This window comes from Bradyrhizobium tropiciagri (assembly GCF_018130505.1).
Lineage (GTDB): Bacteria > Pseudomonadota > Alphaproteobacteria > Rhizobiales > Xanthobacteraceae > Bradyrhizobium > Bradyrhizobium tropiciagri_B.
Genome location: NZ_JAFCKH010000019.1, coordinates 1 through 55825, shown reverse-complemented (window position 1 = coordinate 55825; position 55825 = coordinate 1). Strand labels below are relative to the sequence as shown.

The window sequence follows — 55825 nt, the reverse complement described above, 5'->3', positions numbered from 1 at the left end:
CGCAGTGGGCTCATACTGTTCCTGATCTCGATCGCTATTGTCTCGGCACTCGTCTCTGTCTGGATGGCGCGGCGCATAGCTGCGCCGATCAGGGAGTTTGCCGGGGTGGCTGAACGGCTTGGCCTCGACTTGACTGCGCCGCCGCTGGTCGAGCGTGGGCCGCAAGAGATGCGTGCGACGATCCAGGCACTGAACCGCATGCAGTATAGGCTGCAGCGTTTTCTGGAAGATCGAACGCAGATGCTGGCCGCGATCTCGCACGACTTGCGGGCGCCGCTGGCGCGCTTGCGTCTGCGCGCCGAACTGGTTGCTGATGGCGAGCAACAGCGAAAAATGTTCGACGATCTCGATTCCATGAACGCCATGATCGAATCCACTCTGGCCTTTGCGCGCGATGACGCGCGCCAGGAGCCGAGAACGCTCGTCGATCTCGGCGTTCTCGTCGGCGACGTCTGCGAAGACGCGGGTGATTCCGGCTGCGAGGTCACCTATACGTGTCAGCGTGGTATCGACATTTCGTGCCGGCCGACCCCTGTTCGCCGGGCCGTGGCAAACCTGGTCGACAATGCCGTCAAGTATGGCGGCGGCGCGCGCGTCAAGATCGTTCACGCTGTCGACCGCGTCGTGATCGTCGTCGATGACGACGGGCCGGGGATTCCAGCGGAGGACCACGAGAAGGCTTTCGCGCCGTTCTACAGAAGGGAGCCGGCGCGTGACCCGGAGAAAGGAGGCGTCGGCCTGGGCTTAAGCATCGCCCGAACCGTCGCGCGTGAGCATGGTGGCGATGTGACGCTGAAGAACCGCGATACCGGCGGGCTGAGCGCTCTTATCGAACTACCGGTCTAGCGTAGGTCCGGGCTTGTGCGCTCTCCTCCTTCCGCCGCCGAAAAGGCTGGTGACTCGTTGCGAACGGTTGAGGGTAACCCCGCCTTTTCCGCTACTTCGACGCGATCTTGGTCCATTCCTCATGGGCCCGCGTCTTCAGCATGTTCCAGTCCTGGGCCGCGACGTCCCAGTTGACGATGGTGCGGGTCTCCTGCGCGGTCTGCCCGCTCGCGACGCTCGATGTCCGCATGGAATCGACGACATAGACGCCGCAAACCAGCAGCAGCGCACCCAAAATCATTCCAAGAAAGACTCGCATCACAAACCCTCCGGTGTTGATGGCATAACGTCGGGGGAGCGCTGCTGGTTCCGGCGGCGCATCAGTTCCGCCCGAACACCCGCATGACGTAATCGATGAACACGCGGACGCGCGGCGAGAGCTGGCGGTTGCGGGGATAGAGCAGCGACACCGGCACCGACGGCGGCGGGCAGTGCTGCAGCACCGGCACCAGGGTGCCTCGCGCCAGATCGGCTTCGGCGTGGAAGCGCGGCACCTGCACGAGGCCGAGGCCGAGCCTGGCGCTGGCGAGATAGCTTTCCGGGCCGGTCACCGTCATCGGCGCCGGCAGCGGAATCTGTCTGGTCGCGCCGTCGATCATGAACTCCATCGGCCGCACGCGGCCCGTGGTCAGCGAGCGGATGCCGATCATGCGATGGCCGTCGAGCGCGAGCGGATCGGTCGGCATGCCCCAGCGCGCGAAATACTCCGGCGTCGCGCAGGTCAGCCGCTCCAACATCGTCACCTCACGCGCGATCATGTCGCTGTCGGGCAGCTGGCCGAAGCGCAGCACGCAGTCGACGCCCTCGCGGATCAGGTCGACCCAACGGTCGCTCTCGCTCATGCTGATTTCGATGTCGGGGTATTCGGCAAGGAAGCCCGGTAGGTTCGGCAGCAGAAAATGCCGCGCGAGCGTGCCCTGCACCTCGAGCCGCAACAGCCCTCTCGGCTTGGCGCCGCCGAATGCGCCTTCTGCGTCTTCGAGATCTGCGACCAGCGCCAGACAGCGCCGGTAATGCGCCTCGCCGTCAAGGGTCGGGCGCACCGTGCGCGTGGTGCGCTCGAGCAGCCGCACGCCGAGCCGCGCCTCCAGCCCCTTCACCGCATCGGTCACCGTCGAGCGCGGCAGCCCGAGATCGTCGGCGGCCAGTGAAAAACTGCGCCGCTCCACCACGCGGGTGAACACTCGCATCGCATCGAAACGGTCCATTCTATTGTCCGGAGTTCACGAATAGTGATGCCAAAGAATGCATGATTATCCGGATGACGGCAAGGCATAGGGTCACTCCATCGAACGCGGCACCCCCGCACAACCTGATGGAGAACGAAAATGACCAACCAAACCAACAAGGTAGCTCTGGTGACGGGCGGCTCGCGCGGGATCGGCGCGGCAGTTGCCGAACGCCTCGCCAAGGACGGCTTCACCGTCGTCATCAACTATTCCGGCGACGCCAAGCCGGCCGAGGCGGTGGCCGAGCGGATCGAAGCCGCCGGCGGCCGGGCGCTGACCGCGAAGGCCGATGTCAGCGACGCCAATGCGGTGCGCGGCATGTTCGACGCGGCGGAGGCGGCGTTCGGCGGCGTCGATGTGCTGGTCAACAATGCCGGCATCATGAAGCTCGGCCGAATCGCCGACAGCGACGACGCGACGTTCGACCAGCAGGTCGCGGTCAACCTGAAGGGCAGCTTCAACACCATGCGCGAGGCGGCGCGGCGGCTGCGCAGCGGCGGACGCATCGTCAACTTCTCGACCAGCGTGGTTGGCACCAAGCTCGAGACCTACGGCATCTATGTCGCGACCAAGGCGGCGATCGAGTCGCTGACCGCGATCCTTTCCAAGGAGTTGCGTGGCCGCGGCATCACCGTGAACGCCGTCGCGCCCGGCCCGACGGCGACCGATCTGTTCCTGCACGGCAAGTCGGACGAACTGATCGATCGCTTCGCCAAGATGGTGCCGCTGGAGCGGCTCGGCACGCCCGCGGACATCGCCGGCACCGTGTCGTTCCTCGCCGGTCCCGACGGCTCCTGGATCAACGGCCAGACGCTGCGCGCCAATGGCGGCCTGGTCTGACCTCATCACGCCTTCAACCCAGCCTCGCTCACAACTCGAACCACAAGGATATTTGTCATGAAACAGGTCATCGTCATCACCGGCGCATCCAGCGGCTTCGGCCGTCTCACCGCCAATGCGCTCGCCAAGGCCGGCCACACCGTCTACGCCTCGATGCGCCACACCACCGGCCGCAACGCCGCCGCGGTCGCCGACGTCGAGGAGTTCGCCCGCGACAACAAGGTCGATCTGCGCGCGCTCGAGCTCGATGTCGGCTCGCAGGCTTCGGCGGATGCCGCGATCGCCCAGATCGTCGCCGAAGAAGGCCGCCTCGACGTCGTCATGCATAACGCCGGCCACATGGTGTTCGGCCCGGCGGAAGCCTTCACGCCCGAGCAACTCGCCGAGCTGTACGACGTCAACGTGCTCTCGACCCAGCGCGTCAACCGCGCGGCGTTGCCGCAGCTGCGCAAGCAGGGCAGGGGACTTGTGGTCTGGGTGTCGAGCTCCAGCTCGGCCGGCGGCACGCCGCCCTATCTTGCGCCGTATTTCGCGGCGAAGGCCGGCATGGACGCGATGGCGGTGATCTATGCCCGCGAGCTGTCGCGCTGGGGCATCGAGACCTCGATCATCGTGCCCGGCGCCTTCACCGGCGGCACCAACCACTTTGCGCATTCCGGCCGCCCCGCCGACGAGGCACGCGTCGCCGAATATGAAGCAGGTCCCTATGCCGGCTTCGGTGACGAGATCATGAAGGCATTCTCGGCGATCGTCCCCGCGGATGCCGACGCGTCATCGGTCGCCGATGCGATCGTCAAGGTCGTCGACACACCGTTCGGCAAGCGCCCATTCCGCGTCCACATCGATCCGACCCAGGACGGCGCCGAGGTCGCCTTCGCCGTGATCGATCGCGTCCGCAACGAGATGCTGCACCGGGTCGGCTTCTCGGACTTGCTCAAGCCGCGAGTGAACGAGTGAGGTGAGCGGCGGCGCTGTCCTCGTTGCCGCGAGGATAGCGCCGCCCGCATTATCTATCCCCGTCATCCTGAGGTGCGAGCGGAGCGAACCTCGAAGGATCGACGGCCACCAACCGGGCCGATTCATCCATCGAGGCTCGCTCCGCTCGCACCTCAGGATGACGGGCCTGTTGTCGTCGCAAAGAGAGTCCTTAGCCGTCGGCCCTATTCACCATTCAGCCACTGCAGGATCTCCGCGTTGATCTCACGCGGATAGCAGTGGCTGAGGTCGTCGATCTCGCGATAGGTCACCCTGGCGCCGGCGGCGGACAGCAGCCCCTGCGTCTGCCGTGCGGTCTGCACCGGGAACATCCAGTCGAGCTGGCCGTGGGTGATGAAGATGGGGAGGCCGCGGAGCCGTTCGGCGTCGGCCATTTCAGCCATCAGCGGATGGAACGTCGCGGCGACCGGCGCAAGATGGGTGAAGCGCGATGCGCCGTCGAGCCCCGAGACATAGCTGAACGTGCCGCCGTCGCTCATGCCGGTCAGCAGCATGCGCGTCTCGTCGATGTTCCAGCGTTGGCGCGCCTGGCCGAGGATGCGGTTGAGGTTCGGCGTGTCGGTGTCGTTGCCCATCAGCGCCCAGGTCTGGCCGGTCGCGGTCGGCGCGATCAGAATGGCGCCGCGGCTGCGCGCGTCGCGCAGCCAGCTCCACAGGAAGCTGCGGCCGTTGCCGCTGCCGCCATGCAGCGCCATCACCAGCGGCCAGGCGCGGTCCGGCGTGTAATATTCCGGCACGTACATCGAGAAGCCGCCGCGGCCGCCCGGCTCGTTGCCTTCGTGGAAGACGCCGGTGTTGTCGCTAGGTGCGGCGGAAAGCTTCGCCTGCAGCGCAGCGTCCTCGCGCAGCTCAGGCGTCAGGAAGAAGCCGCTGACCGGCGGCCACTCGGTCAGCGGATAGAGCGCTTCCTGCGCCCGCGGCAGATAGCGCAGCGCGCGGAACACGCTGACGAGATCGCCCTGGCCGCTCGCGACTTCGCGCAATCCCGCATAGCCGGCAAGCGCCGCATCGATCGAAGCTTCCAGCGCCGTCCGGATGTGAGAGAATTTCTCCGGCCATTCGGCCAGCCGCGGCTTCACCGCCTGCAGCGCCTCGTCCGGCTCGCCCGCGATCTGCATGACGTTGCCGAACTCCGCGGGGTTGAGATTGCGCGCGACGAAGGCCAGCGATTCCAGCGTCTGCAGCAGCGGCGGCAGCACGGCCACGATGTCGTCCACGACCGCCTCGGTCATCGCTGTCGTCCTTCCTGCCAGATCAGAGCTGTCGCCGCGCTTCGCGCGACGACCTCCCCCGCAAGCGGGAGAGATAAAGAGAGAGCGATCCCTGTGAGCTTCATTGCGCCTAATGCAACCTCGGCGCCTTCAGCAGCTTCATGCGGTCGATCGAGGTCAGCGTGACGTCGAAGGTGACGCCCTCGTGGTAGACGGTGAGCGGCACGTCGACCCCCGCCGAGCCGAGCGACCAGAGCTTGCGATAGAAGCCGGTCTGGCTGGTGATCTTGTCGCCGCCGACCGCGAGGATGACGTCGCCGGTCTTCAGTTCGGCGCGCGCCGCAGGGCCCTTGCTGGCGATGCCGACCACGACGACACGGTTGTCGATCTCGGTGGTGTACATGCCGAGCCACGGCCGCGCCGGCTTGTTGACGCGGCCGAACTTGCGCAGGTCGCCGATCACGGGACCCAGCAGATCGATCGGCACGATCATGTTGACTTTCTCCTCCCGGCCCGAGCGCTCGCGCTCGAGCTGCAGCGAGCCGATGCCGATCAACTCGCCGCTGTCGGAGATCAGGCCGCAGCCGCCCCAGTTCGGATGCGACGGATAGGTGAAGACCGCCTCGTCGAGCAGATACTCCCAGTAGCCGGCGAATTCCTGCTTCGCCACGATCTGGCTTGCGACCGAGCGGGTGCGGCCGCCGGCGCCGCCGACCACGACCTTGTCGCCGACCCGCGTCGCGGCCGACGAGCCGATCGGCAGCGGTTCGATACCGGGCCGGCCGAGTGCCTGCACGAGGCCGAAGCCGGATTCGAAATCGAAGCCGAGCGCATGGCCCTCGACCACGCGGCCGTCGCCGAGATGCAGCCACACCGCTTCGGCCTCGGTGATCAGATAGCCGATCGTCAGCAGCAGCCCGTCGTCGATCAGGACCCCGTTGCCGGCGCGCTCGGTGCCGAGCGTCTCGGCGCTGAAGGCGTCAGATGGAATGATCGAATGCAGCCCGACCACACTCATCAGCGCGCGATCGAGATCGAAGCGGTAATCTTCGGGGCGGGGCTGAAAGGCCGTTGGCACTTTCCATTCGGTCATCGAGGTCATGGAGGGTCTCCGCAGGATCGCACACGTGTGTTCGCGTCAACGCCGCAAGAGGCGAAAAGATCACGGGGTCGGGAACATCGTCCGCTCCCGTCATATATAACAGTGAATTGACGGTTGATCGAGACGGCTGACCGGGCGGTCGCCAGCAGCGCAATCACAAACGCATGTCAGCCGCGCCATTCCCGGAAGTCGCGCCTGACCTTGTCCTCGGCGATTTCGGCCGCCTGGTCCAGCCAGTTACGCTGCTTGCGCCGCCGCTTGAGGTCGTCCTTCAATCGTCCGATCCGGGCTGCGCCGGCCGCATGGATCGAGGCGAGATCGAAGCCCATCGCCTTGATCAGCCTCCGCTGCAGTTTTCGCCCGGCTTCCTCGCCGAGTTCGATCTTGCGGGAATCCGCGGCGATGCGGCGCAGGATGAAACCGTTACGCACACGCAGGAACGGATCCGGCGCCCGATACCGTCCGGTCGCGAGTGTCTTGAAGTTCGATCGCGCGTGTCCGCCTTCGCGATGCGCCCAGCTCCAGGCCGAGGGCACCAGCGCCTTGGCCTCGCGGACGATCTGGCCGCCGCGCCAATAGGCGATCGCGGCATAGCGAGGCCGCCCCAAGCTGCCGCCACCCTTGCGCAGGATGCGCGCAAACCGAATTTCGTTGTGCGCGACGTCGCGCGGCAGACTGGCGCGCAGCGCGGCGGCAATCTGCGGCGGCGGTTTCGCGGCCGGGTAATGCGCGACTTCATCCCAGAATTTCTCCGGCTTGCCTTCGCCCGGCTCGGCATAGGGCCTGAGCCAGGTCTGGCCCTCGAACAGCAACGCAGCTTGCGGATCGTCGAGCCCCTCGCGATAGCCCTCGAGTAGCGCCTCGGCGGTCTCGCGCGCGGTGACCGCCGGCCGCGGTGCGAGGCGCATGCTGGTGGCGAGCCGCACCAGGTCGAGCACATAAGGCATCACGGCGGCCTCGTCGAAATCGTTGACGCCCCATACCAGCCGTCCGTCGGCATCGCGCCAGGTGCCGAAATTCTCCAGATGCAGATCGCCGACCGCGAGCACCCGCGGCGCATCCATCAGCTCCGGGCACCAGTCGCCGATCTTGCGCGCCCAGCGGAAATAGGTCGCGCGAAGGAAGACGAACGGACTCTCTTTCATCAGGACGTGCTTGTAGTCGATGTCCGGCTTGAACATGTCGCACTGCCGGCCGAGCCAGGCTTCGTATGCCTCGTTATCATTGCGAAATGACATGGGGCTCCTGCCTCGGTTGTGGCGCGCCGCGGCTGCGCGATCCTACCTCAGGATGTACTATATACAGATATCTCTCGGATCGCGAGCGGGGTTGTTGCGCCACTTCGCCACCTCTCCCCGCAGGGCGCGGGGAGAGGTGAAGTCAAGCGCTACTCTCCCTTCGCCGCGCGCGCGGGCATGACGCGGAAGGCGCGGTTCTCCTTCATCCACGCCGCGCGCTCGTCGCGCAGCAGGGTGCGGCGGACCTTTCCGGAGTCGTCGCGCGGCGGCGCGCTGACCTGCTCAAAACTCTCCGGATGCTTGTAGCGGCTGAGCCTGTCCTTGAGGAAATCGCCCATGCCGTCGGCAACCGCCTGCGGGTCGGTGCCATCGGCAAGCTCGAGGATCGCGTGCACGCGCTGGCCGAATTCCGGATCGGGCAGGCCGACCACGACGCAGGAACGAACCTGCGGATGCTCGCTCACCGCGGCCTCGACCTCGGCCGGATAGATGTTGGCGCCGCCGCGCAGCACCATGTCGGCGAGGCGGTCGCCGAGATAGAGATAGCCTTCTGCATCGAGGCGTCCGATATCGCCGAGCGATTCCCAACCATCCGGCCGCCGCTTCGGCGCGGCGCCGAGATAGTGATAGGTCGAGCCGGCGCCGTCATGGGGCAGGAAATAGATCTCGCCGGTCTCGCCCGGCGCGACGTCGTTGCCGTCCTCGCCGATGATGCGCAGCTTTGCGGTCTCGCCGATCTTGCCGACCGAGCCCTTGTGCGCCAGCCATTCGACGCCGTTGATCACGCAGGCGCCCTGCCGCTCGGTGCCGCCATAGAGCTCCCAGATCCGCTCCGGCCCGAGCCATTCGATCCATTTCTCCTTGAGCCAGGGCGGCATGGGAGCTGCCATGTGAAATACGATCTGCAGGCTGGAGACGTCGTAGCGGTTGCGCACCTCCTCGGGCAGCGCCCAGATCCGGTGCATCATGGTCGGCACGAAGTTCACCCATTGCACGCGCTCGCGTTCGATCAGCCGCAGCGTCTCCTCGGCGTCGAACTTCACCATGCCGGTGACCCGTCCGCCGCCGAACAGCGCGAAGTGCGAGAGGATGAACGGCGCGTTGTGATAGAGCGGTCCCGGGTTGAGCAGCGAGGTGCCGCGCGCAATGCCGAGCGTCGGCTCGCCCGCGGTGTCGATCACGGCCGGGTTGTGGTCGAGGATCACTTTCGGCCGTCCGGTCGAGCCGCCGCTGGTCATCGCCTTCCAGTAGCGCGCGATCGGCGCATCGAGCGGGTCGCCGGAAAATCCATCCGGCGTGAAATTCGCCGGCAGCGAGTTCGGCGCATTCCAGTCGGCCTCGCCGCCGACCACCAGCGACGGCTTGAGGATGTCGAGCACGGCCGCCGCCTCGCCGCGCGGCAGCCGCCATGACAGCGAGGTCGGCGTCGCGCCGCACTTCCACACCGCAAAGCTGGTCTCGAAGAAGGTATTGCCGTTCGGCAATCCGATCGCGACGAAGTCGCCCGGCTTGACGCCCTTTGCCATGAACGCCCGCGCCCGTGCATTGGCCCGGCGTTCGAGCTCAAGCCAGGTCAGCGCATCCGCGCCGTGGCTGAGCGCAATCGCATCAGCGGGCTTGCGTTCGGCATACCAGCGCGGCACGTCGGCGAGGGGGAGCAGCATGGGGCGTTTCCGTTGAGCGAGGCACGTGACGGCGCTCTTGTTGCAGGGGCGCAGCCGATGCCACGCTTGGCCAGTTCACCAATAGTGCAGCGAAGGAGTCAAGGTCCGGGCCGCCAAAACGACTGGTATCCCGCTGATGGAGCTGCGGAATCCGCCTTTGCTAAAAGCCCCGTCAAGATTCCGGTAAAGTTCAAGCGATCGCGCTAAGGCGGATTTTACGCGCCGGGTTGCAGTGTGCAGGTAGCGCGGTGCGCCGAACGGCTTTGCGGATTCCGCGACGAGCCCGGTGCCCGACGTTCGAAGGATGACGGCGATGGCGAGCAATGGTGCACGGGTCAAGGTCAGTCGCGAGCCGCGGCGCCAGCTCAACAATCGCGTCGCCTGGATCACCGTGGATGACGGCGCGACCGAGAACGAGTGCGCCGTCGCCGACATCTCACCCGGCGGCGCCAAGATCACCACCGAGGTCGAGTTCGACGTCAAGGACCGCCTCGCGCTGACGCTGCTCGCCGACCATTCCAAGCGCTACCCCTGCGAGGTGGTCTGGCGCCGCGGCAAGACCTACGGTCTGAAATTCGTCGTTGCCGAGGCCGAGGCGGAGCCGATTGCGGCGGAGCCTGTCGGCGCGGTCTAGCGCGGCCGCTGCGCGAAAATTCGTAGCCCGGATGGAGCGAAGCGAAATCCGGGAACGCTGTCACACGTTGCACGACTGCCCCGGATTGCGCTGCGCTCCATCCGGGCTACGCACTCACCGTCCCGTCGCGGGATTGGGCGAGGGCGCTCCCGGAGCCGCCGGCGCGGCACTGCCGCCGCCGACGCCGCTCGACGGCGCGACACGCTGGCCGGACCGCATCGGAGGCGGCGTGCCGCCGACGCCGTTCGAAGGCGCCGCGCGGTCGCCCGGCCGCGGTGGCGGCGGGGTGCCTCCCGTGCCCTGGGCGAGAAGCGCGGCTGGTGCGAGCGTGAGGCCGGCGGCGATAATGATGATGGCGAACTGGGTCTTGCGCATTCGCGTGTCCGGATTTGAGCGCACAGCTCGGCGGAAGCAGGATCCGCGATGACTTGTGCAACACGCATCAACGTCGGCAGCACCGGTCCCGTTCCCGCGACAACCCGCTATGTCACTACACACTGGCGTCATCGCCCGGCTCGACCGGGCGATCCAGTACGCCGCGGCCTATCGGCTAAACAACCGCTGTCTCTGGAATACTGGATCGCCCGGTCAAGCCGGGCGATGACACCGCGTTGTTTGGCAAGTGATGCTAAGCGCTGCAAGCCGTGCAACAGGCCTACGGCGTCCACGCCATCTTCAGCACCGCGCGTCCCGAGGTCGGGTTGACGTCCTCGCCGGCATGCACAAACCCGTTGCGTTCGTAGAAGCGGATGGCGCGGGCATTGTCCTTGTTGACCAGCAGCGTGACGCCGTCGGGCGACAGGCGCTTTGCCTCATCGACCAATGCGCTCGCGAGCGGCGAGCCCCAATGTGCGGGGCCGACCACGAGCTGGTCGAGATAGCCCGTCTTGTCGATGGTGACGAAGCCAGTCAGCGCACCGTCCTGCTCGGCAACGACGATCGCCGCCTGCGGCACCAGCTCGCTCCGCCAGCGCTCGCGCCACCATGCGACACGGGCGTTGAAGTCGATCGACGGATAGGCTTGCTGCCAGGTAATCCGCCACAGCTCGATGGCGGCGTCTTCATCCGCGGCGCGATAGGGGCGAAGCTGGAAGCCGCCGGCCACTTAGCGTTCCGTCAGCTTCAGCTCGATGCGGCGGTTGCGCTTGTAGGCCTCTTCGGTCTGCGCGGTGTCGAGCGGCTGGAATTCGGCGAAGCCGGCGGCGACAAGGCGCTGCGCCGGCACGCCGAGCGAGACCAGATACTGCACCACCGAGATCGCGCGCGCCGACGACAGCTCCCAGTTCGACTTGAACAGCGGGCTGTTGATCGGCCGCACGTCGGTGTGGCCGTCGACGCGCAGCACCCAGGCGATCTCGGCCGGGATCTTCTTGTCGAGGTCGATCAGCGCGCTCGCCACGGTGTCGAGCTCGGTCTTGCCTTCGGGCAGCAGCGTCGCCTGGCCGGTCTCGAAGAACACCTCGGACTGGAACACGAAGCGGTCGCCGACGATGCGGATATCCGGGCGGTTGCCGAGGATGGCGCGCAGCCGGCCGAAGAATTCGGAGCGGTAGCGCGACAATTCCTGCACCCGCTGCGCCAGCGCGACGTTGAGGCGTTGGCCGAGATCGGCGATCCGCCCCTGCGATTCCTTGTCGCGCTTCTCGGAGGCGTCGAGCGCCTCTTCCAGTGCGGCGAGCTGGCGGCGCAGCGCGCTGATCTGCTGGTTCAGCACCTCGATCTGCGCCAGCGCGCGCGACGTGACCCCCTTCTCGGATTCCAGCGCCTTGTTCAGCTCGTTGGCGCGGCCCTCCGCGTCGCTGCCGGCACCGGCAAGCCCTTCATAGAGCCCCTTCATGCGGTCGCGCTCGCCCTCGGCGGAAGCGAGCCCGGCGCGCAGCTGCGTCAGCTGGTCGTCGAGGCTGAGCTTGCCGAGCTTCTCCAGCGACAGCAGGTCGTTGAGCTGCGCGATCTTGGCGTTGAGCTGCTCCAGCGCCTTGTCCTTGCCGGTCACTTCCTGCGACAGGAAGAACTGCACCACGAGGAACACCGAGAGCAGGAACACGATCGACAGCACCAGCGTCGACAACGCGTCGACGAAGCCGGGCCAGTAGTTGAAGGCGGATTCACCACGGCGGGAACGGGCGAGGGCCATCAGGCGGCCTCCTTGTCAGCTCTTCTCGGGCTGGCGCGCCAGCCGCTCGAGCAGGCGCTTGATCTCGCGGTTCTGCTCACCCTGGCCATCGGCCCATTCGCGGATCATCTGCTGTTCGGTGCGCATATGCGCCACCAGGCCCTGGATCGCCTCGGCCAGATTGGCCATTGCCGCGGTGGTGCTGCGGGCGCCGCCGCCACCGCCGCCTTCCTCGACTGCGGCGCGCAGCCGCTCGATCGCGCCCTGCAGCTCGGCGCCGCCGGCAGCGACGCCTTCGCCGGAAATGCCGCGCACCGTGGTGGCGAGCCAGTCCTCGAGGTCGGTGTAGAAGCGGTTCTGCGCCTGGCTCGACTGCAGGTCGAGGAAGCCGAGGATCAGCGAGCCGGCGAGGCCGAACAGTGAGGACGAGAACGAGATGCCCATGCCGCCGAGCGGGGCGGCGAGGCCCTCCTTCAGCGTGTCGAACAGAGCCCCGGAATCGCCGCCGACCTTCAGACCGTCGATCACCTTGCCGACCGAGCCGACGGTTTCGATCAAGCCCCAGAAGGTGCCGAGCAGGCCGAGAAACACCAGCAGCCCGGTCATGTAGCGCGAGATGTCGCGCGCCTCGTCGAGGCGGGTCGCGATCGAATCCAGCAGATGCCGCATGGTCTGCTGCGAGATCGACATCCGCCCGCTGCGCTCGCCGCCGAGGATCGCGGCCATCGGGGCGAGCAGCGTCGGCCGGCGGTCGATCGCAAGCCCGGGATCGGCGACGCGGAAATTATTGACCCAGGCGACCTCCGGGTAGAGCCGGATCACCTGGCGGAACGCCAGGATGATGCCGATCAGCAGCACCGCGCCGATCAGGGCGTTCAGCCCCGGATTGGCGAAGAAGGCGGTGATGATCTGCTTGTAGAGCACCACCCCGATCAGGCCGCAGAGCACCAGGAAGACCAGCATCCGGACCAGGAAGATCCGCGGCGAGGACAATTTGCTCAGTTCGATCTCCATATCGGAGCGGGAAGGGGGCATTGCCGATCATCCGTTCGCGAAGGCCGCATCTGCCGGCAATATGGCACAGCGGTTGAGGGAGGAAAGTGAGGAAAGGAAAATCCTGTGTCTGAACGACAGAACCTTTGGTTGAAGCGGTCTGTTCGGCGCGCGTGTGCAAGGATATTCCGGCCTTGCCGACCGTGCAGGCGGCGATCCGTCAGCCGGCACCGCCGGCTTCGCCGAGCCGCACTGCCCGGACGTGATGAACGGGCTCGGCGGTGATTCGGTCCCGCTGGGCGCAGTGCCCGGCCTCGGCCTCGAGCCGGTCCAAATCGCGCTTTTCCGCGCATGCATTGCTTAACTTAGTCCAATAGCCTGCGATGGAACCCGCTCACAATGCGGTGAGTCCTGAAAAGTTGCCGCAACTTCAGTGCGATAGACTTGTGTGACATTGAGCCGCCCAAAAACGCATTGCGTCGCAGCAACGAGATTTTATTTTTGAGGCACCAACAGTGCGGCGTCGTGGTGATGCCGCTGTTCGTTTGTTCAAACCTGATCAGGGGCAGCAATCTCGATGTCTGGACTTCGCGCGCAATCGGCATGCATTGCGTTGATGCTGCTCGCCATCGCGCCCACGCTTGCCGGCTGCGATGAGCCGAATACCGCAACCGCCGCCGTACAAGCAGCACCCGAGCCGGACGTCAGCATTGTTACCGTGAAACCGCAGTCGCGCGCGATGGTGCGCGAATTGCCGGGCCGTATCGCGCCGACCCGGGTGTCCGAGGTGCGTCCGCGCGTCTCCGGCATCATCGTCAACCGCATGTTCCACCAGGGCAGCGAGGTGAAGGTCGGCGATCCGCTTTACCAGATCGACCCGCGCCCGTTCGAAGTCGACCTGCAATCGGCCGAGGCTGCGCTGTCGCGCGCCAAGGCGGTGCAGGAGCAGGCCTCGCTGCAGGCCCGCCGCGTCGCCAGCCTGACCCACCAGCGCGCCGCGCCGGAGGCCGAGAACGAGAAGGCGATCGCGACGCTGAAGCAGGCCGACGCCGACGTTCAGGGCCGTGAGGCCGAGGTCGCACGTGCCAAGCTCAACCTCGACTACGCCACCATCCGCGCGCCGATCGACGGCACCATCGGTGCTGCGCTGGTCTCGGAAGGCGCGCTGGTCGTGCAGAACGATGCATCCAGCCTTGCGACCATCCAGCAGCTCGACCCGATCTATGCCGACTTCCAGCAGTCGGTCACCGAGCTGAACCAGCTGCGCCGCGCCTTCGAGAACGGCGACCTCGAACGCATCGCGTCCGACGCGATGAAGGTCCGCCTCGTGCTCGATGACGGCGCGATTTATCCGGTGCCGGGCAAGCTGTTGTTCTCCGACGCCAAGGTCGACGCCTATACCGGGCAGGTGACGTTGCGCGGCGAGTTCCCGAACCCGAACCGCATCCTGCTGCCGGGCATGTATGTCCGCGTGCTGATCGAGCAGGGCATCGACAGCGACGCCATCGCCGTGCCGCAGCAAGCGATCCAGCGCAATGGCGGCGGCGGCAGCGAGGTGTTCGTCGTCAAGGCCGACAATCACGTCGCGGTCCAGCCGGTGCGCACCGGCTCGCTGCAGGGCGGCTACTGGTTCATCACCGAGGGCCTGAAGGCCGGCGACAAGGTCGTCGTCGAGGGCTTCCAGAAATTCGCTGCCGGCGACAAGGTCCGGCCGCAGGCCTGGCGCGAAATCGACGCCGCTGCAGCACCCACGGACACGCAGCAAGCCGCGCACGCGGTGCGGTGATCTACCATGCCTAACTTCTTCATCGACAGGCCGATCTTCGCCTGGGTCGTCGCGCTGTTCATCTGTCTGGTCGGTGCGATCTCGATCCCGCTGCTCGCGGTCGCGCAATATCCGATCATCGCGCCGCCCTCGATCTCGATCTCGACCAGCTATCCCGGCGCCTCGCCGGAGAACCTCTACAACAGCGTGACGCGGCTGATCGAGGAGGAGCTCAACGGCGCCGCCAACATCCTGAACTTCGAATCGACCTCCGACTCGCTCGGCCAGGTCGAGATCATCGCCAACTTCAAGCCCGGCACCGACACCAGCCAGGCCTCGGTCGAAGTGCAGAACCGCCTCAAGCGCGTCGAGGCGCGGCTGCCGCGCGCCGTGATCCAGCAGGGCATCCTGGTCGAGGAAGCCTCCTCGGCCGTGCTGCAGATCATCACGCTGAATTCGACCGACGGCAGCCTGGACGAAGTCGGCCTCGGCGACTTCATGATCCGCAACGTGCTGGGCGAGGTCCGCCGCATCCCCGGCGTTGGCCGCGCCACGCTGTATTCGACCGAGCGCTCACTGCGCATTTGGATCGATCCGGCCAAGCTGGTCGGCTTCGGCCTGTCCGCCGACGACGTCAACAAGGCGATCACGGCGCAGAACGCCCAGGTCGCCTCGGGAAGCATCGGCGCCGAGCCGAGCACCGACAGCCAGAAGATCTCCGCGCAGGTGCTGGTCAAGGGCCAGCTCTCCTCGCCCGACGAGTTCGGCGCGATCATCCTGCGCGCCAATGCCGACGGTTCGACCGTGCGGTTGCGCGACGTCGCGCGGATCGAGGTCGGCGGTCTCAGCTACCAGTTCAACACCCGCCTCGACGGCAAGCCGACTGCCGGTCTGTCGGTGCTGCTGTCGCCGAAGGGCAACGCGCTGGCGACCGCGAGCGCGGTCGAGGCCAAGATGAAGGAGCTGTCGCGCTTCTTCCCGGCCAATATCAGTTACGAGATCCCCTACAACATCACGCCCGTCGTGAAGGCCTCGATCGAGAAGGTCCTGATGACGCTGGTCGAGGCCGTAGTGCTGGTGTTCGTCGTGATGTTCCTGTTCCTGCAGAACATCCGCTACACCATCATTCCGACCATCGTGGTTCCGGTGGCGCTGCTCGGCGCCTGCGCAACGCTGATGATCGTGGGCTTCTCGATCAACATGCTGACCATGTTCGGCATGGTACTGGCAGTCGGCATCCTGGTCGACGACGCCATCGTCGTGGTCGAGAACGTCGAGCGCATCATGGCCGAAGAAGGCCTGCCGCCGAAGGAAGCGACCAAGAAGGCGATGTCGCAGATCACCGGCGCGATCATCGGCATCACGCTGGTGCTGATGGCGGTGTTCGTGCCGATGGCGTTCTTCCCCGGCTCGGTCGGCATCATCTACCGCCAGTTCTCGGTCACCATGGTTGCGGCGATCGCGTTCTCGGCGCTGCTGGCGCTGTCGCTGACGCCGGCGCTGTGCGCGACGCTGCTCAAGCCGGTGCAGAAGGGCCACGGCCATGCCCGCAAGGGCGTGTTCGGCTGGTTCAACCGCGTGCTCGACAAGAGCCGCGACGGCTATACGCGCACCGTGCAGGGCGGGCTGAAGCGCACCGGCCGGCTGATGGCGATCTACGCCGTGCTGTTCATCGCCGTGGGCTGGGGCTTCGTGCGGCTGCCCGGCGGCTTCCTCCCGGTCGACGACCAGGGCTTCATCACCACCGACGTGCAGACGCCGTCCGAATCGTCGTATGCGCGTACCGAGGCGGCGGTCGAGAAGGTCGAGAAGTACCTGCTCGAGCGCGCCGGCATCGAGAACGTGACGTTCCTCACCGGCTTCAGCTTCCTCGGCCAGGGCATGAACACCGCGCAGGCCTTCATCACGTTGAAGGACTGGTCGGAGCGCGGCCCGAAGGATTCCGCGGCCGCGATCGTCGCCGACATCAACCGCGACCTGTCGTCGATCCGCGACGCCAGGATCTCGGCGCTGCAGCCGCCGCCGATCGACAACCTCGGCAACTCCTCCGGCTTCTCGTTCCGCCTGCAGGACCGCGGCCAGAAGGGCTATGCGGCGCTGATCGCCGCATCCGATCGTCTGGTGACCGAAGCCAACGCCAGCCCGGTGCTGCAGAAGGTCTATGTCGAAGGCCTGCCGCCGGCGCCGCAGGTCAATCTGGTGATCGATCGCGAGAAGGCGGGCGCGTTCGGCGTCACTTTCGAGGACATCAACAACACGATCTCGACCAATCTCGGTTCGAACTACATCAACGACTTCCCGAACCGCGGGCGCATGCAGCGCGTCATCGTGCAGGCCGACAAGACCAGCCGCATGAACGCGGATGACATCCTCAATTACAATGTCAAGAACAGCCGCGGCCAGCTGGTGCCATTCTCGGCCTTCGCCACCGTCGAGTGGACCAAGGGGCCGACGCAGATTGCCGGCTTCAACTACTATCCGGCGGTGCGCATCTCCGGCGAGGCGCGGCCCGGCTTCACCTCGGGCGACGCGATCGCCGAGATGGAGCGGCTCGCCGACAAGCTGCCGCGCGGCTTCGGCTATGAGTGGACCGGCCAGTCGCTGCAGGAGAAGCTGTCGGGCTCGCAGGCGCCGTTCCTGCTGGCGCTCTCGGTGCTGGTGGTGTTCCTGCTGCTCGCCGCGCTTTATGAGAGCTGGACCATCCCGCTCGCGGTGCTGCTGACGATTCCGCTCGGCATTCTCGGCGCCGTGGTGGCGGCGACGATGCGCGGCCTGTCCAACGACGTCTATTTCACCGTCGGCCTGATCACCATCATCGGTCTCGCCGCCAAGGACGCGATCCTGATCATCGAGTTCGCCAAGGATCTGCGCGCGCAGGGCAAGCCGCTCGTCGAGGCGACGATCGAGGCGTGCAGTCTGCGTTTCCGCCCGATCCTGATGACCGGTCTTGCCTTCGTCTGCGGCGTGCTGCCGATGGCGATCGCGACCGGCGCCGGCGGCGCCAGCCAGCAGGCGCTCGGCACCTCAGTGATGGGCGGCATGATCGCCGTCGTGATCCTCGCTCTGCTGCTCGTCCCGGTGTTCTTCGTCAGCGTCCAGCGCGTGCTGGGCGGCGACCGAGAGAAGGTCGCGGAGACGGTCGAAGCGCATGGCCCGCCCGCGCCGGCCAAGGAAGCGCACTAAGACTGGGCCGGTCTGGATTGAATCAGGACCGGCTTGCTTTCGCCGGTTGAGCAATCCAGATTGCATCTCTGGATTGAACGGGGGGCGTGCAGGCAACCCGCGGACTGAGAGCATGTGATGCGCCCGACCGACATCGCGATTTCGAACTATCGCTCCATTCGGCGGCTCTCGATGCCAATTCAACCCCTGTCCGTATTCGTCGGCGAAAATGGGGTGGGCAAATCCAATCTCTACAAATCCCTGTCATTGCTGCGCGACGCGGCGACCGGCCGGATCACCCGTACGATCGCCGACGAAGGCGGATTGAACTCCGTCTTCTGGTCTGGCCCGCGCAAGCGCGGCGACGATGCGCGACTGCGGCTTGCGGCAAGTTTCGACCACATCGGCTATTCCATCGAGCTGGGATTTCCATTCGGAAAACTTGATGGAAGCGTTGCGAACCGAGAGTTCGGCCCCGCTTCGCCGGGTGATCAAGGTGAGGGGTGCCACGGCCATCGAAGGCCTGACCGTGGCCGGCGAATTTCGCGATACGCAACCCGACGATGGCGAGCCTGACGATGACGCCGCCTAGCCGCGGCAGATCGAGCCGTTGCGCTACTGCCCCAGCGGCCGCAGGATCTTGATCAGCTCGCCGTGCACGAACTCGTTGCCGCAGACGACGTGGCCGGTCTGCAGCGGGTCGTCATTGCCCTGGATGCCGGAGACGGTGCCGCCGGCCTCGCGCACCATGATCTGGCCGGCCGCGATGTCCCAGGGTTGCAGGTTGCGCTCCCAATAGCCGTCGAGCCGGCCGGCGGCGACGAAGGCGAGATCGAGCGAGGCGGCGCCGAAGCGGCGGAAGCCCGCGACCTTGGTCTGCAGCGTGGCCATCTCCTGCAGCGCCAACTGGTGATTGCCGCGGCCGATATGCGGCAGGCCACAGGCGATCACGCATTCGTCGAGCTGGCGGCGGCCGGCGACGCGCAGCCGCTGGTCGTTGAGGAACGCGCCCTTGCCGCGCTCGGCGATGTAGAGCTCGTCATTGGCGGGATTGTAGATCACGCCCGCGATCACCGTGCCCTCGCGCGCCAAGCCGATCGAGATCGCGAATTGCGGGATGCCGTGCAGGAAGTTGGTGGTGCCGTCGAGCGGGTCGACGATCCAGGTGTGGCTCTTGTCGGAGCCTTCGCGCTTGCCGCCTTCCTCGCCGTGGAAGCCGTAGCCCGGCCGGGCCTTCTCGAGGTCGGTGTAGAGCATCTCTTCGGCGCGCTTGTCGGCGAGCGAGACGAAATTCGCCGGTCCCTTCAGCGAGACCTGGAGATGCTCGATCTCGCCGAGGTCGCGCTTGAGGCTGCGGCCGGCGCGCCGCGCGGCCTTGACCATGACATTGATGAGGGCGGAGTAGAGCATGATGGGAAGCTTGTGACTCTGGAACGTTGGAAGTGGGTCAGGCAGCGCAGGAGGTGTGCACCCGTCATCCTGAGGAGCGCGGCACGCGCGTCTCGAAGGATCGACGGCCCGGTCCGGGGCCGTGCATCCTTCGAGGCTCGCTCCGCTCGCACCTCAGGATGACGGGCGAAAAGAGAGCGTCGAGGCTGTCCGAGGTTTCCGGGACTGGGTGCCCTCTGAAGGAGGCGCCGTCAAGGCGTCATTTGGCGTTGCGGCCGATCCATTTCCGGGCGGCTGCCTCGGCCTTGGCGCGATCGTCCGGGCTCATATCGGCGAGGATATCGTCCAGATCCGGGTCGCCCTTGCCGCCGCTTTTGGCCACGAGGTGCCATTTCAGGGCCTCGACCTTGTCGACCGGCGCGCCCTGGCCGGTCGCCAGCACGTGGGCGAGGCGGTTTTGCGCGATCGCGCTGTTCTGCCGCGCCGCCTTGCGCAGCATCGCCACAGCGGCGGGGATGTTCCGCGGCGTGCCGGTGCCGTTGTAGAGCGCGATGGCATATTCGACCTCGGCATCGACATTGTCGGCCAGCGAGGCGGCCTGCAGCAGCCGAACCGCCTTTTCGAGGTCCTTGGGCACCCCGGTGCCTTCCTTGTAGAAGGTCGCGAGCGCGTATTGCGCCTCGGGACTGCCGGCGTCGGCGGCCATGCGCAACAGCTCGGCGGAGCGCCTGAGGTCCTGCGGCAGGGTCTGGCCGTCGAGATACAGCAGCGCAAGATTATAGGCCGCCTTGGGCTCGCCGAGCTTGGCCGACGAGGCCAGCAGCTTGACCGCGGCGTCCTTGTCGACCGGGCCGCCGCGGCCGGCGATCTTCATCATGGCGAGCGCGAACATCGCCTCGCGGTCGCCGCCGTCGACGGCGCGCTTGTACCAGGCGTCGGCCTTGACGTAGTCGCGCTTGACGCCGAGCCCGTTGGCATAGAGCTCGCCCAGCATCGTCATTGCCTTGGGATCGTTATTGTTCTGCGCGCGCGCGGTGGCGAGGTCGAACGCCGTCTTGTACATGCCGCGCTGATAGGCGCCGTAGACGAGGTCGACATTGGGGTCGTCGACGGCCTGGGTCGGCGTCGGCGATGGCGTCGGGGTGGGCGTTGCCGCGGCGGCCGGCTTCGGCGCGGGCTTCTTGGCGACCGGCGAATGCACCTTCGGCTTGCTCTCCTGCGACTTGTTCTCCTGCGGCTTGCTCTCCTTCGGCGCCTCCTTCTTCGCCGGCGGCGTCTGGGCCGGTGGCGTGATCGAGAGCTGCGCCATCGCGCCGCTCGCCAGCATCGTGCAGCCGAGCGCAACACTTATCGGACGCAGGCGCTTCATTCCGGCGTCATCCCTCAGTCTTGGCCGTTCCGAACGTGCCGGCATGCGCTTGCGCGATCGTCTCGCCGATCTCGACCAGCGCCGCCCTGGCGCCGCGCGGATCGGCCCAGATGAAGTCTCCGACCAGGACGAAATCCGCGCCCGCGGCTGCGAATGCCTCGGCCTCCTCGCGCGAGGCGGCGAAGCCGACACAGGGCGGCTCGAACAATTCGTCCCACCATCCGAGCCGCTCGGCGATCGCCTCGACCGAAGGCCGCTGTCCCTTGGGATCGGGCTCGCCGAACAGCACATAGTCGGCACCGGCCTCGCCCGCCGCCATGGAATCGTGGCGCGTCGCGAGCCCGCCGACACCGGCGATGCGGTCCGGCTTCAGCGAGGGCATGGCGTCTTCCATCGCGGCAAGGCCGGTCAGATGCGCGCCGTCGGCGCCGGCGCGGGCCACGATATCGGGGTGGCCGTCGATCAACAGCGCCGCGCCCGCATTCTGAACCGCGGGCACCAGCGCCTTGACGCGCGAGGTCATGGTGCGCTGGTCGGTCTCGACGAGCCGTACCAACACCGCGGCGACGTCGGCCGCGGCGAGCAGCTCTGGAAGCGCGGCCGCAAGTTGTGCGGGCTCCTCGACCAGCGGTGTCGCAAGATAGAGGCGCGGCGCCGGCCGCGGCGGAACGGGCTTGGTGGCCAATTATGCCGCCTGTTTCTCGAGCGCGGCGTCCCAGTGGCCGGTGCTCGCGAGGCTGTTCATCTTGGCGCGATGCGAGAACGCGCGCTGGCCCGCGGGCACGTTGTCGGCCTTGCCCGACCATGCCTTCTGCGGCGCCGCCTGCAGCGCGCGGCCGTAGGAGAAGGTCAGCTTCCAGGGCAAATTGCCGATCTTGTTCATGGCGTCGAGATGCGCGGTGGCTTCTTCGTCGCTCTGGCCACCGGAGAGGAAGGCGATGCCGGGGACCGCGGCCGGCACGCAGCTCTTGAGCAGGCGGACGGTCTTCTCGGCGACTTCCTGGACCGAGGCCTGCTTGGGGCACTTCTTGCCCGAGACGGCCATGTTCGGCTTCAGGATCATGCCTTCCAGCGCGACGCGCTGCACCCGCAATTCCTGGAAGGTCCGGTTCAACACCCGCTGCGTCACCTCGTAGCAGCGGTCGATGTCATGATCGCCGTCCATCAGCACCTCGGGCTCGACGATCGGCACGATCTGCGCCGCTTGACAGAGCGCAGCGTAGCGCGCCAGCGCGTGCGCGTTGACGCGGATCGCGGTCATGGTCGGCACGCCGCGGCTGCCGGCACCCGAGCCGATATCGATCACCGCGCGCCATTTCGCAAAGCGCGCACCGCGCTCGTAATATTTCTTCAGCCGCTCGGCGAGCTTGTCGAGGCCGACGGTGACGAGTTCGCCGGGGCAGTTCGGCAGCGGCTGGGTGCCTTCGTCGACCTTGATGCCGGGGACGACGCCGGCCTGCTCGATCAGCTTGACCAGCGGCGTGCCGTCCTTGGCGTTCTGCCAGATCGTCTCGTCATAGAGGATCACGCCGGAGATGTACTTGCTCATCGCCTCCTGCGAGCGGAACAGCATCTCGCGGTAGTCGCGGCGATTGTCCTCGGTCGAATCGACGTTGATGGCGTCGAAGCGCTTCTTGATGGTACCGGAGGATTCGTCGGCGGCGAGGATGCCTTTGCCCGGAGTGACCATGGCGAGGGCAATCTTGTTGAGGTCAGCGAGGTTCATCGGGGCGTCCTCCAGTGCGCATTGCCTTTGCGAGCCAAAATAGGCGGTTCTCGGGCAATTGCCTAGAAAACGTTCGTCGCGGCCGGGATCGTGAGTGGGTTTGGTTATTCTATTCACCTCGCCCCGCTTGCGGGGAGCGGCCGGATCGCATCGGAGATGCGATCCGGGTGAGGGGGACTCTCCGTGAGTCCGTCCGGCACCCGTGAATGCGGAGGCGGCCCCTCACCCCGACCCTCTCCCCGCGAAGGGCGGGGAGAGGGAGGGATCGATCAGGCGACCTTGGGATTGAGTTCGCCTGCGGCGTAGCGCTTGGCCATCTCGGAGGTGGTCAGCACCTTCTTGATCTTGCTGGCCTGGCCCGCGGTGTTGAATTCCTGCAGGCGCAGCTTGCACAGCCTGGTCATCGCCTCCATCGCCGGCTTCAGGTACTTGCGCGGATCGAACTCTTCCGGATTGTCCTTCAGCACTTTGCGGATCTGGCCGGTCATCGCCATCCGGTTGTCGGTGTCGATGTTGATCTTGCGCACGCCGTTCTTGATGCCGCGCTGGATCTCGGCAACCGGCACGCCCCAGGTCGGCTTCATCTTGCCGCCATTGGCGTTGATGATGTCCTGCAGGTCCTGCGGCACCGACGACGAGCCGTGCATCACCAGATGCGTGTTCGGCAGCTTGCGGTGGATCTCCTCGATCACGTTCATGGCGAGGATGTCGCCGTCCGGCTTGCGGGTGAACTTGTAGGCGCCGTGCGAGGTGCCCATCGCGATCGCCAACGCGTCGACCTTGGTTTCCTGGACGAACTTCACGGCCTCGTCGGGATTGGTCAACAGCTGGTCATGCGACAGCTTGCCCTCGGCGCCGTGGCCGTCTTCCTTGTCGCCCATGCCGGTCTCGAGCGAGCCGAGCACGCCGAGCTCGCCCTCGACCGAGATGCCGCCGAGATGCGCCATGGTGGTGACGGTCCTGGTGACGCCGACATTGTAGTCCCAGTCGCCGGGGGTCTTGCCGTCGGCCTTCAGCGAGCCGTCCATCATGACCGAGGTGAAGCCGGACTGGATCGCGGTCATGCAGGTGGCGGGTTCGTTGCCGTGGTCGAGATGCACGCAGACCGGGATCTGCGGATAGATTTCGGTGACGGCATCCATCATGTGCTTGAGCATGACGTCATTGGCGTAGGAGCGCGCGCCGCGCGAGGCCTGGATGATGACGGGGGCATCGACCTCGGAGGCGGCGGCCATGATCGACAGCGCCTGCTCCATGTTGTTGATGTTGAAGGCAGGTACGCCGTAATCGTGCTCGGCCGCGTGGTCGAGCAGTTGCCGCAACGTAATGCGAGCCATTCAGTTTCTCCCTGTATTTGCAGCGCTCTCGCGCGATGCGATCAATCAGCCCCGCTTCAGAACTTCGACGCCGGGTAGCGGCTTGCCTTCCATCCATTCAAGAAACGCGCCGCCCGCGGTCGAGACGTAGGTAAACTCACCGCCGACACCGGCCTGGTTCAGCGCTGCCACGGTGTCGCCGCCGCCGGCAACCGAAGTCAGCTTCCTGGCCTTGGTGCGCTCGGCGGCGTGCTTGGCCGACACGACGGTGCCGCGGTCGAACGGCGTCAACTCGAAGGCGCCGAGCGGCCCGTTCCAGACCAGCGTCGCCGCATCGTCGATCGCGGAGTGGATGCGCGCGATCGATTGCGGGCCGACGTCGAGGATCATGCCGTCGGCCGGGATCGCGTCGAGGCCGTAGGCATGCGAGGGCGCATTGGCCGCGAATTGGTTGGCGACGACGGCGTCGACCGGCAGGATGATCGCGCAGTTCGCGGCATTGGCCTTTTCCAGGATGCGCAGCGCGGTGGCCGCGAGATCCTTCTCGGCCAGCGACTTGCCGATCGCGATGCCCTGCGCGTGCAGGAAGGTGTTGGCCATGCCGCCGCCGATCACCAGCGCATCGACCTTGCTGACGAGATTCTCCAGAAGGTCGATCTTGGTCGACACCTTGGCGCCGCCGACGATCGCGATCACCGGCTTGGTCGGCGCGTCCAGCGCCTTGCCGAGCGCGTCGAGCTCGGCCTGCATGGTGCGGCCGGCATAGGCCGGCAGCTTGTGGCCGAGGCCCTCGGTGGTGGCGTGGGCGCGGTGCGCGGCGGAGAAGGCGTCGTTGACCCAGATGTCGCCGAGCTTGGCCAGCTCAGCGACGAAGCCGGCGTCGTTCTTCTCTTCTTCCTTGTGGAAGCGGGTGTTTTCCAGGCAGAGGATGTCGCCATCCTTCATGGCGCCGACCGCCTTGGCCGCGACGTCGCCGATGCAGTCGTCGGCGAAGGCGACCGGGCGCTTGATCACCTTGGCCAGCTCTTCGGCGACCGGCTTGAGCGACTCCTTGGGATCGCGGCCCTTGGGCCGGCCGAAATGGGCGAGCAGGATCACCTTGCCGCCCTTGTCGGAGATTTCCTTGATGGTGGGGGCCACGCGCTCGAGCCGTGTGGCGTCGGTGACGCGGCCATTTTCCATGGGAACGTTGAGGTCGACGCGCAGCAGCACGCGCTTGCCCTTCACGTCGACGTCGTCGAGGGTGCGGAATGATTTTGTCATGGGTCAACCCGAATTCTGAGCGGTCATTCCGGGGCGATGCGTCAGCATCGAACCCGGAATCTCGAGATTCCGGGTCTGGTCCTTCGGACCATCCCGGAATGACGGGGCACAAGACGAGAATGCCCGGCACTGGGCCGGGCATCGCGGATATCGAGCTTTAAACCAGCTTGCCGATCGCAACCGCGGTGTCGGCCATGCGGTTCGAGAAGCCCCACTCGTTGTCGTACCAGGACATCACGCGCACGAAATTGCCGTTCTGCACCTTGGTCTGGTCCATGTGGAAGGTCGACGAGTGCGGATCGTGGTTGAAGTCGATCGAGACGTTCGGCGCATTGGTGTAGCCGAGGATACCCTTGAGCTGCTGCTCGGAGGCGCGCTTCATCGCCTCATTGATTTCCTTGGCGTTGGTTTCGCGCTTGGCGACGATCTTGAGGTCGATCACCGAGACGTTCGGGGTCGGCACGCGCACCGAGACGCCGTCGAGCTTGCCCTTCAACTCCGGCAGTACGAGGCCGATCGCCTTGGCGGCGCCGGTCGAGGTCGGGATCATCGACATCGCCGCGGCACGGCCGCGGTAGAGGTCCTTGTGCAGGGTGTCGAGCGTCGGCTGGTCGCCGGTATAGGCGTGGATCGTGGTCATGAAGCCGGTCTCGATGCCGACGGTGTCGTTCAGCACCTTGGCGACCGGGGCGAGGCAGTTGGTGGTGCACGAGCCGTTCGAGATCACCAGGTGATCCTTGGTCAGCGTGTCGTGGTTGACGCCGTAGACGATGGTGGCGTCAGCGCCGTCGGCCGGAGCGGAGACCAGCACGCGCTTGGCGCCGGCGGTCAGATGCGCGGAGGCTTTGTCCTTGGCGGTGAAGATGCCGGTGCATTCCAGCGCGACGTCGACGCCGAGTTCCTTCCACGGCAGCTTGGAGGGATCGCGCTCGGCCGACACCTTGATCTTGCCGGCGCCGAGGCTGATCGAGTCGCCGTCGACGGTCACGGTGCCCGGGAAGCGGCCGTGCACGGAGTCGAAGCGCAGCAGGTGCGCGTTGGTCTCGACCGGACCGAGGTCGTTGATGCCGACCACCTCGATGTCCTTGCGGCCGGACTCGGCGATGGCGCGCAGGACATTGCGGCCGATGCGGCCAAACCCGTTGATCGCGACGCGGATTGCCATGCTCTTCTCTCCTCTAATGCTGGTGCCAGCCCCGCGGGAGGCTGTCCCACGAGGTTTTTGCGGCGGAACGCCCGGTTCGGCCGGGCGCGGACGGAAAAGATGGAGCTTAGGTAACCTTTTTTCGTGACAAGCTCAACCTTGGCCAGCAGGTTTCTGGCCGGCGTCAGACGCGTTTCAGCGCGGCGTCGACCACGGCCTCGGCAGTAATGCCGAAGTGCTTGAAAAGGTCCTTGGCCGGGGCGCTGGCGCCGAAGCCGTGCATGCCGATGAACTCGCCGTCGTGACCGATCACGGCATCCCAGCCCCAGCGCACCGCGGCCTCGATCGCGATCTTGACCGGGGCCTTGCCGATAATGGCGTTTTGCCGCTCGGCAGGCTGTTGCAGCAGCAATTCCAGCGACGGCACCGAGACCACCCGCGTCGCGATGCCGCGTTCGGCGAGCTGCTTCTGCGCCGCGACCGCGATCTCGACTTCGGAACCGGAGGCGAACAATGACACTTTTGCGTCACCCTGCGCCGGGACCAGCTCGTAGGCGCCGTGGCTGCACGGATTGTCGTTCGGCGCCGTGGTGCGAAGCTGCGGCAGGTTCTGGCGGGTCAGCGCCAGCACGGTCGGACCGTCGATGCGGTTGAGCGCGAGTTCCCAGCACTCGGCGGTCTCGACCGCGTCGCAGGGCCGGAACACGCGCATGTTGGGCATCGCGCGCAGCGCCGAGAGATGCTCGACCGGCTGGTGGGTCGGGCCGTCCTCGCCGAGGCCGATCGAGTCATGGGTCATGACGTAGACGACCCCAGTGCCCATCAGCGCCGACAGCCGCATCGCGCCGCGCGCATAGTCAGTGAACACCAGGAAGGTGGCGCCGTTCGGCGCGAAGCCGCCGTGCAGGAAGATGCCGTTGAGGCACGCCGCCATGCCGTGCTCGCGGATGCCGTAATGGATGAAGCGGCCCTTCGGCGTCTTGGCCGCGAACGCCACCGCAGACTTCGCCTTGTTGTTGTTGGAGCCGGTCAGGTCGGCGGAGCCGGCGACGAACTCCATCGGCATCGCCGCGGCGATCGCCTCGATCGCGGCTTCCGATGATTTGCGCGTCGCGACGTTGAGCGGATTTTCGAGCAGCGACTTCTTGTGCGCGCGCAGCGCCTTCGCCAGCGATTGCGGCCGCTCGTGGCGCAGACGGCGCTCGAACTCGGCGCGCTTGCGGCTGCCGAGCTGATTGAACTGCTCGTCCCAATCCTTGTGCGCGGCTGCGCCGCGGCTGCCGGCCTCGCGCCAGGCGTTCAGCACGTCGTCGGGCACCGAGAACGGCTCGAGCGAGATGCCGAGATTTTCCTTGGCGGCCTTCAGCTCGTCGGCGCCGAGCGCCTCGCCATGCGCCTTGGCGGTGCCGGCCTTGTGCGGCGCGCCGTAGCCGATCGTGGTTTTGCAGGCGATCATCGACGGCTTGCTGGATTTCTGCGCGCGGGTGATCGCGGCGGCAATCGCTATCGGATCGTGACCATCGATCAGCTCGGCGGCCCAGCCGGCGGACTTGAAGCGCTTCACCTGGTCGACCGAGTCAGAGATCGAGGTCGGGCCGTCGATCGAGATGCCGTTGTCGTCATACAGCACGATCATCTTGTTCAGCCGCCAGTGGCCGGCCATCGCGATCGCTTCCTGCGAGATGCCTTCCATCAGGTCGCCGTCGGAGCAAAGCACGTAGGTGTGGTGGTTGACGATCTTCTTGCCGAATTCGGCGGCGAGCATCTTCTCGGCCAGCGCCATGCCGACTGCGGTCGCGATGCCCTGGCCGAGCGGACCGGTGGTGGTCTCGATGCCCTTGGTGTGGAAATTCTCCGGATGTCCAGGCGTCAGCGATCCGAGCTGGCGGAAATGCTTGAGCTGGTCGAGCGTCATGTCCTTGTTGCCGGTGAGGTACAGCAACGAATAGAGCAGCATCGAGCCGTGGCCGGCCGACAGCACGAAGCGGTCGCGATCGGGCCAGGCGACATCGGCCGCGTCGAATTTCAGGAATTGGGTGAACAGTACGGTGGCGATGTCTGCAGCGCCCATCGGCAGCCCGGGATGGCCTGATTTCGCCTTCTCGACGGCGTCCATGGCAAGGCCACGGATCGCATTGGCCATACGGGTGTGATCGACCTGCGTCATGATGAATGTCCGCCTGAAATGAGGAGCTTGATTGCGGGACGCATCGGGGCGGGCAGCCGCGACACGCGCGTGGAAGGCCTTACGGGTTGAGGGTGGATTAGCACCTCAATTCCTCAAGTCCAAGGCGATGAAACGCCCCAAAACGGGGAAAAGTTGCTCGAATCGGGCTGTTTTCATTGTTCGGTGCATAGTTCTGCGCTGCCGTTGCGCTTGCCTCGCTCACCACGTAAATTTCATCCCCTAAACGCTTGCCGAAGCGCCGGTTTTGCCGTGCGGCGGCTTGCTTCCAGCGAGGGCCGGCCTGGCGCCGCCCCGCATACCGAAAGGGTCCGCGCCGCGTGTCATGAGTGATCGTCCCGCCAACGGGTCTGCCAATACCGAGGCACCGCTTGCCGATATCGATGCTGCGACCAAGCGGCTGATGGCCGCGCTCGATGCGCTGGAGAATTCGGTGGAGCGGCGCCGCGAAGCCGACCGCGACGAGAACGAGCTGGCGAGCCGCATCCAGGCGCTCGGCGCCGATCGCTCCAGATTGGCCGACGAACTCGACGGATCGCTGGTGAAGACGCGCAAGCTCGAGCGCGCCAATCGCGAGATGGTGGAAAAACTCGACGCGGCGATCGGCACCATCCGCGCCGTGCTCGAGGGCGGAGAGACGCGATGAGCCACATCAACGTCACCATCAATGGCCGGCAGTACCGGATGGCCTGCGAGGAGGGCCAGGAGGTGCGGCTGCTCAAGCTCGCGGAAAATCTCGAACAGCGGATCGAATCGCTGCGCGGAAAATTCGGCGAGATCGGCGATGCGCGGCTGACGGTGATGGCGGCGCTGACCGCCTGCGACGAGGTGCTCGATTCCGCAGCGCGCATCCGCAGCCTGGAGGAGGAGCTCGAGCAGCTGCGCAGCGCGCGCACCGCCGCCGCCGACGGTGCCCGCGCCACCCAGACCGCCGTCTCCGCCGCGCTCAACGCCGCCGCCGAGCGGATCGAGCGTACGACCCAGGTGCTCAACCGGACCGTCGGCGGCGGGATCGCGATCGGTTGATATTCGCCGGGACGACAAGGTGCCGCTAGCGGAACCACTGCTTCGTCGCTACATTAGCCCGCAGCGAAGCTGCGTCGTGCGTCAGGAGCCATATATCCCCGGGGCCTTATCGATCCTTTAGGGAACTGTCCCTGGCCGGGTCCGTGGACCCGGACATATGGTGCCCACCTACTTTCGTAGGGAACTCCGGGATCGAGCGCTCCAACGGCCTCTGCGGCTTCGCACTCTAAAGCGCGATGGGTTCATCGCGCTTTAGTTTGTGGTTCGAGCATCATTTGGTTCGAGCATGATTCCTTGTCGTCGCGGCGGCGTTCGATCGAGGTGCTGTGCCGCGCTCCGCCGATGCGGAGTGTCCAGTACGCCGCGGCGTCGCCGCAAGGGTGAACGCGCTTAGGCTTCACGCGTTCAAGACTACACGCGTTTCTGGAATAGAGCCGATCGTCCCACCGGGGACGACGACAGCGGAAGATGGTCATGCACGCATCTCCATCGAAAGCCGAGCTTCGGGCCCTTGCGCTGGCCAAGCGCGACGCGCTGAGCGACGAGCAGCGCGCGGCGGCCGCCGAGGCGCTGGCCAAGCGCGGCACGCCGTTCGAGATCACCCCCGGCATGATCGTGTCGGGCTATGCGCCGATCCGCAGCGAGATCGATCCGAAGCCGCTGCTGCTCAAGCTTGTGGAGAAGGGCGCGCGGCTGGCGCTGCCTTGCGTCAACGCGCGCGGGCAGTCGCTGACCTTCCGCGCCTGGGCGCCGCATGACCGGCTGATGCTCGGGCTGCTCGGTATCCCCGAGCCGTCGACCGTGGCGGCCGAGGTGCATCCGGACGTGATGCTGGTGCCGCTCGCAGCCTTCGACAAGCTCGGCCACCGCATCGGCTATGGGGCGGGCTATTACGACTATAGTTTTGCGCATCTGCGCAAGACCAAGCACGTGATCGGGGTCGGGGTGGCCTTCGCGGTGCAGGAAACCAAGGCGATTCCCGCGCTATCGCACGACGTTGCGCTGGATTATGTGCTAACGGAGCGCAAGACGTTCGATTTCCGGAGTGCCTAGCATTGCGAATCCTCTTCGTTGGTGACGTCGTCGGCAAGTCCGGCCGCACCGCCATCACCGACCACCTTCCCGGCATGATCAGGGACTGGTCGCTCGATCTCGTCATCGTCAATGGCGAGAACTCCGCCGGCGGCTTCGGCATCACCGAGGCGATCTATCAGGATCTGCTCGATGCCGGTGCCGATGCGATCACGCTCGGCAACCATGCCTGGAATCAGAAGGAGGCGCTGGTCTTCATCGAGCGTGCGCCGCGTCTGATCCGTCCATTGAATTTTCCGCGCCATTCGCCCGGCCGCGGCGCGGCGCTGATCGACACCAAGAACGGCAAGCGCGCGCTGGTCATCAACGCGATCGGCCGGGTCTTCATGGAGCCGTCCCACAACGATCCGTTCGCGGCGATCGAGCGCGAGCTCGAAGCGTGTCCGTTGCGCGAGGGGGCCGACGCCATCGTGCTCGATTTCCATGCCGAGGCCACCAGCGAGAAACAGGGCGTCGGCTTCTTCTGCGACGGCCGCGTCAGCCTCGTGGTCGGGACCCATACCCATGTGCCGACCGCCGATCACCAGGTGCTACCCGGCGGCACCGCCTATATGAGCGATGCCGGCATGACCGGCGATTATGATTCCGTGATCGGCATGCAGAAGGAGGAGCCGCTGCAGCGCTTCCTCACCGGCATTCCTTCGGCCCGGTTCGAGCCGGCGCCGGGCGTGGCGACGCTGTCAGGCGTTGCGGTGGAGACGGATGATGCGACGGGCCTCGCGGTGAAGGTGGCGCCGGTGCGTGCCGGTGGTCGGCTGGAGCCGGCGGTGCCACCGTTCTGGGTGTAATCTCGTAGCCCGGATGCAGCGAAGCGAAATCCGGGACCGGCCTCTCGGCTAGCAAGAATCCCGGATTGCGCTTCGCTTCATCCGGGCTACGGATTTACGACTGCCGAAATCCCATCCGGAAGGCGCCCCAGTGCTTGCCCTGCACGAAGATCGGCGCTGATGCGTCCTTCATCAGCACGAAATTGCCGCCGCCCATGTCGCGGCGATAGGTCTGCAGCAGGAACGGCTTGGTGTTGGCCGCGACCTTCTTCACCGCGCGGTCGCTGAACAGGCGGCGGTTGCGGCAATTGGCGTTGTTCCAGACCGGGTCTGGTCCCTGCGGCTGCCGGTAGTTCGGATTGTGCGTCGGCAGATAGCCGCCCTTGGCCCAGGCGACGCAGAACACGATGCGCGGGTCGCTCTTCTGGATCGGGTCCTGGATCGCGGGCAGCACGCGGTCGGTGAAGGTGACGTAGTCGGTCAGATACTGCTTCGGATCGCTGCCCGCGATCTCGCGATACTTCTCGTCCATCAGCTGGGCAAGCGTGATCTCGCCGCGCGCGATCGCCGTCTCGAACAGTTCGGTGATCTGCTTTGCGGTGTCGACCACGACGCGGATCAGCGGCGCATCCGTCGTCTCGACGCCGCTGTCGGCGATCAGCGCGATCAGGCTCTCGGAGGTCTCGAGCAGCTTCGCCACCCGTTCGTCGGCGTTCTTGAGATCGCGTGAGGACAGATCGACGCCCTTGGCGAGCTCGTTCAGCTCCGCGATCACGGTGTCGCAATGGCCGAGATTGGAGGTGGCGGCGCGCGCGACGCTGCCGATCTCGGCGCCGACCGAGGAAAATCCCTCCTGCACGCGCATGATGATGCCGGAGATCTGCTGCGCGCCTTCGCCGGCGCTCTTGGCGCGCAGCGAGGCGTCGCTGCTCTCGCCGATCAGGCTGCCGATCTGGCCGTCGAGATCGCGCACGGTGTCGGAGATCTGATGCGTCGCCTGGCGGGTCGCCTCGGCAAGGCTCTTCACCTCGCTCGCGACGACGGCAAAGCCGCGGCCGGCGGTGCCGGCGCGCGCGGCCTCGATCGTGGCGTTGAGCGCCAAGAGATTGGTCTGCTTGGCGATCGCCTCGATCGAGCCGGAGACCTTTGCGACCTGGCTCAGCGCGGAGCCGACCGCGGCCAGCCGGCTTTCGATCCGTGCCACCGCGGCGACCAGCTCGGAGATGTGGCTGACTGCGGTCTCGACCGCGTGGCGCGACTCGGCGATCTGGCCGACCGCGGCTGATGCGGTCGACTGCACGGCCTGCGAGGCGTTGGCGATGTCGTGATTGGCCGAGACCATGGTCTCCGCCGTCTGCTGCAGATGGTGGAACCGCTCCGACTGGTTGGTGACGCGGTTCGCGACCTCCTGGACGTTGCCCGCGATGTCGGCAAGCTCGACGCCAAGGCCGCCGATGCGGTCGGCGAGCTGGTCGACCAGACGTTCGGCCAGCGTCCGGTTGGATGAGGTATCCAGAACTGCAAGCTGCACGACCGACATCTACGCAAATCCTTTTGTCCGCGCCGCGCGTCGACCCGTCACGGCATTCCCATTCCAAAATCTAAAGCGTGATTCGCTCTGTCGGTCTTGCCTGAGCGCGAACTGCGTCACCCGGCTGCAGCGCAGCGAAATCCGGGGTTCTCGCCTCTTGATACGCCGGTCCCGGATTACGCTGCGCTGCATCCGGGCTATGAAACTTCAAAGCTTGTATGCGCTACGGAACCCGCCCCAATGCCGGCCGCGCACGCGGATCGGCACGTCGATCTCGCGCATCATGACGGTGTTGCCGTTGCCCATGTCGCGCGCGTAGCTCTGGATCAGATAGGCGCGCTGGTTGCGGGCGGCGGCGAGCCCCGCGGTGTCGTTGAAGATGCGGCGATTGCGGCAGTTGGCGGTGTTGTAGGCGACGTCGCCCGGCCGCTGCGGATGCGAATAGATCTTGTTGTGGACCGGCAGATAGCCGTTCTGATCGACCGTTGCGCAGAACGCCATCCGCTTGTCCCTGGCGAGGGATGCTTCCAGCACTGCGGGCAGTGCGCGATCCGCCCAATCCAGCATCCTGGTGCGGTACTGCACCGGATTGGTGCCTGATATCTCGACATAGTCGGTGTCGAACAGGTCCTCGAGCGTGACCGCGCCGCTGGTCAGCCCGTCCTCGAAGATCTTGGTCAGGACGTGACCTGCTTCCATCGCGCGGGTGACCAGTTCGGCGGTCTCCTCGTGGATCGCCCACATCGCGTCTTCGATCTTGTCGCGCAGCGCCGCGTTGGCGGCCTCGAAGCGAGCCCGCGCGCCGGTCTTGTCGCGGTCGCCGATCCTGATCCGGCAGGCGCCGATGTCCTGCAGGGTCGCGCTCAGGCTTTCATTCGCCGGCAGCTTGTCGGCGTCGGGCCCGCCGATCAGGACGCCGTCCATCGCGATCTCGTAGATCGGCGCGGTGACGACGCCGCGCGCGGTGGTGATCTCGATTGTCAGGCTGCAGGGCAGGCGCTCGTCCTTGCGCGGATCGCCGCGCTCGCCTTGGCGCAGCAGCACCGCGCAGCGCGCCTTCAGCTTCTGCGCGAAGGCGGTGACGGCCTTGCCGGCGGTGGCGACGCTGTCGCCATGCGATTCCGCTTCGCGCGTCGCAGAATCTATTTCGCCGGCGCTGGTGCCGACCGAGACGATGAAGCTGGAGGCGGAGGCCGCGTTGTGGCCGATCTCGCCGGTGATCTGGTTCTGCTCGGCGACCGCGCCGTTGACGTTCTCGAACACCGGACGGATCGCCTCGATCGCTTCCGAGATGCGGTGCACGGCGTCTGCCGAGCCGGTGGCATCCTTCTGCAGCGCCTCGATCTTCTTGGTGATCTCCTCGGTCGCGCTCTGCGTCTGCACGGCGAGTGCCTTGACCTCGGTTGCGACCACCGCAAAGCCCTTGCCGGCGGCGCCGGCGCGCGCGGCCTCGATGGTCGAGTTGAGCGCGAGCAGGGTGGTCTGCCGCGCGATCTGCGCGATCAGGTTGACGACATTGCCGATCGCGGCCGAAGATTCGCGCAGGCGGTCGACATTGGCGGTGGCCTCGCGGGCCGCGGCCGCGGCGTCGTCGGCCAGCCTGGAGGCGTTGCGCACCTGCTGGCCGATGCCGTCGGCGGAATGGGTGAAGCGGTCGGCGGCTTCCGAGAAGGTGGTGGCGGTGCTCTGTGCTTCGCCGCTGCGGCCGCTCAAGGCGTCGGTGCGGGCGCGGATGGTCGCGAGCGTCGAGGCCGTCGCCTCGGCGCCGTCGGCGACCGAGCCCGCGGCGCGTTCGAGCTGGCGAATCATGCCGCCGAGTTCGAGTTCCAGCAGTTCCAGGATTTCCCGCGCCGAATCTATCTCGGCCGACGCGGGCATCGCGGGCGCCGCAGCGGTCGGAACCTGTGCCGCGACGGCGGGCGCAGCCGGCTCCGGCATTTGCTTTCGAAACAAACCGAACGCCATGGATTGCTCTGGGGGCTCTGGGAAAGTTGCGGCGGGACCGGGCGGATCATCTCAGCCGGGCATGAAGTCATGGTTAACAGGTGCCTCATATTCCGGCATGCGGTAGTATGGTCGGGACGGAAAGCCCGCCGATGCTTTGATTTTGGCTGGTGGCAGGCCTATAAGGCCGCGTTTTCCATCCCCGTTCAGACCTGAGCTTCGAAGAGACGACGCATGGCCGGCCATTCCCAGTTCAAGAACATCATGCACCGCAAGGGTCGGCAGGATGCCCAGAAGTCGAAGCTTTTCGGCAAGCTGGCCCGCGAAATCACCGTTGCGGCCAAGCTGGGCACCCCGGACCCGGCGATGAACCCGCGCCTGCGCGCCGCCGTGGTCGCGGCCCGCGCGGAAAACATGCCGAAGGACAATATCGACCGCGCCATCAAGAAGGCGATCGGCGGTGAGGGCGAGAACTATGACGAGATCCGCTACGAGGGCTACGGTCCCGGCGGCGTCGCCGTCATCGTCGAGGCGCTGACCGACAACCGCAACCGCGCCGCCTCCGACATCCGCTCCTTCTTCACCAAATCGGGCGGCAATCTCGGCGAAACCGGTTCGGTCGCCTTCATGTTCGACCGCACCGGCATCATCGAATACGAGCACAGCGTCGCCTCCGACGACGCCATGCTGGACGCCGCGATCGAGGCCGGCGCCGACGACGTGGCCTCCAGCGAAGCCGGCCATGAGGTCTACGCTTCGCAGGATACCTTCCGCGACGTCGCCAAGGCGTTGGAGGCGAAGTTCGGCGAGCCGCGCAAGGCGGCGCTGACCTGGAAGCCGCAGAACACCGTCTCGGTCGACGACGAGACCGGCGAAAAGCTGTTGAAGCTGATGGACCTGCTCAACGAACACGACGACGTGCAGAACGTATTCGCCAATTTCGAGGTGTCCGACGCCCTGATCGCGAAGATGGGCGGTTAAGGGCGCACTCGCACCTCAAACTCCGCTGTCATCGCCCGGCTCGACCGGGCGATCCAGTATCCCAGAGACCCACGTTGATCCGGCAAAGCCGCAGCGTACTGGATCCGCGGGCTGCGAGCGCGTCAGAGCCGGGGCAGGGGATGACGCCCCGTTTGTGTTTCGTTCTCGCGGGGCAGGCGGTATCACTAGCCCATGACAGCCCAGCCGATTCGCTCTCCCGTCCGCATCATCGGTATCGATCCCGGCCTCCGCCGCACCGGCTGGGGTGTGATCGAGACCGAGGGCAACCGTCTCGTCTATATCGGCTGCGGATCGGTCGAGCCGCCGGACAACCTGCCGCTGGCGAGCCGCCTGCTCGCGATCCATGAGGGCCTCGCAGCGGTGCTCGGCGATTACCGCCCGGTGGAAGCCGCGGTGGAGCAGACCTTCGTCAACAAGGACGGCGTCGCCACCTTGAAACTCGGTCAGGCCCGCGGCGTCGCCATGCTGGCGCCCGCAATGTTTGGCATCTCGGTTGCCGAATACGCGCCGAACCAGGTCAAGAAGACCGTGGTCGGCGCCGGCCATGCCGAGAAGAACCAGATCCAGGTGATGCTGAAGATCCTGCTGCCGAAAGCCGAGCCGCCCTCCGCCGACGCCGCCGACGCGCTCGCCGTCGCGATCACCCACGCCCATCACCGCCAGAGCACAGCGCTACGGTTGAAGGTGGCGAGCTTATGATCGGCAAGCTGAAGGGGCTGATCGATTCCTACGGCGAGGATTACGTGATCCTCGATGTCGGCGGGGTCGGCTATCAGGTGCATTGCGCCAGCCGGACGCTGCAGGCGTTGCCGTCGCCGGGCGAGGCCGCGGTGCTGTCGATCGAGACCTATGTCCGCGAGGACCAGATCAAACTGTTCGGCTTCCGCTCGGATCTTGAGCGTGAATGGTTTCGCCTGCTGCAGACCGTGCAGGGCGTCGGCGCCAAGGTCGCGCTCGCGGTGCTCGGCACGCTGCCGCCGACCGACCTCGCCAACGCCATCGCGCTACGCGACAAGGCGGCGGTGGCGCGCACGCCGGGGGTCGGGCCGAAGGTCGCCGAGCGCATCGTCAGCGAGCTGAAGGACAAGGCCCCTGGCTTTGCCGATGTCGATCCGGCGGTGGTGCATCTCTCCGGCGCGCTCGACAACAACCGCGCGCCGCGTCCGGTGACGGATGCGATCTCCGCGCTGGTCAATCTCGGCTACGGCCAACCGCAGGCCGCCGCCGCCATCGCCGCGGCCTCGCGCAGTGCCGGTGAGAAGGCGGAGACGGCGCACCTGATCCGGCTGGGCCTGAAGGAATTGTCGAAGTGAGTGCAGATCCGCGTGTTCACGGAGGCGCGACAAATTCGAGAAGTTGGTCGCTGACCAGGTGGGCATTCGGCCTGGTTGTTATCTTCTGTGGTGTCCTGATCACGGGGGTCTTGGTTGTCTTCGGCTTGTCCGCCTCATGGTGCCTGCTCAGCCCCGCATCGCGATGTTTCTCGGTTCAACGCGATACGGTTGATGCTGCTTTGATGGGCCTCCAAATTTGGTCGATGCCTGCAATCTTGGTAGCGACGCTCGTTGCGTCGATCAGTGAAATTTGCGGCGCCGTTGTCTGGTGGAATGTTCTTATTGTTGCGGCGCTATCGATGCTAATGAGTGGCGTCTTGATATCCGGATTGGCCGAGTTTGCTGAGGTTCCTGTCCTGATGCCCGCGAGTCTGGTGCTTTTCGTGGGAGTTCAATTGTCACGATCGATCAGCAACCGGTTCGGCGGCTACTCGCTATGAACACACCCTCCCGCATCGTCACCCCTGAACGCCGCACGGATGACGTCGGCGACACTGCGCTGCGCCCGCAGTCGCTGTCGGAGTTCGTCGGCCAGGCGCAGGCGCGCAAGAATCTGTCGATCTTCATCGAGGCGGCGAAAAAGCGCGGCGAGGCGCTCGACCACGTGCTGTTCGTCGGCCCGCCCGGCCTCGGCAAGACCACGTTGGCGCAGATCGTCGCGCGCGAGCTCGGCGTCGGCTTTCGCGCCACCTCGGGACCGGTGATTGCGAAGGCCGGCGACCTCGCGGCGCTGCTGACCAATCTCGAAGAGCGCGACGTGCTGTTCATCGACGAGATTCATCGCCTCAGCCCCGCGGTGGAGGAGGTGCTCTATCCCGCGATGGAGGATTTTCAGCTCGACCTGATCATCGGTGAAGGTCCCGCCGCACGCTCGGTGAAGATCGACCTGGCGAAATTCACGCTGGTCGGCGCCACCACGCGCGCAGGCCTCCTGACCAATCCTCTGCGTGACCGCTTCGGCATTCCGATCCGGCTCAACTTCTACACCGAGGAGGAGCTGGAGAAGATCGTCACCCGCGGCGCCCGCGTGCTCAACATCGGGATGTCACCCGACGGCGCCAACGAGATAGCGCGCCGCGCCCGCGGCACGCCGCGTATTGCCGGCCGCTTGCTGCGCCGCGTGCGCGACTTCGCCTCCGCGGCCGATGCCGATTCCGTCGACCGCGGCATCGCCGACCGCGCGCTGAGCGCGCTCGAGGTCGACAGCGCCGGGCTCGATGCGATGGACCGCCGCTATCTGACGACGATCGCGCTGAACTACGGCGGTGGCCCGGTCGGCGTCGAGACCATGGCGGCGGCGCTGTCGGAGCCGCGCGATGCGATCGAGGACATCATCGAGCCCTATCTGATCCAGTGCGGCTATCTGCAGCGCACGCCGCGCGGCCGGCTGCTCACATCGCACGCCTTCCGCCATCTCGGCCTCGCCGAGCCGAACCGCGATCCCGCGCAGTTCGGCCTGTTCGGCGGCAATGGCGACGACGACTGACGCGCAACGAGATCGTCTAACGAAGTCGTGAAGAGAGGCGTTGACGCAGCGCACGGCGCTGCCGGTAACCTTGCCCGCTAACCATTGCAAAATGTCTGCAGGCGTTCTGCACAAACGCGGCGCAATTCCGCTCCAATCCGAAGGCCTATCATGGAGGCAGCATGATCCGGAAAGTGCGAAGCGGTTTTCCGACGAGATCATGCGCAGGAAGATGAAGCGCATCGCGCTTCAGGCATCACCGATCACACGTCCATGATTTCACGTCGCCAGTTTTTTCGCACCGTCGGCGGGCTGACCGCCGCCACCGCCTCGACCGCGGCCTATGGCGTCAGCGAGCCGGTCGTCCGCCTCGCGCTGACGCGCTACGACCTGTCGCCGCGGCAATGGCCGGCGGATTTTCCGCTCAAGATCGCCGCACTCGCCGACATCCATGCCTGCGATCCCTGGATGTCGCTCGGGCGCATCGAGAAGATCGTCGAGCGTACCAACGCGCTCGATGCCGACATCATCGTGCTGCTCGGCGACTATGTCGCGGGGCTGCGCCACGTCACGCGCTTCATTCCGGCCTCCGAATGGGCCGCCGTGCTCAAGGGCCTGAAGGCGCCGCTCGGCGTCCATGCCGTGCTCGGCAATCACGATTATTGGGAAGACAAGACCGTGCAGCGCCTCGGACGCGGCGTGCCAGTCGCCCGCCGTGCACTGGAGCGGGCCGGCATTCCCGTCTACGAGAACGACGCGGTGCGGCTGGTCAAGGACGGCCGCCCGTTCTGGCTCGCCGGCCTCGGCGACCAGCTCGCTTATCTTGCCGCCCGCCGTTATCGTCCGGTCGAACGCGTCGGTGTCGACGACCTCAACGCAACTCTTGCCAAGGTCACCGACGATGCGCCGGTGATCCTGCTCGCGCACGAGCCTGACGTCGCGCTGCGCGTGCCCTCGCGCGTCGCGCTGCAGCTGTCCGGCCATACCCATGGCGGCCAGGTCCGGCTGCTCGGCTGGTCGCCCGCGGTGCCGGTCAAGCACGGCATGCGGCTCGCCTACGGCCATCTCAAGCTGAAATGCGACGTCGTGGTCTCCGGCGGCCTCGGCTGCAGCATCATGCCGTTCCGCCTCGGAGTGCCGCCCGAGATCGTCCAGGTGACGCTGGGCGGCAAGGGGCCGACGGTAGCCTGACCGTCCAGCTAAAGTTGCGGACGGCTGTCTATTTGGATGCCGGCGTGCTATATTTACGCGTATGAGTTCAGCCGTCGAAAAGGCCGTGGAAGCATTGGAGTTGCTGCCTGAGGACCTGCAGGAGCAGGCGGCCGACTACCTGCTGTCTCAGGCGAAGAAATTTCGCGCGCTCAAGGATGCGATTGCCGAGGGCATGGCTGATGTTGATGCCGGCCGGGTCGTTCCGTGGGATTTGGAAGAATTCCTCAAACAGACGCGCACGCAAGTTCGGCGCTAGGCGATGGGCGGCCTGCAGGTCGTTGTTTCTCTTCGGGCGCGATCCGACATCCTCGATATTCATTCCTATCTCGCCGAGCGTAGTCCCGCGGCGGCGGATCGGATGCTTGTTCGTCTGTCCAAGCGTTTTGGCGAATTGCGCGAATTTCCCCTTCTTGGCTCGGACAGAAGTGAGCTGTGGCCTTCGTTACGCGGGCTGTTGATTGACGGCCACATTGCATTCTATCTGGTTGAAACGGATCGGATCGTGATCGTTCGCGTTCTCGACGGCCGCAGGGATATCGAGCGAGAATTTTCCAAATGACCTCACCCATTCTCGACGGCGAGATTCGCGACGGCCGCCACCACATGCAGGTCCGCGTCTATTACGAGGACACGGACTTCTCCGGCATCGTCTATCACGCCAATTACCTGCGCTTCATGGAGCGCGGGCGCACCAATCATCTGCGCCTGATGGGCGCCGAGCAGCAGGCGCTGTTCGAGGAGGCGCAGGAGGAGACCGGGGGCTTCGCCTTCGTGGTGCGCTCGATGACGCTCGACTTCCTCAAGCCGGCGCGGATGGACGATCTGCTCGACATCGTGACCTGGCCGGTCGCGGTGAAGGGCGCCTCGATCACGCTGGCGCAGGAGGTGCGGCGGCGCGACGACGTGCTGGTCAAGGCCGAGGTGCGCGTCGCCTTCATCAGCGGCGGCCGCGCGCAGCCGATCCCGAAGGCGATCCGCGCGCTGATGAAGGCCGATCTGGTCTAGCTATCGGCCGATAGCAAACCGCCTATCGACTCTGCGCCGCGCGACGATAGATTTGCGCCCAAAGCAGAAAACCGCTTCGCACTTTGCCTGACCAACAACCGCGAGGGAATCGCCATGTCACGTCCGCCGCTGCCGCCATTCACCCGCGAAACCGCCGCGCAGAAGGCGCGCATGGCGGAGGATGCCTGGAATTCGCGCGATCCGGCCCGGGTCGCGCTCGCCTATACCGAGGACAGCCGCTGGCGCAACCGCTCCGAGGTCTTTCAGGGCCGTGCCGCCATCGAGGCGTTCCTGACCCGCAAATGGGAAAAGGAGCTCGAGTACCGCCTGATCAAGGATCTCTGGGCGTTCGACGAGAACCGCATCGCGGTGCGCTTCCAGTACGAATGGCACGACGCCGCCGGCAACTGGTTCCGCTCCTACGGCAACGAGCAGTGGGAATTCGACGAGCACGGCCTGATGCGCCGCCGCGAGGCCTCGATCAACGACATCGCGATCGCGGAAAAGGACCGCCGCTTCCACTGGCCGGCCCCCGGCCCGCGGCCGGCCGATGTCCCGGGATTGGGCAAAGAGCCGTTCTGATCGGCGCTTTGTAGCCCGGATGCAGCGAAGCGAAATCCGGGGCGGTCTTTCAGCGGACAGAGCGGCCCCGGATTTCGCTGCGCTCCATCCGGGCTACGCGCTCCTGCGTCGTCCTGGCGAAGGCCGGGACCCATAACCACTGCTGCGGGTTGGTGCGGGAAGTATCAACTCAAACCGCCCAAAATCGAGAGGCCGCGGCGTATGGGTCCCGGCCTGCGCCGGGACGACACGTGGTGAGAGCCTGCCTTACGCCGCCGCCTTGTGGCGCGCGAGCTCGGCCTTGTAGAGTTCGAACTCCTCCGCGATCGCCTTGGCGACCGAGGGCCGGGTGCGTAGCCGCTCGTAATACGCCTTCAGCGCCGGCCATTTCGCCAGTTCGATCGGCGGCGTCGCCATGGTCCAGTTGATGACGGTGACGAGATAGGCGTCGGCGACGCTGAAATGATCGAGCAGATAGTCGCGGCCCTTCAAATGGTTCTCGAGATAGTCGAGCCGCGAGACATATTTCTCAAGCGCGTAGGTCTTTGCCTCCGGCGGCGCCTTCTTGTCGAGCAGCGGCAGGAACAGGCCCTTGTGCAGTTCGGTGCCGATGAAGCACAGCCATTGATGCAGCTGCGAGCGTTCGACATTCGAGCTGGTGCCGATGCCGGCGCGCGGAAACTGGTCGGCGACATATTGCAGGATCGCGGCGTTCTCGGTCAGCACCACGCCCTCGTCGGTGCGCAGCGTCGGCACGAGGCCGATCGGGTTGACCATGGTGAAGTCGGAGCCGTCGTTCCGCACTTCCTTGGTCCTCGGATCGACCTCGAGATAGTTGGCCGGCTGGTTCGCTTCATAAAGCGCGACGCGGGTCGCCATCGAGCAGGCGAGCGGCGAGAAATACAGGTCCATCAGTTGCCTCCTTGGGGTGCTGGCGCGGTGTTCCGGCCGATATTGATTTTTGTACTGTCTTGCATAATATGGGTTGGGTCAAGGGATTTAATGCGAAATGGTACAAAAAAGTAAGAAGCCGCCAACTGCTGCCAAAATCGACGCGCCGGTCGCGCCGAAGCGGCGTGGGCGGCCGCGCGCCTACGAGCCCGATGTCGCGCTCGGCAAGGCGCTCGATCTGTTCCGGCGCGACGGCTTTGCGGCGACCTCGCTCGACGATCTCTCTGCCGCCACCGGCATGAACCGGCCGAGCCTTTATGGCGCGTTCGGCGACAAGCGCGCGCTCTACATCAAGAGCTACCAGCGCTATCGCGACGAGGCGCGTGCCGCGATGGTCGACATCTTCGGCGCCGAGGCGCCGCTGCGGCAGCGGCTCGAGCGCATCTACAAGATCGCGCTCGACATCTATCTGTCGGGCGAGAGCGGCCCGCGCGGCTGCTTCACGGTGATGACCGCGGCGTCGGAAGCGGTCTCGGATCCGGATATCCGCAGCATGGTGCTGGAGGGCCTCGTCGGGCTCGACAAGGCGTTCGCGTATTGCTTCCGCCTTGCCAAGGAGCGCGGTGAGCTGCCTGAGGCAGCCGACGCAACCGCGCTGGCGCATCTCGCCTCCGCCACCGTCCACACCATCGCGATCCGCGCCCGCGCCCGCGTGCCGCGCAAGGAACTCGAGGCGATCGTGCAGGGCGCCATCGACGTGATGTGCGGGCCGAAATAGCCGCGGAATTTCCGCGGCGGCAAATGTCGGCATCTGACTTTTCCGACCGTCTTCCGTAGACTGCCTTCATTCACGGAAACGGAACATCATGGGAAAAGTCAGGACTTCGGCATTCACGGTCTCGATCGACGGTTTTGGCGCCGCTCCGAACCAGAGCCTCGAAAATCCATTCGGCGAGGGCGGCATGGCGCTGCCGGCCTGGTACCTCGGCACGCGGACCTTTCGTGAAATGTTCGGCCAGGAAGGCGGCGGCACCGGTCTCGACGACGAGTTCGCCCGCAAGTCGATGGACAATGTCGGCGCCTGGATCCTCGGGCGAAACATGTTCGGTCCGATCCGCGGCCCGTGGCCGGATCATTCCTGGAAGGGCTGGTGGGGTGAGGTTCCGCCGTACCACACGCCGGTGTTCGTGCTGACCCATCACGCGCGACCGGACCTCGAGATGCAGGGCGGCACCACGTTCCACTTCGTGACCGACGGCATCGAAGCGGCGCTGCGCCGGGCGCGCGAGGTCGCGCAGGGCAAGGACATCCGGGTCGGCGGCGGCGTGTCGGTGGTGCGGCAATTCCTGCAGGCGGGATTGCTCGACGAACTGCATCTGGCGCAGTCCCCGGTGCTGCTCGGCGCCGGCGAGAACCTGTTCGCCGGGCTCGATCTGCCGCGCCTCGGCTATGCCGTCGCCGCGCATGTCGCGAGCCCCCACGCCACGCATCTCACCTTCACGCGCAAATCGTAATCAGTCGCGCCGCGTCACCGCCGAAAATCGGAGGTTGACGCGCGCTCGATCCGGCCGTATTTAACCTATAGGTTATTTAACCGATACGGAAAGTACGAATGCAGCCCGATCCCCTGAGCTCGACGTTTGCGGCGCTCGCTGATCCGACCCGACGGGCGATCCTGGCGCGGCTCGCGCTCGGCGAGACCTCGGTGATGGAACTGGCCGCGCCGTTCGACATGAGCCTGCCGGCGATCTCGAAGCACCTGAAGGTGCTGGAGCATGCCGGACTGATCTCGCGTGGCCGTGAGGCGCAGTGGCGGCCGTGCCGGATCGCGCCGGTCGCCTTCAAGGAGGTCGACGGCTGGCTCGGAAACTTCCGTCGCTTCTGGGACGAGAGCTTCAACCGCCTCGACGGCCTGCTCGAGGAGATGAAGGCGGACGAGGCGGCCAAGGCTAACACCAAGGCCCCGCCGCGGAGCAAACGTAAGGTCAGGGTAAAAAAGGAGAAGCAAGGTGGACGCACGCGTGGATAGCAAACTGAAGATCACCACCCCGTCGGATCTGGAGATCGCGATGACGCGGGAGTTCGACGCGCCCCGGCATCTGGTGTTCGATGCGATGACCAAACCGGAATTCGTGGTCCGCTGGCTCGGCTGCGGCGCGATGACGATGCCGGTCTGCGAGATCGATTTGCGCGTCGGCGGCGCCTATCGCTTCGTGTTCCGCTCGTCCGACGGGATCGAGCACGTGTTGACCGGGACCTATCGCGAAGTGGTGCGTCCGGAATACGTCGTATTCGGCGAAACCATCTCCATGCCCGGCTTCACCAGCGAGGAATACCAGGTGACGTCGATCTTCACGGAGATGGGCGGCGGCAAGACCAAATTGACGACGATCATCGAGCACCCCAACAAGGAGGCGCGCGACGGTCACCTCAATTCCGGCATCGAAAAGGGCGTCGAGCCGGCCTACGACCGGCTGGCCGACGTCGTCGCGACAATGGGTTAACGGGCGGCCGGGCGCGACGAGAAATGCAGCACTGAACCGTAGCCCGGATGCAGCGGAGCGAAATCCGGGAACAGTCTCGCCGAGGATAGGGTGGCCCCGGATTTCGCTGCGCTGCATCCGGGCTACGCGTTGACGTCAATACCCCCGCGTCCGGTCCACCATATTCTCCAACGCGCCGCCGGCCTCGAAGCGCGTGATCTGCGCCGCGACGTATTTCGAGATCGCGTCGGCGTCGGTGTCGGCGGCGTTGTGCGGCGTCAGCACCACTTTCGGGTGGCTCCAGAACGGGCTGTCCTGCGGCAGCGGCTCGGTCTCGTAGACGTCGAGCGAGGCCGCACCCAGCGTGCCGTCGTCGAGCGCGCGCAGGATGTCGGGCTCGTTCTGCAGCCCGCCGCGGCCGGCATTGATGATCACGGGCGCGCCGAGCGGGCTGTCGCGGTTCAGCTTTGCAAATACGTCGCGGTTCAGGACATGCCGCGTGTCCGGCGTCAGCGGCAGCAGGCAGACCAGGATGTTGCTCCGGCGCAGGAACGCATCCAGCCCGTCGGCGCCGTGGAAGCAGGCGATGCCGTCGATCTGCTTTTCGCTGCGGCTCCAGCCGACCACGCGGAAGCCGAGCGCGCGGAGCGCGTGCGCCGAGGCGGCGCCCAGCGTGCCGAGCCCCATGATGCCGACGGTGAGGGCGCCCGCCGCCCACTGGTATTTCGGCTCCCAGCGCTTCACGCGTTGCGACTCGCGCAGATAAAGCTCCTGCCGGTGATGCATCAGCACATGCAGCACGACATATTCGGTCATCCGGTCGGTGAGATCGCCGACCGCGACCCGCACCAGCGGCACGTCGGGCAGCGAGCGGTCGGCCATCAGCGCGTCGACGCCGGCGCCGAGGTTGAAGATGACGCGCAGGTTCCTGAACGCGGCGAGCTCGCCGGGATTCGGCTTCCACACCGCGGCATAGTGCACCTCGGCCGGATCGAGCGCTCCGTCCGGCAGCAGCACCACGCGGCGGTCGGGGCATTCAGCCTCGAACCGCGCCTTCCAGCGCGACGGCAACCAGTTCTGCGAAGCACTGTTCACCAGCACCGCAAGCGTGCCTTTACCCATCCGGATACCTCCGCTCCAATGTGATGTATGTCACATAACCCAGTGACCATCCCCGGTTTCCTGCCATCAACAGCAGAGAACTTCCATGCGCAAACTGGTTCTGATCGCAGCTTTCGTCCACGCTTCGGCGGTCACGCATGCCGCCCATCGCGAGCCCGCATGAAGTTGCAAAATCGTTGACGCAATCTCGTCACGCGAACCGGCGTGCGAACTTGCGGCGCCTTCGGAATCCGTTCGCAAAATTTCTTTCGACCCCTGTCGGCGGCGGGCATAATCGTTCGTTCTTGGAAATGAACGGAGATGCCTTTCCGATGATGTACGCCATCCTCTGCTATCACGACGAAGATCAGGTCGGTTCCTGGACCAAGGAACACGACGCGGACGTCATGCAAAAGCTGCTCGTGGTGCAGACGGAGCTTGCCAGGCAGGGCCGGCTCGGCCCGGTGGCGCGACTGCTGCCGACCACCGCCGCCACCACGCTCCGCAAGGACGACCCGCCGCTGGTGCTGGACGGCCCCTATGCCGAGACCAAGGAACAGCTGCTCGGCTTCTACCTCGTCGACTGCAAGAACCTCGACGACGCGCTCGACGTCGCGCGCGATCTCGGCAAGGCCAATCCCGGCGGCACCTACGAAATTCGCCCGGTCGCCTACTACAACCGGGTGGGAGAGCAATCGTGACCGATTCCGCCTGGATCGATGCCGCGCTGACCTCCGCGCGTCCCCAGGCGGTCGGCGCCCTGCTGCGCTACTTCCGCAACCTCGATACCGCCGAGGAAGCGTTCCAGAACGCCTGCCTGCGGGCGCTGAAGAGCTGGCCGCAGAACGGCCCGCCCCGCGACCCTGCGGCGTGGCTGATCATGGTCGGCCGCAACGTCGCGATCGACGAGGTCCGCCGCAACAAGCGGCAGCAGCCGCTGCCCGAGGACGACCAGGCGATCTCCGACCTCGATGACGCCGAGGACGAGATCGCCGAGCGGCTCGACGGCTCGCACTACCGCGACGACATCCTGCGGCTGCTGTTCATCTGCTGCCACAAGGACCTGCCGGCGACGCAGCAGATCGCGCTGGCGCTGCGCATCGTCTCCGGCCTGTCGGTGAAGCAGATCGCGCGCGCCTTCCTGGTGTCGGAGGCGGCGATGGAGCAGCGCATCACGCGGGCCAAGGCGCGCGTCGCCGACGCCAAGGTGGCGTTCGAGACGCCGGGCGCGATCGAGCGCAGCGAGCGGCTCGCCTCGGTCGCCGCCATGATCTACCTGATCTTCAACGAGGGCTATTCGGCGAGCGGCGATACCGCCGAGATCCGCTCGCCGCTGTGCGAGGAGGCGATCCGCCTCGCACGCCTGTTGCTGCGGCTGTTCCAGAGCGAGCCGGAGATCATGGGCCTCACCGCGCTGCTGCTGGTGCAGCACGCCCGCGCCGCGGCGCGGTTCGATGCCGACGGCCAGGTGATCCTGCTCGAGGATCAGGACCGCGGACTGTGGAATCAGAAGCTGATCTCCGAAGGGCTGGCGCTGATCGACAAGGCGATGCGTCACCGCCGCAGCGGGCCATACCAGGTGCAGGCGGCGATTGCCGCGCTGCACGCCCGCGCCGAAAAGCCCGAGGATACCGACTGGGCGCAGATCGATCTGCTCTATGGCGCGCTCGAGGTCATGCAGCCGTCGCCGGTGGTGACGCTGAATCGCGCGGTAGCGGTTTCCAAGGTGCGGGGCGCCGAAGCCGCGCTCGAGCTGATCGAGCCCTTGGCGCCGCGGCTCGCCAACTACTTCCATTATTTCGGCGTGCGCGGCGCCTTCCTGATGCAGCTCGGCCGCAACGAGGAGGCCCGCGTCGCCTTCGACCGCGCCATCGCGCTCGCCAACACCACCGCCGAAGCCGCCCACATCCGCATGCACATCGACCGCCTGATGCGCGACAGCCAGCAGCGCAGCGTCAAGGCGAAGTAGGGCGCGCGTTCTCGTGCGCTGGTCGAATGCCGGCTGAAAATCTTCCCGAGTGACGCCCCTCTCCCCAACTCTCCCCCCTTGCGGGACGTGTCTCTCATCAAACGCTCCCGAAAAAATCTTCACCGCCCTTGTCGGTCCCGGATGCCTTCGTTCGTCTTGATGGCAGAGCATCACCAAATCTTACGGAGCCAGTCATGGCGATCATCGTCGATACCGAAGTCGGAAAGCCCTCCCGCATCATCGGCAGCGTCATGAGTGGCGTCGTCGTCCTGTTCCTGCTGTTCGACGGCGCGATGAAGCTGCTGCCGCTGACTGTCGTCACCGAGACCATGGACAAGATGGGCTGGGGTTCGAGCGATGCAATGGCGCGCAGCCTCGGCATCATCACCATCGTCTGCACGCTGTTGTATTCGGTGCCGCCGACCTCGATCCTCGGCGCGATCCTGCTCACCGGCTATCTCGGCGGCGCGATCGCAACGCATGTGCGGGTCGACAGCCCGCTGTTCACGCACTCGCTGTTCGGGCTCTATCTCGGCCTCCTGCTGTGGGGCGGGCTGTACCTGCGCGACGGCACCCTGCGCACGCTGCTTCCCTTCCGCCGCTGAGCTATTGTTGAACCCATTTAAGGAGACCCGTCATGTTCGAGACAATTGTCATCATCGCCGTCATCCTCGCGATCGCGATTGCCGCGATCCTCATCCTCGCGGCGATGAAGCCGGACACGCTGCGGGTCACGCGCACCGCCAGCATCAAGGCGCCGGCGGAGCGGATCTATTCGCTGGTCAACGATTTCCATCAGTGGGTCGCATGGTCGCCCTACGAGAACCGGGATCCCGCGATGAAGCGCAGCTATGACGGCGCCGAGCGCGGCCAGGGTGCGGTCTATGCCTGGGACGGCAACAAGAATGTCGGCGCCGGCCGGATGGAGATCCTGGAGACGCAGGCGCCGTCGAAGATCGTGATCAAGCTCGACTTCTTCAAGCCGTTCGAAGGCCACAACACCGCCGAGTTCACAATGCTGCCGCAGGGGGATGCGACCACCGTCACATGGGCCATGTATGGTCCGGCCGTCTTCATGTCGAAGGTGATGCAGGTGTTCATGAACCTGGATCACATGATCGGCAGGGATTTCGAGGTCGGTCTCGCCAATCTGAAGAAGCTGACTGAAAAATAGAGCGTAGCGTTTTCGAGCGAAGTGGACACCGGTTCGCGTCAGGAAAACGCGTCAGACAAAAGTATTACGCAAGGAGCACGCGATGCAGGTCAACCCCTATCTCTCCTTCGACGGCAATTGCGACGCCGCGCTGAAGTTCTACCAGAAGGTCCTCGGCGCGCAGATCGAGGAGACCTTCCCCTATGGTGAGGGCAATCCGGAGATGCAGACGCCGCCCGGATGGAAGGACAAGATCATGCACGCCCGGCTCTCGATCGACGGCGAGATCATCATGGCCTCCGATGCGCCTCCCGGCCATTTCCAGAAGCCGCAGGGCTTCTCCGTCGCGCTGCAGGTCGAGGATCCCACCGATGCCGAGCGCCGCTTCAAGGCGCTCTCCGAAGGCGGCACCGTCACCATGCCGTTCGGCAAGACCTTCTTCTCCAACGGCTTCGGCATGTGCGTCGATCAGTTCGGCATCCCCTGGATGGTGAACTGCCCGCCGCAGATGTAGGGCTGCCAACGGGTGGGCAAAGGCGCGCATAGCCTTGCCCACCTTACTTGCTCGGCTTCGTAGCCCGGATGAAGCGCAGCGAAATCCGGGATCACATTCTCCGCGGAGAGTCCGCCCCGGATTGCGCTGCGCTCCATCCGGGCTACGGCGCCGTCAAATGGGCCTCACCGGCAGCGCGGATAGATTGCTGCGAGATAGCGTAGCGTGGGCAAAGCGAAGCGTGCCCACCTTTCTTGCTCCGTGCGTGTGATAGTGGGCACGCTCGCTTTCCCCACCCTACGAAGCGCTACTGCTGCCGATCGATCGCCGCGAACGTGCGCCATGCGCTCGCGCGGCGCGTGCAACTTGTCCGAACAACTCAAGCCTGCCCCGCTCGCGCGCGTGCAAGGTGCACCGGCGTGAGTTGAGCGCACGGCCGCGCACAACCGGTTCTGCGACATCATTCTGATCGGCTGCGGCTCAAATCCTTCGGGAACTTTGCGTTCTTACGCCAGCGTGCGTGGTGTCGCGGACACACTTGCGGCGATTGTGTGATGAGATTCGGCACGACCGCTTGTCGCGCGCAAAGTTTTGCTCGACGTTACTTCAGTTGCTCGATGTTGCTGGGAAGCATTCCGGCACTTCGGGCGCGGTCAAAGAGAACCGGCAAGGTTCCAGGCGAGCGAGGGCGATGGAGGGCGCGACATGCATCGCGGAGCATCTGCTGTGACACGGGCTGGTTGGACGACACGGCGGCTTGCGGGGATCTGCCGATCGAGACCAGCCTCGGGCTTCGCGACCGCCGTTGTCCTCGCTGCGGGTACGCTCCCGGCAAGTGCCACCGACTTTGAGGTCTTCAACGCGGCGCAGCTCGCGAATGTCATGAACATCGCGCAGGACAAGGACAGCATCACGTTCGGTGCCAACATCACGTTGACCACCAACCTGCCGACCATACAGAACAGCATAGCCATCAACGGCGCCAACTTTACCCTGTCAGGCAACAACCAGTATCGCGGCCTCTTCGTGGAGTCCGGGAACGTCAAGATCAACGATCTCACCATCACCAATGCCCTGGCCCAGGGCGGCACCGGGGGCAGCGCGAATGGCGGAGGCGGTGGCGGTGGTGGCGCCGGGCTAGGTGGGGCGCTGTTCATTGCCACCGGGGCCAATGTGATGGTGACCAACGTCACCATGCAGGACAATCAGGCGCGCGGCGGCGAGGGCGGATTTCGAAACTCCGGCTGCAACACCTTCACTTGCGCGAGTGGTGGTGGCGGCGGCTATTGGCCCATCGAAGCCAACGGCGGCAACGCCGGCATTGGCAATGGTGGGGGAGGCAGAGGCGGCGGTGGTGACGGTGGCTTTACCGGCAGCAACGGTGACTTTGGTGGTGGCGGTGGCGGCGGCGGATCCGGAAACGGCGGGGCCGGCGGCTTTGGCGGCGGTGGCGGCGGCAGCCATTCCGAGGTCGCCGGAGGTGGCGGTTTTGGCGGGGGAACGGGCGGTACCTTCGGAGGCCTCGGCGGCTTGGCCGACGGGGGAGGTGGCGCCGGTCTCGGTGGCGCGATCTTCGTCCAGCAGGGCGGCTCTCTCAATTTCGGCGGCTCGCTCCGCATTAGCGGAAATGCCGTCGCCGGCGGTGGCTGCCCAGAAGGATGCGACCCGAATTCCGGTCCCTCTACCGGCCAGGGCATAGGGTCAGGTATTTTCCTTCATGGCAGCGGGGCGCTCAACGTCGCCCCGGCCGCTGGCCAGACATGGGTCATCAGCGACGCCATCGCGGATGTGGCCGGCTCGGGCGGCACGACCGGGAGTTGGTCTCTCGTCAAGAACGGTGCCGGCACCACCATCCTCGGCGGCGCGAACACCTATTCCGGCGGCACCATCGTCAACGCCGGCGTCCTTCAGGGAACCGCCACCTCGCTGCAGGGCAATATCCGCAACGACGCATCGGTCGTGTTCCAGTTCGGCGGCACCTATGCCGGCAACATGACCGGCACCGGCTCCCTCACCAAGATCGGGCTCGGCACGCTCACGCTCACCGGCGTCAACTCCTACTCCGGCGGCACAATCGTCTCGGAGGGCGCACTGCTGGGCAACGCCCTGAGCCTTGGAGGGCATATCACCAACAATTCCATCGTCATCTTCGACCTGGTGGACAACGGCACCTATGCCGGCAACATGTCCGGCACTGGCGTCCTCATCAAGAACCACCCGGGCGTTCTCACGCTTTCGGGCGCCAACACCTACACCGGCGGTACCGCGATTACCGAGGGCACACTCGTGCTCGCGCACAGCAGCGGCAACACCGTCGACGCGATCGGCCGCGGCACCGTGACGATCGACGGCGGCACGCTGCGCAATGCCACGAATGCTGAAGTCCTTCATAACGACTTCGTCCTGGGCGCCGGCGGCGCCGTCCTTGACGGCTCGATCAGCGTGGAGGGAACGATCACCGGTACCGGCTCGCTGGTTCTCCGAGGTGGGGTTACCATTTTCGGCGGTGCAGCGACCTATACGGGCGCGACCACGCTTGAATCCGGCGCGAGCCTGATATTGCTTGGCGAGAATGCGCTGGCAACGAGCACGTCGGCGTTCCGCATTGCCAACGGCGCGAGGTTCAACCTGTTTGGACGAAACGCCACCATCGGTTCGCTGGCCGATGTGGCCGGTGCCGGCGGTGTCGTGATCAATGGTGGTTTCACTTCCAATGTCCTCAAGATCGGCAGTGACAACACATCGACGAGCTTCTCAGGCACGCTCGAGGATGGACGCTTCGGCACCCTTCTCCTGACGAAAATCGGAACCGGCACGCAGACGCTTTCCGGCGCCAGCACCTATACGGGCGCGACCACGGTCGAAGGCGGCGGGCTGATCGTGAACGGTTCGATCGCTTCGTCGCAGAGCTTGACGGTGAATGCGGGTGCGATGATCGGCGGCAGCGGCGTGCTGCCTTCGACCACGATCAACGGCGGCACGCTGTCGCCCGGCAATTCGATCGGCACCATCACGGTCAACGGCAATCTGGCGTTCGGGTCGGGCAGCGTGTATCGGGTCGAGGCGTCACCGAGCGCAGCCGACCGCACCAATGTGACGGGCAGCGCGACGCTTGCCGGCACCGCGCAGGTGTCGTTCACGCCCGGAAGCGGGGTCCCCATCTCGAGCAGCTATACGATCCTGTCGGCCGCGGGCGGGCGCTCCGGCACGTTCGACGCGGTGACAGGGTTGCCGCCAAGTCTCAGCGCGAGCCTCTCCTACACGCCGAATGACGTGCTGCTGGCGCTCAAGTCGCAGGTCGGTTCGGCGTTCACCGGCACACGAAATCAGAACGCGCTGGCGGGGGCTCACGATACGGCGTTCAACGCGGGCCTGCCGGCGATCTCGGCACTGTTCGGACTGTCGAGCGCGCAGCTTCCTGCGGCACTCGACCAGCTGTCCGGCGAAGTCTATGCATCGACCGCCGGCGTGCTGGTGGACGAGAGCCGCTATGTGCGCAACAGCGTGCTCGGACGATTGCGGCAGGCCTCCTACGGCAGCGACGTCGCCATGACGGCGCTCTCGTTCGTCGGTCCACAGACCGCGTTTGCGGATGGCGAGCTCGACCATGCGCTCGCCTACGACAAGGCGCCGCTGCCGGCGAAGGCGCCGCTCGCTGTGCCGACGCCGGGCCGCGACATCGTGTTCTGGGCCGAAGGCTTTGGCGGGTCGGGCAGGTTCGACGGCGACGGCAACGCGGCTACCCTCAGGCGCGATCTCGCCGGCTACATGAATGGCGTCGATACGCGCATCGGCAGCAGCGGCCGCGCCGGCATTGCGGCGGGCTACACCTCCTCGCGCGACAACGTCGATGCCCGCGGCAGCGCCAATGTCGAGACAGGTCATGTAGCGGCCTATGGCGGCGTGGCAGCCGGCGGCTTCAACCTGCGCGGCGGCGGCGCGTTGTCCTGGCACAACATCAATACTACGCGCAGCATTGCATTCCCGGGCTTCTTCGATCGCACCACCGCGACCTACACCGGCCATACCGGCCAGGTGTTCGGCGAGGTCGGGCGCGGCTTTGCGTTCGGCAGCGTTGCGCTGGAGCCGTTCGCGGGAGCGGCCTGGGTGCGTCTCGAAACCGGCTCGGCCTCCGAGCGGGCGACCGCGGCGGGGCTGAACATCGGCGCCACCACGTTCGAGACCGGCTATTCGACGCTCGGCGTGCGTGCCGCCAGCCTGGTCCCGGTCTGGAACGAGCTGGTCCTGATCCCGCGCGTCTCTGCCTCCTGGCAGCATGCGTTCAACGATGTGACGGCGAGCACCGCGCTGGCGTTCCAGGCGAGCGGCACCGGCTTTGTTGTGTCCGGCGTGCCGATCGCGCGCGATGCACTGCTTGCGGAGGCCGGCGTCGATCTTGCGATCAGCCGCAACGCAACGGTCGGCATCTCCTATGTCGGCCAGATCGCCGGCAACGTGCAGGACCACGGCGCGAAGGGCAAGTTTAGCTGGAAGTTCTAGGCGATCGAACCAAGACGATTGATGGTACCGGAATTGTGGGGAGGGGACATGCGTAGGCGGGCAGGCTTTGCGGCGCGACTGCTGAACGAAACCTGTTTGTCGACGTCCGGGTCGCGCCTCGCGGCCACAACACTGCTCGCGGCCGGTATTCTGTCGACGGCCCTACCTGCCAAAGCCGCCGTAGTCTATTTGGTCGACAGCGATGCGACGCTAAGGAACGCGCTCAGCAAGGCCACGAACGGCGACGTCATCAACTTCGCCAAGGACATTACGCTCAGCGCGAATTTGCCTGTCGTGACCGCCAACGTGACGATCAACGGCTCCAACCTGAAACTCTCCGGCAATGGCCAGTTTCGCGGCCTGTTCGTGCAGTCCGGGACGACCACGATCGAAAACCTCACCATCGCCGATGCCAAGGCGCTGGGCGGCACCGGCGGCTTTGCGGTCTCGGGCTCCAGTTCGGAGCCCGGCGGCGGCGGCGGTGGTGGTGCCGGCCTCGGCGGGGCGATTTTTGTCGGCCGCGGCGCCAATGTCACGGTCCGCAACGTCGGCCTGCTGAACAATGTGGCGCGCGGCGGCGATGGCGGCTACTCGTCCGTGGCCAGCGGCCAGCTCTTCAGAACCAGCGGCGGCGGCGGCAGCTATTGGCCCACCGGAGCCAACGGCGGCAACGGCGGCATCTTCTTCGATGGCGGCGGCGGCACCAACGGCGGTGGTGACGGAGGTGGATCGGGCGGTGGCTTCGGCGGTGGCGGCGGCGGCGCCGCAAGCACCGTTGCCGGCGGCGGTGGCTACGGCGGCGGCGGCGGCGGCCGTGGGACCGGCGGCCAGGGCGCGCGCGGTGGCTTCGGCGGCGGCCAAGGCGGGATCGGCGGCGGCGGAGGTGCCGGTCTCGGCGGCGCGATCTTCGTCCAGCAGGGTGGAACGCTGAACCTCGATCCCGCCGGCGTAATCAACGTCTCCGGAAACTCCGTGGCCGGCGGCCTCTCGGGAGGAGGAGGAAATGCCCAGCGCGGCCAGGGCTACGGGGCGGGCATCTTTCTCCAGGGCGACGGATCGCTCAGCTTCTCACCTGAAGGCGGCCGGACATGGACCGTGAGCGATACCATCGCCGACGAAGCGGGCGCGAGTGGCGACGACTTCTCCGGCAAGTGGTCGCTCATCAAGAACGGCGCGGGCACGCTGATCCTGACCGGGGCGAATGCCTATGCGGGCCGCACCACCGTCAACGCCGGCGTCCTGCAGGGCACCTCGAACAGTCTCCGCGGCATCATCGTGAACAATGCGGCCGTCATCTTCGACCAGAACTTCGACGGCGCTTATACCGGCTTCATGTCGGGGACCGGCAGCCTGACCAAGAACGGGACCGGCAAGCTGTCGCTATCGAATAACGTGGCTTACATCGGAGCGACCAATATCAATGCCGGCACGCTCAACGTGAACGGCTCGCTGGCCAGCTCATCGGTCGTCAATGTCAACAAGGGCGGCACGCTGTCGGGCAACGGCAATTTCGGCAACGTCAACCTCAACGGCGGCACCGTCTCGCCGGGCAATTCGATCGGCACCATCCAGGTTGGCGGCAATCTCGATATGGCGCCGACCTCGCGCTATTATGTCGAGATCAACGGGCAGACCAGCGACCGCATCGAGGTGGTCGGCACCGCGAATATCCAGAGCTCGGTGTTCGAGATCGCGCACGACACCAACACGGCCGCATCGCCGGTCATCCCTGGCAAGACCTATACGTTGCTGACGACGCAAGGTGGTCTCACGGTGACGTCTCCGACTCTCACGATCGCGGACTTTCCGTTCATTGCCTTCACGCTCAGCGCCGATGCCTTCAACGGTTACCTGACGACGTCGCGAAGTGCGGTGAGCTTCGCCGACCTCGCCTCGACACCGAACGCGAAGGCGATTGCCAACGCGCTGGAGACGACGGCGACGAGCAGTCCGTTGTGGCAGAAGGTGGTCGGCGCCAGCGAAGCCCAGGCCCGTGCCGCCTTCACCAGCCTCAGCAACGCCTCGATCCACGCCAACGCGGCCGGCGTGTTGTCGGAGCAGTCGCAATATCT

Annotated in this window: 54 protein-coding genes, 1 other RNA gene and 1 pseudogene (1 of these 56 cut by a window edge); 33 read left to right on the top strand and 23 right to left on the bottom strand. The window is 65.9% G+C overall.

Annotated features, from left to right (window positions below):
- On the top strand, window positions 1-846 hold the 3' portion of the coding sequence (locus JQ633_RS34200; protein ID WP_249159864.1) for an ATP-binding protein. 561 nt of this gene lie to the left of the window's left edge; only the last 846 of its 1407 coding nucleotides appear in the window; the start codon falls outside the window, past its left edge; the stop codon is at window positions 844-846.
- A gap of 91 nt (window positions 847-937) precedes the next feature.
- Here JQ633_RS34200 and JQ633_RS34195 read toward each other — a convergent pair whose 3' ends face one another.
- Window positions 938-1144, bottom strand: coding sequence for a hypothetical protein (locus JQ633_RS34195; protein ID WP_211990232.1), 207 nt, complete (start codon window positions 1142-1144; stop codon window positions 938-940).
- A 61-nt stretch (window positions 1145-1205) separates the two neighbouring features.
- A complete protein-coding gene (locus tag JQ633_RS34190) occupies window positions 1206-2093 on the bottom strand; it encodes a LysR family transcriptional regulator (RefSeq protein ID WP_211990231.1) in 888 nt (295 codons plus the stop codon).
- Between the two features lie 120 nt (window positions 2094-2213).
- Here JQ633_RS34190 and JQ633_RS34185 point away from each other — a divergent pair, with 120 nt between their 5' ends.
- Together JQ633_RS34185 and JQ633_RS34180 are read left to right on the top strand one after the other, a co-directional pair.
- Window positions 2214-2954: an SDR family oxidoreductase gene (locus tag JQ633_RS34185; RefSeq protein ID WP_211990230.1), complete on the top strand. Its 741-nt coding sequence runs from the start codon at window positions 2214-2216 to the stop codon at window positions 2952-2954.
- Window positions 2955-3011: 57 nt separating this feature from the next.
- On the top strand, window positions 3012-3911 hold the full coding sequence (locus JQ633_RS34180; RefSeq protein WP_211990229.1) for an SDR family oxidoreductase: 900 nt from the start codon (window positions 3012-3014) through the stop codon (window positions 3909-3911).
- Window positions 3912-4114: 203 nt separating this feature from the next.
- Here the strand turns inward: JQ633_RS34180 and JQ633_RS34175 are convergent, their stop codons facing one another.
- The 4 genes from JQ633_RS34175 to JQ633_RS34160 all read right to left on the bottom strand — a co-directional run bounded on the left by JQ633_RS34175 (window position 4115) and on the right by JQ633_RS34160 (window position 9165).
- Entirely contained in the window at window positions 4115-5182 is a 1068-nt protein-coding gene (locus tag JQ633_RS34175) for a phospholipase (protein ID WP_211990228.1), read from the bottom strand.
- 109 nt (window positions 5183-5291) lie between these two features.
- Window positions 5292-6263: a S1C family serine protease gene (locus JQ633_RS34170; protein WP_211990227.1), complete on the bottom strand. Its 972-nt coding sequence runs from the start codon at window positions 6261-6263 to the stop codon at window positions 5292-5294.
- A 167-nt stretch (window positions 6264-6430) separates the two neighbouring features.
- Window positions 6431-7501, bottom strand: coding sequence for a DUF2252 family protein (locus tag JQ633_RS34165; RefSeq protein WP_211990226.1), 1071 nt, complete (start codon window positions 7499-7501; stop codon window positions 6431-6433).
- A 149-nt stretch (window positions 7502-7650) separates the two neighbouring features.
- A complete protein-coding gene (locus JQ633_RS34160; protein WP_211990225.1) occupies window positions 7651-9165 on the bottom strand; it encodes an AMP-binding protein in 1515 nt (504 codons plus the stop codon).
- A gap of 313 nt (window positions 9166-9478) precedes the next feature.
- Between JQ633_RS34160 and JQ633_RS34155 the strand changes: the two genes are divergently transcribed.
- Window positions 9479-9799, top strand: a complete 321-nt coding sequence (locus JQ633_RS34155) for a PilZ domain-containing protein (RefSeq protein ID WP_211990224.1) — start codon at window positions 9479-9481, stop codon at window positions 9797-9799.
- Between the two features lie 114 nt (window positions 9800-9913).
- Here JQ633_RS34155 and JQ633_RS34150 read toward each other — a convergent pair whose 3' ends face one another.
- The 4 genes from JQ633_RS34150 to JQ633_RS34135 form a co-directional block, all read right to left on the bottom strand.
- Window positions 9914-10174 (bottom strand): hypothetical protein, encoded by a 261-nt coding sequence (locus tag JQ633_RS34150; protein WP_211990223.1) that lies wholly within the window; start codon window positions 10172-10174, stop codon window positions 9914-9916.
- A 280-nt stretch (window positions 10175-10454) separates the two neighbouring features.
- Window positions 10455-10904, bottom strand: a complete 450-nt coding sequence (locus JQ633_RS34145; RefSeq protein WP_211990222.1) for a GNAT family N-acetyltransferase — start codon at window positions 10902-10904, stop codon at window positions 10455-10457.
- Entirely contained in the window at window positions 10905-11933 is a 1029-nt protein-coding gene (locus tag JQ633_RS34140) for a peptidoglycan -binding protein (RefSeq protein ID WP_211990221.1), read from the bottom strand. It abuts the gene before it with no gap.
- Window positions 11934-11948: 15 nt separating this feature from the next.
- Window positions 11949-12947, bottom strand: coding sequence for a flagellar motor protein MotA (locus JQ633_RS34135; protein WP_211990220.1), 999 nt, complete (start codon window positions 12945-12947; stop codon window positions 11949-11951).
- Between the two features lie 535 nt (window positions 12948-13482).
- Between JQ633_RS34135 and JQ633_RS34130 the strand changes: the two genes are divergently transcribed.
- From JQ633_RS34130 to JQ633_RS34120, 3 genes and pseudogenes are all read left to right on the top strand, one after another.
- Entirely contained in the window at window positions 13483-14691 is a 1209-nt protein-coding gene (locus JQ633_RS34130) for an efflux RND transporter periplasmic adaptor subunit (RefSeq protein ID WP_211990219.1), read from the top strand.
- 6 nt (window positions 14692-14697) lie between these two features.
- Entirely contained in the window at window positions 14698-17853 is a 3156-nt protein-coding gene (locus JQ633_RS34125) for a multidrug efflux RND transporter permease subunit (RefSeq protein ID WP_211990218.1), read from the top strand.
- A 117-nt stretch (window positions 17854-17970) separates the two neighbouring features.
- Window positions 17971-18264, top strand: a pseudogene (locus JQ633_RS34120) (AAA family ATPase); the annotation flags it as partial.
- Between the two features lie 183 nt (window positions 18265-18447).
- Here JQ633_RS34120 and JQ633_RS34115 read toward each other — a convergent pair.
- From JQ633_RS34115 to tkt, 8 genes are all read right to left on the bottom strand, one after another.
- Window positions 18448-19242 carry an inositol monophosphatase family protein gene (locus JQ633_RS34115; RefSeq protein ID WP_211990217.1) on the bottom strand — a complete coding sequence of 265 codons (795 nt, stop codon included), beginning with the start codon at window positions 19240-19242 and terminating at the stop codon, window positions 18448-18450.
- Window positions 19243-19480: 238 nt separating this feature from the next.
- Window positions 19481-20590 (bottom strand): tetratricopeptide repeat protein, encoded by a 1110-nt coding sequence (locus JQ633_RS34110; RefSeq protein WP_211990216.1) that lies wholly within the window; start codon window positions 20588-20590, stop codon window positions 19481-19483.
- Between the two features lie 7 nt (window positions 20591-20597).
- A complete protein-coding gene (locus JQ633_RS34105; RefSeq protein ID WP_211990215.1) occupies window positions 20598-21275 on the bottom strand; it encodes a thiamine phosphate synthase in 678 nt (225 codons plus the stop codon).
- The gene (locus JQ633_RS34100) at window positions 21276-22316 is read right to left on the bottom strand and encodes a class I fructose-bisphosphate aldolase (RefSeq protein ID WP_211990214.1); all 1041 of its coding nucleotides are present in this window, start codon (window positions 22314-22316) and stop codon (window positions 21276-21278) included.
- Between the two features lie 269 nt (window positions 22317-22585).
- A complete protein-coding gene (gene fba / locus JQ633_RS34095) occupies window positions 22586-23653 on the bottom strand; it encodes a class II fructose-bisphosphate aldolase (protein ID WP_211990213.1) in 1068 nt (355 codons plus the stop codon).
- Between the two features lie 45 nt (window positions 23654-23698).
- The gene (locus tag JQ633_RS34090) at window positions 23699-24895 is read right to left on the bottom strand and encodes a phosphoglycerate kinase (RefSeq protein ID WP_211990212.1); all 1197 of its coding nucleotides are present in this window, start codon (window positions 24893-24895) and stop codon (window positions 23699-23701) included.
- Between the two features lie 157 nt (window positions 24896-25052).
- The gene (gap, locus tag JQ633_RS34085) at window positions 25053-26060 is read right to left on the bottom strand and encodes a type I glyceraldehyde-3-phosphate dehydrogenase (protein WP_211990211.1); all 1008 of its coding nucleotides are present in this window, start codon (window positions 26058-26060) and stop codon (window positions 25053-25055) included.
- 163 nt (window positions 26061-26223) lie between these two features.
- A complete protein-coding gene (tkt, locus tag JQ633_RS34080) occupies window positions 26224-28206 on the bottom strand; it encodes a transketolase (RefSeq protein WP_211990210.1) in 1983 nt (660 codons plus the stop codon).
- Between the two features lie 343 nt (window positions 28207-28549).
- On the opposite strand from tkt, the gene JQ633_RS34075 reads away from it, so the two are divergent.
- The 3 genes from JQ633_RS34075 (at window position 28550) to ssrS (ending at window position 29474) form a co-directional block, all read left to right on the top strand.
- On the top strand, window positions 28550-28870 hold the full coding sequence (locus tag JQ633_RS34075; protein WP_211990209.1) for a DUF4164 domain-containing protein: 321 nt from the start codon (window positions 28550-28552) through the stop codon (window positions 28868-28870).
- Window positions 28867-29250: a cell division protein ZapA gene (locus tag JQ633_RS34070; RefSeq protein ID WP_211990208.1), complete on the top strand. Its 384-nt coding sequence runs from the start codon at window positions 28867-28869 to the stop codon at window positions 29248-29250. Before JQ633_RS34075 ends, JQ633_RS34070 begins: the two co-directional genes overlap by 4 nt.
- Window positions 29251-29313: 63 nt before the next feature.
- A non-coding RNA gene (gene ssrS / locus JQ633_RS34065) (6S RNA) lies at window positions 29314-29474 on the top strand.
- Between the two features lie 18 nt (window positions 29475-29492).
- On the opposite strand, the gene JQ633_RS34060 is transcribed toward ssrS, so the two are convergent.
- On the bottom strand, window positions 29493-29726 hold the full coding sequence (locus JQ633_RS34060) for a hypothetical protein (RefSeq protein ID WP_211990207.1): 234 nt from the start codon (window positions 29724-29726) through the stop codon (window positions 29493-29495).
- On the opposite strand from JQ633_RS34060, the gene JQ633_RS34055 reads away from it, so the two are divergent.
- Window positions 29725-30303: a 5-formyltetrahydrofolate cyclo-ligase gene (locus JQ633_RS34055; protein ID WP_211990206.1), complete on the top strand. Its 579-nt coding sequence runs from the start codon at window positions 29725-29727 to the stop codon at window positions 30301-30303. The genes JQ633_RS34060 and JQ633_RS34055 overlap by 2 nt on opposite strands.
- Window positions 30304-30305: 2 nt before the next feature.
- Window positions 30306-31130: a TIGR00282 family metallophosphoesterase gene (locus JQ633_RS34050; RefSeq protein WP_211990205.1), complete on the top strand. Its 825-nt coding sequence runs from the start codon at window positions 30306-30308 to the stop codon at window positions 31128-31130.
- Between the two features lie 94 nt (window positions 31131-31224).
- Here JQ633_RS34050 and JQ633_RS34045 read toward each other — a convergent pair whose 3' ends face one another.
- Window positions 31225-32649, bottom strand: coding sequence for a methyl-accepting chemotaxis protein (locus tag JQ633_RS34045; RefSeq protein ID WP_211990204.1), 1425 nt, complete (start codon window positions 32647-32649; stop codon window positions 31225-31227).
- A 198-nt stretch (window positions 32650-32847) separates the two neighbouring features.
- A complete protein-coding gene (locus JQ633_RS34040; RefSeq protein ID WP_211990203.1) occupies window positions 32848-34605 on the bottom strand; it encodes a methyl-accepting chemotaxis protein in 1758 nt (585 codons plus the stop codon).
- Window positions 34606-34818: 213 nt separating this feature from the next.
- Here JQ633_RS34040 and JQ633_RS34035 point away from each other — a divergent pair, with 213 nt between their 5' ends.
- The 10 genes from JQ633_RS34035 to JQ633_RS33990 all read left to right on the top strand — a co-directional run bounded on the left by JQ633_RS34035 (window position 34819) and on the right by JQ633_RS33990 (window position 41184).
- Window positions 34819-35565, top strand: a complete 747-nt coding sequence (locus JQ633_RS34035) for a YebC/PmpR family DNA-binding transcriptional regulator (RefSeq protein ID WP_211990202.1) — start codon at window positions 34819-34821, stop codon at window positions 35563-35565.
- A gap of 192 nt (window positions 35566-35757) precedes the next feature.
- Entirely contained in the window at window positions 35758-36285 is a 528-nt protein-coding gene (ruvC, locus tag JQ633_RS34030; protein ID WP_211990201.1) for a crossover junction endodeoxyribonuclease RuvC, read from the top strand.
- Window positions 36282-36899: a Holliday junction branch migration protein RuvA gene (gene ruvA / locus JQ633_RS34025; RefSeq protein WP_211990200.1), complete on the top strand. Its 618-nt coding sequence runs from the start codon at window positions 36282-36284 to the stop codon at window positions 36897-36899. The genes ruvC and ruvA overlap by 4 nt, the downstream gene beginning before the upstream one ends.
- The gene (locus JQ633_RS34020; protein ID WP_211990199.1) at window positions 36896-37360 is read left to right on the top strand and encodes a hypothetical protein; all 465 of its coding nucleotides are present in this window, start codon (window positions 36896-36898) and stop codon (window positions 37358-37360) included. The genes ruvA and JQ633_RS34020 overlap by 4 nt, the downstream gene beginning before the upstream one ends.
- Entirely contained in the window at window positions 37357-38406 is a 1050-nt protein-coding gene (gene ruvB / locus JQ633_RS34015; protein WP_211990198.1) for a Holliday junction branch migration DNA helicase RuvB, read from the top strand. The genes JQ633_RS34020 and ruvB overlap by 4 nt, the downstream gene beginning before the upstream one ends.
- 252 nt (window positions 38407-38658) lie before the next feature.
- A complete protein-coding gene (locus tag JQ633_RS34010; protein WP_211990197.1) occupies window positions 38659-39576 on the top strand; it encodes a metallophosphoesterase in 918 nt (305 codons plus the stop codon).
- 61 nt (window positions 39577-39637) lie between these two features.
- Window positions 39638-39853 carry a hypothetical protein gene (locus JQ633_RS34005; RefSeq protein WP_211990196.1) on the top strand — a complete coding sequence of 72 codons (216 nt, stop codon included), beginning with the start codon at window positions 39638-39640 and terminating at the stop codon, window positions 39851-39853.
- A 3-nt stretch (window positions 39854-39856) separates the two neighbouring features.
- On the top strand, window positions 39857-40156 hold the full coding sequence (locus tag JQ633_RS34000; RefSeq protein WP_249159862.1) for a type II toxin-antitoxin system RelE/ParE family toxin: 300 nt from the start codon (window positions 39857-39859) through the stop codon (window positions 40154-40156).
- Window positions 40153-40602, top strand: a complete 450-nt coding sequence (gene ybgC / locus JQ633_RS33995; protein ID WP_211990195.1) for a tol-pal system-associated acyl-CoA thioesterase — start codon at window positions 40153-40155, stop codon at window positions 40600-40602. The genes JQ633_RS34000 and ybgC overlap by 4 nt, the downstream gene beginning before the upstream one ends.
- A gap of 114 nt (window positions 40603-40716) precedes the next feature.
- Complete coding sequence (locus JQ633_RS33990; RefSeq protein ID WP_211990194.1) at window positions 40717-41184, top strand: DUF1348 family protein; 468 nt, start codon at window positions 40717-40719, stop codon at window positions 41182-41184.
- Between the two features lie 246 nt (window positions 41185-41430).
- Here JQ633_RS33990 and JQ633_RS33985 read toward each other — a convergent pair whose 3' ends face one another.
- On the bottom strand, window positions 41431-42075 hold the full coding sequence (locus JQ633_RS33985; protein WP_211990193.1) for a glutathione binding-like protein: 645 nt from the start codon (window positions 42073-42075) through the stop codon (window positions 41431-41433).
- 97 nt (window positions 42076-42172) lie between these two features.
- On the opposite strand from JQ633_RS33985, the gene JQ633_RS33980 reads away from it, so the two are divergent.
- The 4 genes from JQ633_RS33980 to JQ633_RS33965 all read left to right on the top strand — a co-directional run bounded on the left by JQ633_RS33980 (window position 42173) and on the right by JQ633_RS33965 (window position 44558).
- The gene (locus JQ633_RS33980; protein WP_211990192.1) at window positions 42173-42832 is read left to right on the top strand and encodes a TetR/AcrR family transcriptional regulator; all 660 of its coding nucleotides are present in this window, start codon (window positions 42173-42175) and stop codon (window positions 42830-42832) included.
- An 88-nt stretch (window positions 42833-42920) separates the two neighbouring features.
- Window positions 42921-43568, top strand: a complete 648-nt coding sequence (locus JQ633_RS33975) for a dihydrofolate reductase family protein (protein WP_211990191.1) — start codon at window positions 42921-42923, stop codon at window positions 43566-43568.
- A 98-nt stretch (window positions 43569-43666) separates the two neighbouring features.
- Window positions 43667-44083, top strand: a complete 417-nt coding sequence (locus tag JQ633_RS33970; protein ID WP_211990190.1) for an ArsR/SmtB family transcription factor — start codon at window positions 43667-43669, stop codon at window positions 44081-44083.
- The gene (locus JQ633_RS33965) at window positions 44076-44558 is read left to right on the top strand and encodes an SRPBCC family protein (RefSeq protein ID WP_211990189.1); all 483 of its coding nucleotides are present in this window, start codon (window positions 44076-44078) and stop codon (window positions 44556-44558) included. The genes JQ633_RS33970 and JQ633_RS33965 overlap by 8 nt, the downstream gene beginning before the upstream one ends.
- Before the next feature lie 135 nt (window positions 44559-44693).
- Here the strand turns inward: JQ633_RS33965 and JQ633_RS33960 are convergent, their stop codons facing one another.
- The gene (locus JQ633_RS33960) at window positions 44694-45659 is read right to left on the bottom strand and encodes a 2-hydroxyacid dehydrogenase (protein ID WP_211990188.1); all 966 of its coding nucleotides are present in this window, start codon (window positions 45657-45659) and stop codon (window positions 44694-44696) included.
- A gap of 311 nt (window positions 45660-45970) precedes the next feature.
- Between JQ633_RS33960 and JQ633_RS33955 the strand changes: the two genes are divergently transcribed.
- The 7 genes from JQ633_RS33955 to JQ633_RS35475 all read left to right on the top strand — a co-directional run.
- Window positions 45971-46339 carry a YciI family protein gene (locus tag JQ633_RS33955; RefSeq protein WP_211990187.1) on the top strand — a complete coding sequence of 123 codons (369 nt, stop codon included), beginning with the start codon at window positions 45971-45973 and terminating at the stop codon, window positions 46337-46339.
- A complete protein-coding gene (locus JQ633_RS33950) occupies window positions 46336-47607 on the top strand; it encodes an RNA polymerase sigma factor (protein WP_211990186.1) in 1272 nt (423 codons plus the stop codon). The genes JQ633_RS33955 and JQ633_RS33950 overlap by 4 nt, the downstream gene beginning before the upstream one ends.
- Before the next feature lie 194 nt (window positions 47608-47801).
- Entirely contained in the window at window positions 47802-48212 is a 411-nt protein-coding gene (locus JQ633_RS33945; protein ID WP_211990185.1) for a DoxX family protein, read from the top strand.
- A gap of 32 nt (window positions 48213-48244) precedes the next feature.
- Window positions 48245-48781 carry an SRPBCC family protein gene (locus tag JQ633_RS33940; RefSeq protein WP_211990184.1) on the top strand — a complete coding sequence of 179 codons (537 nt, stop codon included), beginning with the start codon at window positions 48245-48247 and terminating at the stop codon, window positions 48779-48781.
- Window positions 48782-48863: 82 nt separating this feature from the next.
- A complete protein-coding gene (locus JQ633_RS33935) occupies window positions 48864-49274 on the top strand; it encodes a VOC family protein (protein ID WP_211990183.1) in 411 nt (136 codons plus the stop codon).
- Window positions 49275-50135: 861 nt separating this feature from the next.
- The gene (locus tag JQ633_RS33930) at window positions 50136-53753 is read left to right on the top strand and encodes an autotransporter domain-containing protein (RefSeq protein WP_283812851.1); all 3618 of its coding nucleotides are present in this window, start codon (window positions 50136-50138) and stop codon (window positions 53751-53753) included.
- A 48-nt stretch (window positions 53754-53801) separates the two neighbouring features.
- On the top strand, window positions 53802-55825 hold a 2024-nt coding region (locus JQ633_RS35475; protein ID WP_283812850.1), incomplete at its 3' end, for an autotransporter-associated beta strand repeat-containing protein.

Excerpts from the sequence above, each read along its gene's own strand:
- JQ633_RS34195 (WP_211990232.1), bottom strand. The coding sequence starts at position 1,144 with ATGCGAGTCTTTCTTGGAATGATTTTGGGTGCGCTGCTGCTGGTTTGC.
- JQ633_RS34190 (WP_211990231.1), bottom strand. The coding sequence starts at position 2,093 with ATGGACCGTTTCGATGCGATGCGAGTGTTCACCCGCGTGGTGGAGCGG.
- JQ633_RS34185 (WP_211990230.1), top strand. The coding sequence starts at position 2,214 with ATGACCAACCAAACCAACAAGGTAGCTCTGGTGACGGGCGGCTCGCGC.
- JQ633_RS34180 (WP_211990229.1), top strand. The coding sequence starts at position 3,012 with ATGAAACAGGTCATCGTCATCACCGGCGCATCCAGCGGCTTCGGCCGT.
- JQ633_RS34175 (WP_211990228.1), bottom strand. The coding sequence starts at position 5,182 with ATGACCGAGGCGGTCGTGGACGACATCGTGGCCGTGCTGCCGCCGCTG.
- JQ633_RS34170 (WP_211990227.1), bottom strand. The coding sequence starts at position 6,263 with ATGACCTCGATGACCGAATGGAAAGTGCCAACGGCCTTTCAGCCCCGC.
- JQ633_RS34165 (WP_211990226.1), bottom strand. The coding sequence starts at position 7,501 with ATGTCATTTCGCAATGATAACGAGGCATACGAAGCCTGGCTCGGCCGG.
- JQ633_RS34160 (WP_211990225.1), bottom strand. The coding sequence starts at position 9,165 with ATGCTGCTCCCCCTCGCCGACGTGCCGCGCTGGTATGCCGAACGCAAG.
- JQ633_RS34155 (WP_211990224.1), top strand. The coding sequence starts at position 9,479 with ATGGCGAGCAATGGTGCACGGGTCAAGGTCAGTCGCGAGCCGCGGCGC.
- JQ633_RS34150 (WP_211990223.1), bottom strand. The coding sequence starts at position 10,174 with ATGCGCAAGACCCAGTTCGCCATCATCATTATCGCCGCCGGCCTCACG.
- JQ633_RS34140 (WP_211990221.1), bottom strand. The coding sequence starts at position 11,933 with ATGGCCCTCGCCCGTTCCCGCCGTGGTGAATCCGCCTTCAACTACTGG.
- JQ633_RS34135 (WP_211990220.1), bottom strand. The coding sequence starts at position 12,947 with ATGCCCCCTTCCCGCTCCGATATGGAGATCGAACTGAGCAAATTGTCC.
- JQ633_RS34130 (WP_211990219.1), top strand. The coding sequence starts at position 13,483 with ATGTCTGGACTTCGCGCGCAATCGGCATGCATTGCGTTGATGCTGCTC.
- JQ633_RS34125 (WP_211990218.1), top strand. The coding sequence starts at position 14,698 with ATGCCTAACTTCTTCATCGACAGGCCGATCTTCGCCTGGGTCGTCGCG.
- JQ633_RS34115 (WP_211990217.1), bottom strand. The coding sequence starts at position 19,242 with ATGCTCTACTCCGCCCTCATCAATGTCATGGTCAAGGCCGCGCGGCGC.
- JQ633_RS34110 (WP_211990216.1), bottom strand. The coding sequence starts at position 20,590 with ATGAAGCGCCTGCGTCCGATAAGTGTTGCGCTCGGCTGCACGATGCTG.
- JQ633_RS34100 (WP_211990214.1), bottom strand. The coding sequence starts at position 22,316 with ATGAACCTCGCTGACCTCAACAAGATTGCCCTCGCCATGGTCACTCCG.
- fba (WP_211990213.1), bottom strand. The coding sequence starts at position 23,653 with ATGGCTCGCATTACGTTGCGGCAACTGCTCGACCACGCGGCCGAGCAC.
- JQ633_RS34090 (WP_211990212.1), bottom strand. The coding sequence starts at position 24,895 with ATGACAAAATCATTCCGCACCCTCGACGACGTCGACGTGAAGGGCAAG.
- gap (WP_211990211.1), bottom strand. The coding sequence starts at position 26,060 with ATGGCAATCCGCGTCGCGATCAACGGGTTTGGCCGCATCGGCCGCAAT.
- tkt (WP_211990210.1), bottom strand. The coding sequence starts at position 28,206 with ATGACGCAGGTCGATCACACCCGTATGGCCAATGCGATCCGTGGCCTT.
- JQ633_RS34075 (WP_211990209.1), top strand. The coding sequence starts at position 28,550 with ATGAGTGATCGTCCCGCCAACGGGTCTGCCAATACCGAGGCACCGCTT.
- JQ633_RS34070 (WP_211990208.1), top strand. The coding sequence starts at position 28,867 with ATGAGCCACATCAACGTCACCATCAATGGCCGGCAGTACCGGATGGCC.
- JQ633_RS34055 (WP_211990206.1), top strand. The coding sequence starts at position 29,725 with ATGCACGCATCTCCATCGAAAGCCGAGCTTCGGGCCCTTGCGCTGGCC.
- JQ633_RS34060 (WP_211990207.1), bottom strand. The coding sequence starts at position 29,726 with ATGACCATCTTCCGCTGTCGTCGTCCCCGGTGGGACGATCGGCTCTAT.
- JQ633_RS34045 (WP_211990204.1), bottom strand. The coding sequence starts at position 32,649 with ATGTCGGTCGTGCAGCTTGCAGTTCTGGATACCTCATCCAACCGGACG.
- JQ633_RS34040 (WP_211990203.1), bottom strand. The coding sequence starts at position 34,605 with ATGGCGTTCGGTTTGTTTCGAAAGCAAATGCCGGAGCCGGCTGCGCCC.
- JQ633_RS34035 (WP_211990202.1), top strand. The coding sequence starts at position 34,819 with ATGGCCGGCCATTCCCAGTTCAAGAACATCATGCACCGCAAGGGTCGG.
- ruvC (WP_211990201.1), top strand. The coding sequence starts at position 35,758 with ATGACAGCCCAGCCGATTCGCTCTCCCGTCCGCATCATCGGTATCGAT.
- ruvA (WP_211990200.1), top strand. The coding sequence starts at position 36,282 with ATGATCGGCAAGCTGAAGGGGCTGATCGATTCCTACGGCGAGGATTAC.
- ruvB (WP_211990198.1), top strand. The coding sequence starts at position 37,357 with ATGAACACACCCTCCCGCATCGTCACCCCTGAACGCCGCACGGATGAC.
- JQ633_RS34010 (WP_211990197.1), top strand. The coding sequence starts at position 38,659 with ATGATTTCACGTCGCCAGTTTTTTCGCACCGTCGGCGGGCTGACCGCC.
- JQ633_RS34005 (WP_211990196.1), top strand. The coding sequence starts at position 39,638 with ATGAGTTCAGCCGTCGAAAAGGCCGTGGAAGCATTGGAGTTGCTGCCT.
- JQ633_RS34000 (WP_249159862.1), top strand. The coding sequence starts at position 39,857 with ATGGGCGGCCTGCAGGTCGTTGTTTCTCTTCGGGCGCGATCCGACATC.
- ybgC (WP_211990195.1), top strand. The coding sequence starts at position 40,153 with ATGACCTCACCCATTCTCGACGGCGAGATTCGCGACGGCCGCCACCAC.
- JQ633_RS33990 (WP_211990194.1), top strand. The coding sequence starts at position 40,717 with ATGTCACGTCCGCCGCTGCCGCCATTCACCCGCGAAACCGCCGCGCAG.
- JQ633_RS33985 (WP_211990193.1), bottom strand. The coding sequence starts at position 42,075 with ATGGACCTGTATTTCTCGCCGCTCGCCTGCTCGATGGCGACCCGCGTC.
- JQ633_RS33980 (WP_211990192.1), top strand. The coding sequence starts at position 42,173 with ATGGTACAAAAAAGTAAGAAGCCGCCAACTGCTGCCAAAATCGACGCG.
- JQ633_RS33975 (WP_211990191.1), top strand. The coding sequence starts at position 42,921 with ATGGGAAAAGTCAGGACTTCGGCATTCACGGTCTCGATCGACGGTTTT.
- JQ633_RS33970 (WP_211990190.1), top strand. The coding sequence starts at position 43,667 with ATGCAGCCCGATCCCCTGAGCTCGACGTTTGCGGCGCTCGCTGATCCG.
- JQ633_RS33960 (WP_211990188.1), bottom strand. The coding sequence starts at position 45,659 with ATGGGTAAAGGCACGCTTGCGGTGCTGGTGAACAGTGCTTCGCAGAAC.
- JQ633_RS33955 (WP_211990187.1), top strand. The coding sequence starts at position 45,971 with ATGATGTACGCCATCCTCTGCTATCACGACGAAGATCAGGTCGGTTCC.
- JQ633_RS33945 (WP_211990185.1), top strand. The coding sequence starts at position 47,802 with ATGGCGATCATCGTCGATACCGAAGTCGGAAAGCCCTCCCGCATCATC.
- JQ633_RS33940 (WP_211990184.1), top strand. The coding sequence starts at position 48,245 with ATGTTCGAGACAATTGTCATCATCGCCGTCATCCTCGCGATCGCGATT.
- JQ633_RS33935 (WP_211990183.1), top strand. The coding sequence starts at position 48,864 with ATGCAGGTCAACCCCTATCTCTCCTTCGACGGCAATTGCGACGCCGCG.
- JQ633_RS33930 (WP_283812851.1), top strand. The coding sequence starts at position 50,136 with ATGAACATCGCGCAGGACAAGGACAGCATCACGTTCGGTGCCAACATC.